This is a genomic window from Tsukamurella tyrosinosolvens (assembly GCF_900104775.1).
GTDB lineage: Bacteria > Actinomycetota > Actinomycetes > Mycobacteriales > Mycobacteriaceae > Tsukamurella > Tsukamurella tyrosinosolvens.
In genome coordinates this window covers 2800172-2851556 of record NZ_FNSA01000003.1, presented here as the reverse complement: position 1 = coordinate 2851556, position 51385 = coordinate 2800172, and the positions used below count along the sequence as shown (strand labels likewise).

Below are 51385 nucleotides of genomic sequence, written 5' to 3'. Positions count from 1 at the left end.
GCAGCACCGCTCCGTCGCCGGCACTACGGACCCCGAGCTCGCGCTCGCACAGCTGGGGTACCGGGTCTCGTCCTTCACGCTTCCCGTGGCGAGCTGAGGAGGTGGACACGATGCATGGGCACGACGACGAGATTCTCGCCGCTCTGGTGAGTGACTGGGATGTCGCCCCGCCACGGTCCGAATCCGGCCAGCTGTTCTGCCCGCACGAGGTCCAGAGCGTCGTCGCGGACGCGATCCGCGGCGCGTGGGCGGTGCTCGCCTGGGGGCCGGTTCTGCTCGCCGGCGGCGAACACGGCGACGAGCTGACCTACCGCGTGTGGCACGCCGGGTCCGAAGACGTCCCGCCCTGGGTGCTCGAACACCTCCTGCCCGACGGCGAAGCGCCGGACTGACCGACGCGACTGCCCTCCCGACCAACCACGCGCGAAAGAAGACCGACATGCTCACCCCTGACTTGGACAAGCTCGCGAAGCTCCTGGCCCCGGTACCCGCGGGAACGCCGGCCGCCTGGTGGATCACTACGGACCCCATCCACCTCGACGAGGCGCAGGTCTTCGAGGCGGCTCACGCTCAGTGGGTTCGCGACATCACCGTGCTCGCCGAGGAGGCGGGATCGTCCTTCGAGGAGGTCTACACCCAGAGCTCTCTCGGGGTGACGCGTGTCGCCGGGTTCGCGCCCGCCGGCGACGGTGCGCCTGCGCCGGGGTGGCGCCTGAGCGTCAAGCTCGGGCTCCTGGTGCCGTCCCGGCGCACCGCCGCGGACCGCGCGACCGGCTCATCCGAGCGCTTCGCAGCCCTGGAGCGGGAGCCGCGCCTGGGCAGTTACGTCACGGGCATCGACTCCGGCATGCGGGCCGCCGGCAACTACTACGGCACCCAGTTCTACCTCCGCGACGGCGCCATCATGGCGTTCCTCGCCACCGCACCGGAGGCGGCCGACACGATTCGGTCGTTCCATGTCGCCGAATCCTGGCAGCGCACCGCATTGTCGGTCTTCCATCGGCTCCACGAGGCCGGCGGGGAGACCGTCGCCGCCTAGACCTCCTAGCGGCCCCCAACAGGTCGCTGGGCAGAAGCTCCGCCCAATCCACCCCGAGAGGAACCCCATGTCGAACAACAACCCCAGCCTCGAGGCCGTTCTCGTCTACCCGGCCGGCAAGGACACCCCCGTGCGGTACGACAGCGTGAGCTACGACGAGGTCGACCGGAACGGAACCCTGCATCTCGCGCACGCGGACAACACGCGGGGGGAGATCCGCTACGTGGTGTGGGCGTCGGGCTTCTGGAGCCACATGGAAGTCGTCGATGCGGACACCGCGACCGCCGCTCAGACCGCGTCCTGACCTCTGGGGCGGATTCACCGCCCCAATGGCGCGCCTCATCGAAAATCTTGACCTTCCACCACTTCCTGATAATCTCTAAAATAGAGACTAGGAGGGTGTATGCGAGAGCGGATCGACCCGGACGTGACTCGGGCCTTCGAAGACATCAGTGGCCTCGGCCCGTCAGGCATCGAGGAGGTCGAGGCGCTGGAGCGGATGCTCAGCAGACGGATCACGTGCCACGCGCATCTCGTCGGGGCCGAGCGCGGAGCCCGGGCCTACCACGGTCCCGCGCTGTGGCGCCTGACGCTGGAACCGTGCCTCACCGTCCAGCACGAGCGGGCTCGTGGAGTGGTGTGTGACCCCTGCGCCCGGTGGCTGCAGCGCTCGTTACGCAAGTACGTCTCCCGCGAGTGCTCCGTCGCGTGGTTCTGTCCGCAGTGCCGGAGAACGGCAGACGTCGTCCGAGACCACACCCTGGTGCGACTGTGACGGGGCCGCACGGAGAATCACGATGGGACCGCCTCGCCGCCTCCATCAACAAGGCAGGCCTCGAGGCTCGCGTCTGTGCCCAGCCGCGCGTCGAGCACCATCGCGGACGAATGCGGCACAGGACCGATCACAGCATCACGGTGCGGCACCTCGGCGGCGGCATGACGACGATCACCGACGTCTATCGCCAAGGCGTCTGGGTCGGCTGGGAGGTGCGGCGAGAGGACGCCAGCGGCGCCACAGTCCGTCTGTGGTCCGCGACGAAGAAGCGCGGCGTGGTCGTGCAGAACCTCACATCTGACCCGCCCACAGACGCGTCCCGCCGACCGACCCTCGAGGAGGCCTCATGACCAACGCAACTCACACCGTGCGCACCGTCACCGAACACCGGTTCATCGTCCCGTGTCCGTGGCCGGAGGGTGGCGACTGGAAGGACTTCGGTATCGCGCTGAAGTGGGCCCAGGACGTCGCTAAGGAACACGGGATCAGCACCTCCATGGACGACTGGTCGCGCCTGCGGGTGGAGGACGACCAGCTCGTGATCGTGCTGACGATTCAGGGTCAGGACCAGGAGCCGTGAGCACCACATCCTGGATGGCCGCGAGAAGGCCGGCCGGCGCCGGCACGAACCGCCGTCTGCGTCGAATGCTGCTCTGGTACGGCATCACACACCCCGTCACGCCGATCGCGCCGTGGCGGATCGGCATCGAGGCAGACGCAATCCGGCGCCGCCACTACGCCGAACTGGTGGCACGGTGGTGCGTCGAAGGGCGCCTGGTTTGCGAGTGCTGCGGCCGGCGCGGCGAGACCGTCGGCTACACCGGCCACATCGAGCGCTACTCGATCATGTGCAGCGGCTGCGTCTTCGGGGTCGAGTGCGGGCGCGGTCTCTGCAGCCCGGCGCCGCTGGACTGCACCGCGTGCGGTCGCCGCCATACCGGGTGGTGCCATGGGTAGGGGGCCGATCGTCCAACTCTTCGACACCGCGGCGCGAACCCTCGACGAGGCGCGACGGCTGCCCCCTCGCCAGTTCCTCGCGCTGCTGCTCGTCCGGGTGGCGCACGCTCTCCACGATGCCGATCACCTTGAGCACGTCACCGTGCCGGCGACCGCCGGCCTCGTCGAGATCCTGGTGCAGGGCGACGAGTACGGCTCCGGCGTGATCTCCGTCGCCGGCGACCTCGCTGCAATCACGCACGAGGACCTTGCTTCCGAGGATGAAGCCGACGACCTCCTGCACCGCGCACACTGCTGCGCACCGCGAGACGGCTCCGAACGTGGAGGAGTGCGCCATGGATGAGATCTTCGAGGAGCTGCTCGACACGGCGCTGGACTTCTTCGACCGCGACGGCCGCTCGCGTCGGCCGGGCCGCCTCCGCCGGTTCTTCGGAGCTCAGCGTCGTCGCCTCACCCACCGACTCACGCGGGGTCGCCGCCGCACCCCATCGAGCCGGGACGGAGGGGGCGATGATGGCTGACCTCGTGCCCGAACTCATCTGTCGCCGCTGCTGGCGCCCGGTCGGCCGGGACGGAGCAGGCTTCGCCTGCTACGCCGACGGTGAGTGTGCGCCGCCCGACGTGTTCGGGCCGGGGGCGTGCGAGAACTGCGGCTGCTACTGCGAGGAGAACCCTTGATGTCGCTCGATCCGAATCCCGAGCCCGCCGTCCCTGTGATCGCCGCCGATCCCTGGGGCTCGTCGAGGCGAGTTCCACGCCTGCAGGCCGTCACGCTCGCAGCGGCGGTCGCGTCTCTGGTGCTGAGCCTGGTCGGCCTCTACACCACCTACCGCACGTCCGAGGCGCTCAACCGGCTCGGCGCCGCGCCGAAGACCGAGGAGATCGGGGCGTGGCCGACACCGGTCACGCCACGCCCCCCGGGGGCGGCGGCGCCGTCCTCGGCGACCGACTGGGTCGTGGACTGGGCTGCGCCCGAGGTTCCGCTGACTCCGCTGGCCCTGACGACGACCTGCAACCGGATCGGATCGGACCCGGTGGGAGCGCTCGCCCAGAATCCGACCAGGGCATGGGTCTGTGGCAGCGAAGACACACGCCCGGTCCTCAACATCGTCTTCGAACGTGAGGTCGCGGTCTCGGCAGTCACGTTCGTCCCGGGTTACGACTACGTCGACGACCGTGGCGTGGACATGTGGACCACGGTCGGGAGTCCGACGCTCCTGACCTGGCGGACCGGCGGTTCCGTCTACACCCAGCCTGTCCGTCCCGGTCGTGCTCCAGTCACGTTCCGTATCGACTCCACCGTGGCGTCGCGCGCACTGTCGGTCACGGTTCTCGCCGCAACAGGTTCCTCCGAGGACCCCGCCCCGAACGCGCAGACCATGGCGCTCTCTCGGCTCACCATCATGGGGCGCGTCGCAACGCCGCGGAACCAGATCCCGTCACCAACGAACGGCACCGGCCCCAGATGAACCTTCCCGCGCTGAAGCGCACGATGAGAGGAATGCTATGACTGACCTGCAGGTGGGCGACATCGTCTTGCCGGTCGACTACCGGGAGTACGAGGCGGCATTCAAGCAGCGGCCGCTGCGGGTGACTCACGTCTTCAAGAACGGGAACATCCGCGCGAAGACCGACGACGGGCGCTGGCGCTCGGACGGCCCCGCGGAGTACTTCTACCGCCCCGACTTCGAGCAGGCGCGCTGTGGCGGCTGAGCCGAACGCGGACATCGTGGTCCAGTTCGACCGACTCGTGATCGAGGTTCCGTACCAGTCGATTCCGCTGCGCGAGGCTGAGGAGCTCCTCGCTCGCCTGCAGCTGGCGGTTGACGATCTACGCTCCTGCGGAATTGTCCGCGGCACGGAATGAGCGAGGCGCTCGGGGAGGCGCTGTTGCGTCTCGGACGGATACGTTCTACTCTCTAAAATAGAGAGTCGGACGCATCGAAGCGGGCCGCTCCGCAACACACCAGGAGGCCCAGATGGCGATCCAGACAGCGAAACTCGCCACGATCGAGACGCACCGTCTCGCGGATGTGATCGCGGAGACCATCTCCGATCGAGGGATCAACCCCGGCTACGACCACCAGCGTGGACGCACGCTCTCGGAGGAGGACGCCGTCTGGCTCGCCGGCGAGGTCGCCGAAGCGATCAAGTTGGAGCTCGCCCCGGGCGGGGCCCTCGACGTCGCTCCGCGGCCGCTCAACTTCAACGCCGTCGCCGACTCCGTCGGAGATGCGGCATGAGCGCGATGGAGACGGTCGCGCCCGCGACTCCCGTCATCGACAAGATGACCGCCGAGAAGGCGGAGATGGACGCCGTTTTCGAGTTCCTCGAGTGGCTCGACGCGAAGGGAATCGTGCTCGCGCACTACGAGGAGGATTCCGGGTTCCGCGACGAGCAGCTGGTGCCCGTGCCGCGCTCGAGCCGCAGCCTCATGTTCGAGTCCTTCGGCATCGACGAGAACGCGCTCGACAAGGAGCGCCGCGCCGTGCTCGCCCACCATGTCGCCATGACCGGTGGAGAGAACCTGTGACCGCGACGAGGTCGGAGGTCGACGAGTGCGCCCGCCAGCGCGCCGAGGGGTACGCCAGAGCGACCTGGCTCGCGATGAAGATCAACCCCGGCGGTGGGTTCGAGACCAAGGATCTGCCGGTGCCTGAGTGGCTGATCGCCTCACATCTCGAAGCCATGGCGGCGGAGCGGGTTCACGCCGCGAATGCTTGCAGTCAGGGGGAGTCGTGAAGATCGGAATCCAGGCGGAGCGTTTCACCGACAGGATCTCGGCGGCGCGCCTGAACAAGGCCGAAACTCTGTTGCTCGGCGATAAGCAGGACGTCACGGACGACTGCATCCTCGCGGTGGCCGCGTGGGCTCGGTACCACTACGAAAGCGCAGCAGAGGTCCGATACGGGGCGACGCGCATCGTCATCCAGGTCTTCGATGAAGAGGAGGCGAAGTGACCGAGCAGCGGTGGGGCCTGACGTGGAGCGGCCGCAAGCACCTCGCGACTGCGATCGAGATCCCGGGAGGCCGGTGGGGCGCGTCCGGGCGGGTCCAAGCGGCGTGCAGCGCCGCCACCGAGCTCTACCCCCTCGACGGGGAGCTTCCCGCCCATCTCATCGATCTGCCTGACGCACCGCTCTGCCGGCGGTGCGTGAAAGCGGCGGGAGCGCCGCATTGAGCGCGCACGTAGAAGAGTCCTACTCCGCGTTCTGCCCTGACTGCGACTGGGAGTCGGAGTACTGGGAAGAGCGCGCGCCGGCCGAGCGTGCAGTCGAGCGCCACAACACGAGCCACCACGGAGAGGCAGAGGAATGACCGCGAACCCTCGCCCGGGACGCACCCCGGGCCAGCCGTTCATCGACCGCAAGGGTCGAGTGTGGGTGCTACGCACCGACAGCCGGGCGGAGCGCCCGTGGGCGCGGTTCATCAACGACCTCTCGGTCGGCTACCGGGCGTGCACGCAGGAGGAGGCCGAAGCCGCGGGGCTGAGCCCGCTCTACGAGCTCTCCGAGGATGACCTGCGGCTTCTCAAGGCGTGTCGCGACACATCGACGGGCACCCTCGGTTCGCGTGCCCGGCTGGTGCAGACGGTGGGCGCGCCGGTGATCGTGGCGCCGGCCGAAGGGCCCGACGCTCTGCTCGATCCGAATGATCCCGACCGCGAGGCGGACGTGCTGCGCCTGGCCGCCGCCGTGGTCGAGCGCGAAGGCATCGGCAAGCCGAAGGCGGTCACCGCGGACGCGTTGATCGAGAAGGCTGAGCGTCTGGAGCGGACAGCTGCCGCCGACGACGAGGACACCGAGGACCGGACACGGGCAGAGGAGTTCGCCGACGCTCGAGGAGCGGCCAGGCACTCGGAGGAGTGGAACGTGGCCTTCGTGTGCTACTTGGCGGGGCTCTCCGATGCGCGGAGCCGCGCCGAGAACTCGAGCGTGGGACTTGCGCGCAACCCGCGCTTCTCGAGGGCACGTGGTTCGGCGCGACCGGCGGATCGGGTAGCCGAGCGATGCGCCTGACGATCTGCCCCACCACGCTCGCCGAGGCCAAGGCCTTCGTCGGGCGGGTGCACAGGCACCACAAGCCGCCGGTCGGCCACAAGTTCTCGATCGCCTGCACCGACGGTGACACCGTCGTCGGGGTCGCCATCGTCGGCCGGCCCGTCGCCCGCCACTTCGACGACGGACTCACCCTTGAGGTCACTCGCTGCGCGACCGACGGCACCCGCAACGCGGCGAGCGCGCTCTACGGCGCCTCGTGGCGCGCGGCCCGCGCCCTCGGGTACCGCCGGCTGATCACCTACACCCGCAGGGAGGAGTCGGGCGCAAGCCTGCGCGGCGCCGGCTGGCGAGTCATCGCTGAGCGCAGCCCGCGTCCCGGGTGGAATGCCCCTGGCCGGCCACGGGAAGACACGAGCACCGAGCACAACGTCCTACGGACCCTCTGGGAGGCAGCATGACCGGCAAGAACTACGCACGCGATGCTCAGCCGGGTTGGCGTGGCACCGACCGGAAGGGCGGCACATGGGTGCTGACGCATAGCTCGCTCACGGGCGGCTCGCTGGCCGCGGCGGTCATGCGGCCGAAGCCGTGGTTGGTTGTGAGCGTGGACGGTGCGACGTACGACTTCCGCTCGCAGGAGGAGGCCGAGGCCGCGGACCTGGTGCCGCTGGTGGCCGAGACGTCCGCGGTGGTCGAGGCCCTTGAGTTGGCTGCCGCCGTTGAGAGCGTGGCCGACGGCAGCACGTCGTCGTTGAGTCTGGACGACCGCGTACTGGGCGTTCCATTCGCCGCTCCCGCGCCGCTGGCACGGGACGATGCATCGGGCTGGTTGGACATCGTCTTCGACGGGCCTCCTTCGCACGAGTCCGGCCGCTTCGTGGAAGTGGAGGACAGCGCAGGGCGCTCCATCCAGATCGGCGACTGGCTCGACCGTGGCGACGGGCACTGGACGCTGCGTGTCCCCGTGTCCGCCCCACTTGACCCGGGCAACCCTGAGGATCTGCGGCAGGTGCGTGAAGTTGTACTAAAGCTCCGTAGCGCAGTCGGCCCGGCTACGGCTAAGGGCGCGACGCTCGGATCTTTCGCCTACCTTCTCGCTGACGAGATCGTTCGCCTGGACCGTGAGCGCGCCGAGGCCGTCCAGGACGCCGCCGACCGCAAGCTCACGGAAGATGTTGCCGACGAAGTGCGGAGCCGTGAGGAGTCCGCGTGGCATATCGCGCAGAAGGCCGCGGAGGCAACCCTTGTGCGTGTCCGTGCTGAGCATCAGGAGGCGGGACAGTGAATGCGTGCAAGGGCGGCTGCGGCCGGATCATCATGACGTGTTGGGGCCGGTACTGCTGGACGTGCACCCTCGACCGCGTGCGTCAGGAGGCGGAGAAGTGAGCGCCGACAAGCCACGCGGGCACATCCTCACCGTCACGAAAGACAACGACTACGACCCCGAGTGCCCGAGCTTCAAGCACTCCGTCGAGTGCCTAAACGTCGACAAGTGCGGCGGCTGGATCGGATGCGACGAACCCCACGAGGTCGACGGCCGTTCCGCCGCTGATGGCCCGTACGGCTGCGACAACGACGCGCCGTGGGAAGGGTACGACGAGCTCGAGTTCCACGGCGTTCTCCACAGTTGGCGGTACGAGTACGGCTGGACGGTGCCCTACAAGCGGTGTGTGGTCGAAGACAACGGCTGGATCTGCAACTCCGCCCATGACATCGCCTTGGAGCACGGATGCGGTCGCCACGAGGTCGAGCACGAGTGGGACGACACCGACTGCACGCTGATCCACGTTCGCGTGCTGCCTGATGGGAGCGCATCGTGAGCACCCCGAACCCCACCGTCGGCGCTCTGCCTCTGCGCCGGGTCTATAGCCGCGCCTCGCGCTGCACCATATGGACCACCAACTGCACAGGTTGCGACGCCGAGTTTCCCCTTGGATTGGGCAGTGAGGCCCAGGTGCGCCGCTTCCTCGATGCCGTTCCTCCGGTTTGCATGCGCTGCTCCAGCGACCGTGCCGCCGAGGCTGAGGGCGGTGCGTCGTGAGCGCCCAGGACCGGCTCGCTGCGATCGCTGCGGACCACGCCCCGGACCAGCTGAGCCCGGATGACGGCTACTCGTGGGTCGACGGCTGCACGTGCGGATGGATGGGCACCGAGTCGCCCAATTGGGACGCTCAGGAGTGGGCCGACATGGACGCCCCGGAGTACCGGACGTACCGCCTGTGGGCCGAGCACCTGGCCGCCGTGATCGACGGGGCCGGCGACATCGCCGTCATCGAGCTGCCGAAGCCGGAGCCGGATGTGGACCGGCCGACCTTCGACGCGGGCTGCGGTGCGATCGCCCACGCTGAACCGGATGGCGACGTGCGCCTACACAGCGTCGCGTGGATCGCCGGACGGTACGGCGGCATGTTCCGCTCGCCGAGGGCCGCGGTTCACTTGGCTGCCGCGCTCCTGGCCGCCGCGAAGGCAGCGGAGGCGGTGAGCGACTGATGACGCACCAGGACGGCACCGACAGCGTGTGGGAGTGCTGCGGCGCATGGGAATGCGTGTGCGGCGTCCCGAACCTCCTGCAAGCGCTCAAGGACAGCCTCGTCCGACGCTGCCGCGAATGCGACGAGCCCATGGACCGCGACGGAGTGACCAGTGGCGAGTGCGGAGGCGGCTCGGGCGAGAAGTGCCCGGAGTGCTTCGGGTGTACCTGCGATGGGAGCTGCTGATGACTGTGGGTGAACCGACCGACCTCATCCGCGAAGGCCGCGCATACGCCAACGCTCTCGCGATACAGCACGGCAAGTTCGAGTCCGCGGACATCCTGAACCGCGTCCTGGATGCGCTCGAAGAGCAGATGGCCCTCGCCGCGTCTCGCGACCAGGCGATTGCGAGCCAGGACGCAGCGCTGACAATGCGGATCAACGAGGCGGTGGCGTGGGGTCGAGAGCGCAAGGCTGAGCGTGACGAGGCCCGTGCCGCCCTGGCAGAGGCGAACGCTGCCATCGCGCGCGTGAATCACGTGCTGGAGCTGACTGAGGATCGCGTCGACGACTACACGCAGGAGACGGCGCAGGGGATCAAACTGCTCGCCTCGCGTGTTCGCCACGCCATCGAGGAGACCCGATGAGCATCCAGTCCGGCGTCGACGTGACGCTCCTGTTCGCAGGCGACGGCCGCATGGTCCCGGATACCGCCGAGTGGGCGCGCGCCGATCAGGTCTTCGCTGAGCACGGCCTGCCGCCGCTTGCTCGGTCGTGCGGGCGAGACGGGCACCCCGAGATGTGCAACAGAGCGTGGATGCGTGCGCAGATGCGTCGCGCGCTGCGGGAGGCCGGGGTTGCGGTCACCTACGAAGACGGTTCGGTCGGCTGGGGAGTGACGACGTGACCACCGAGGCGACGGCGCAGGTGTGCGAGATCCGCGTCCGCGAGAAGTTCATCGACGGCACCGTCGCCCAGGTGCTGCGGTTCGATCCGCCGATCGTCGGCGACGACAACGCCGAGCATGCGTTCGGTATCGCGTGCACGTCCGGCCCTCTGGTGGACGTATACGCGATGGATCCTGCGAACCCTGGGTGGATCGCTCGGGACGAGTTCGGCGGCTGGGTCACGCTGGTGAACTGCTCGCTGCTGAAACGTCGCTCGCGGACGCTCGGGGAGCTCCTCGCCTCCTGCGGCATCGAGATCGTCCGATGAGCGCCGTCGACCGGGCCGCCGACGTCTTCGAGGGGCACGACCACTTCGAATCGCCACAGGGAACGGACCAGTGCAAATGCGGTCGCGCAGTCGACGGCCGCACGGGCTGGTCCATCCACGTAGCCCAGGCCATCGGCGAGGCCGACGGTCTGGCTCTTATCGAGCTCGACGAACCCGAACGGGACGAGAACGGCGACTTCGCCTTCTCCGACGGGTCGGAGGCGGGCTCGGTCGTCGCCAGCCGCGGACTCGTGTGGGGCGCCGGATGGGAATGGACCCCCGAAGGTGCCATCGACGTCGGGCGTCAGTGGATCGCCGCCGGGCGCTTCGCCGGGCGCGCGGAAAAAGAGGCTCGTGAGAGCCGCGGTGAGGCGGGTGCGCGGACCACCAGACGCCGACGGGCGACGCACTTCGCCAGCCCGCCGCGACCCGACCGACCAACGACTAGGAGAACCCCATGACCACCTATACGTTCGAGACCGTCCGGCGCGGAGCCCAGCGAACCGGCGCATGCCCGGCCTGCGGCAAGCGAACGACGCGCCGGCGCACCTTCGAGCAGACGGTGAATCCGTTCAACCGCAACCTCGACGGGTCGGTCAAGTCTCGTGACGAGGTGTTCGCTGCAGTGAGCGCGGAGGCCGCCGCCTGGGAGCCCGACTTCCGTCACGGCGCGTGCGTGGAGGAAGACGCGGAAGCGGCACGATGAACGGATCCAAGGCGCTGCGCTCGATAGCTGAGGGCCGCACATGGAAGCACCGGATGGATGAGCACACCGTGCGCATCGAGGCCGTCGCTGACGACATCCGCGGAGCCGTAGCAGTGAGCAACACCGTGACCGGTCGCGCGTCGCGGATGAGCACGACAACGCTCATTCGCAGCTACGAGCCGTTCGACGACGCCGCATAGTCGGCTCGCGACGCGGCCGGAGAGCCACGCTCAATCGCTGTTGGCGCGGAGACATACTCCCTGTAGTCTCTAAAATAGAGAGTCTATGGGTGGTGTTCACCCACAAGGAAGTCGAGGAGACTGTCGATGTCGCATCGCCCCGTTCACCGCTCCGCGTGCCTTGCCCTGATCACGGCTATCGCGGCCGGCCCGATGCTGCTCGCCGCTTCGCCGGCGCAGGCGGATCCCGCGGGCGCCTGCTCCGCCCCGGTCGTCGATGCGACCCACGACAAGGTGCTCGACTCCGCGTCCGTCACGACACGAGTCCTGGACCTGCGCGGAGCCACGGGCGCCGATGTCTACGTACGCGCCTTCCAGAACACTCCCGGTGGATCAGCCGCGGTGTGGTGGCAGGACGCGTACCGTGAGTGCCCCTCCTGGCTCGGCGCCGACGGGAAGACTCCGAAGCCGAACCTGCTGGTGGTCCAGTTCGGGATGGATCGCACCAACGCCATCCAGTACGGCTCCAGCTTCCACCGGCTCGACCCGTGGGTCGACCGCGTGCGGGCAGACATGGGCGTGCATCTGCGCAGATCCGACTTCACAGGCGCCGTCACCAGCACCTTGGTGGCGCTCGACGAGGCCCTGAAGCCCGCCCCCGATGCGACCGAAGGATCGGGGTCGGCGCCGCTCGTGTCGGCGCCCGCGTCTGACGTCTCGACGATGGCGGGCGGCCGCGCCATGCTGCGGTTCGCGATCGGGATCATCGCGCTCGCGATCTTCATCTTCGCCGCCTTCCAGAGCTTCCACGTCCTGCAGACCCGATCGCGCCGCAAGGAGGAAGCTCGGGAGGCTCGCCGGCGGCTGGACGCGGCCATCCGCTCGTTCTCGGCAGCGCGAAGCGATGCGACCACAGCGGCGAGAACGTCGGGCGTGGAGGATGCGAAGGTTCGCGCCACGGCCGCCGCGGCCGAAGCCGAGGGCACCGTCGACCTGGGCGCCTTCACCGAGCTGCTGTCACGTCGTGACGAGCTCCGCCGCAAGGTCGACCGTCCCGCGGGCATCCTCGATGACGGCACGGAGGACAAGGTTCTCGATCGTGTCGCCGCGTTGACCAGACTCATTGAGCAGCTGCGGTCCGTGGATCGCGAAGCGGTGGCCCTCGCCGACGCGGCGGAGGCCAAGATCGCTCTGTGCACGCCGGAACGCAAGCGTGCGGATCTCGAGGCCGAAGCGCGCCTGCTTGACCAGCAGGCCGCTACGTCGGAAGTGCCCGGCATCGACCTGTCTCACACCGGAGCGACTCTGCGGGCCAAGCGCGACGAGGTCCTCGCCAGCGCCGATCTGATCGGCGCTGGGAATGTGCCGCCGCGCGCGGACGTCGACGCCGCGCTCTCGGAGGCAGCGCAGCTGCGCGCATCCGCGGCCGACGAGGTGGCGCGAGCCGGGCACGTGATCTCCGAGCTGAATTACGTCCGCGACCGGGCCGCCCGGATCGTCGAGCAGTACAGCCGGCCTGTTCCCGGCGTCTCAGCCGAGGCCGCCGAACGCGCCGTTGTAGCCGCGTTCGAGGTGACGCGCAAGACGGACGTGACGGTCTCGGCGATCCCCGCCGAGGGGGCTGATCTCGACGCACTCGGCTCCCAGGTGGACGACCTGCGGCGCGCGGCGCGCGCTGCGACCGAGGAAGTAGACCGGCAGGTGGCAACGCATCAGGCCGAGGGGCGCCGGCGCGCCGAGGAGGAACGGCGACGCCGCCTCGCGCGCCGGTCGAGCTCGTCCAGCTACGGCACGTCCTACGGCTCCGACTACGCGTCGGGGCTGGCCACCGGCGCGATCCTCGGCTCGCTGGGGTCCTCCAATTCGTCGAGTTCGTCCAGCTTCGGCGGCGGGGGCTACAGCGGAGGCGGCGGTGACTTCGGCGGCGGATCGTCGGGGAGCTGGTGACTGTGCCCGAGATCGGTAACCCCACGTCCTGTGAAGCCAGCGGCGAAGCGAGCTCACGCGAGCGCGAGCTCGTTGAGCTGATCGGCGGGGCACTCGAGGCATGGCCCAACCGCAACTGGCTGGTGCTGCCCGGCCCCACCGACATCGGCCACGACCTCGCGAAGCACCTGGCGAGGGAACTGGCCGCAGCGGAGGCCGCGCACGGTGAAGTGGTCCCGGTGTCACGGAGGAAGCCCCTCAGGCAGGAGCGCGGGAACCTCGAGCCGCCGTGCGACCACCGCGCGGACTTCATCGGAACCGTCAGCGCCGGCGACTTCCGCACCGGACCCCACTGCAGTGTCAGCACCTGCGGCCCATGCGCCAACCGCTCCGCGGGGTACGTGGAGCTCAGGACGGGGGAGAGGGCGAAGCCTCTGCTGACCTTCGACGATTCGCGTCGACGGCGGGCGGAGGACGCCGCGTGAGCGCGCCGCACACGTCCGCAGGCGCGGCGGCTGTGCACGCTCGAGCCCCGAAGTCCCGAGAGAGGTAGATGATGCCGAAGTTCGTCGAAGAGCCCGGGTTTCGCGCGGCGTGCGACCGTTGCCCGGCGCTGACCGAAGCAGCGCCGAGCGAGCTCGAAGCCGAGCAGCACGCCGTCGAACAGGAGGGGTGGGGAGGACCCGACGAAACCGTCCTCCTCTGCCCGCAGTGCCGGACCGCGGTGCCGCATGGCTGAACAACACGTGGTCGTCTACTTCCCCGGCGCACATCTCATCGCAGAGGCGGTCGGGCCGTTCCGGACCGAGGCGCGGGCCGAGGAAGTGCGGACCCGCCTGGAAACCGTCGCCGACGAACGATTCGAGCAGCGCGGGGCCGCACACGCGCAGCCACAGGTCGTTCGCCTCCAGACGCTCGACGACGCACTCGAAGTCCTCGCCACCAACTACCTCAAGTAGGAGAACCATGAGCCTGTTCGGACGCCGTAGCGGCGACAGCACCACCCTCACCCCCAAGAACACCGTCGCCCTGGTCCGCGACGACGGCCCGGCCAACGACCGCGTGAGCCTGGAGAAGCGCGGCGCCGGGGTCGATCTGCTCAAGCGATACGACAAGGCCGGCGTGAGCCTGTCCAAGCGCGGACTGTCCGGAGTGCGCACCGAGGCCCTGCTCCTCCTCGATCACTCCATGTCGATGGACCGGGACTACCGCGACGGGCTCGTTCAGCAGCTCGTGGAGCGAGCTCTCGGATTCGCGCTGCAGGTCGACGGTGACGGGGTCATCCCCGTCATCCCTTTCGACTCGGGCGTTGGCGCCGAGGTCAACGTGACGGTCGAGAACTACGCGGGCATCGTCGACCGCGAGCTCTATCGCCCGAGCAAGATGGGCTCGACCAACCTCACCGCGGCGCTCAAGGAGGTCGAGGTGCTGGCCGAGAAGACCCAGGCGCCCCTGTTCGTCATCGTGGTGACGGACGGCAGCCCGGACGACCGGCGAAGTGCCACAGCTGCGGTCCGGCGGCTGTCCCAGTACGCCGTGTTCTTGAAGTTTCTCGCCATTCGCCCGGTCGACTACCTGCAGGAGCTCGACGACATGGACGGACGTCTGGTCGACAACGCCGACGCGAAGTTCCTGTCGAACCCGAGCGGCGTCAGCGACCTCGAGTTCGCGGAGGCGATGGTCGACGAGTGGGACAGCTGGATCACAGCTGCGCAGACCGCAGGGCTGCTCCGATGAGCGAGCAGAGCGCGCGGTGTGTCGACCGAATCATCGAGGACGCGCTCGAGGAGGCATTCGAGACGATCGACCGGTACCTGCGTAGCGACACGCTCACGATCGAGGACGTCGAGACCACGTTGGGCCACAACTGGGGCGAGGCGGTGTCCGAGGCCTGGGACGACTACTGCGCCGGCGACTAACCCGTTCCCCACAAGACCAACCAACCAGCCAAGAGGAGAGTCACATGAAGATCGAGTTCCACATCACCAGTACTGCCGTCGCGACCTATGACGTCGACGAGGAGGTCTTCGACGCGATCGCGGCGATCGGCAAGGTCGACATGAACGATCCGGACGCGGTCTCGGACTTCATCGCTGCGAACCTCGGAAAGCACGGGATCCCGGACAAGTACGAGCTCCTCCGCGACTATGCGAACGATTCGGGGATCGAGGACATCCACAGTCAGGGCGTCTACGGAGATGTCCCCGAGCGTTTCCAGAAGGACGACGACGATGACGACGGCGAGGAGGCGGCACTCCGATGACCGTCTCGATCGGGTCCGACGATAGCTTCGCGAAGCTCGCGCCGTGCGTCGACCATGCCGGGCACCGCTTCCGCATCGAGCCGAGCTCGTCGAATCGATCCTGCTGCGAGCGTTGCGGGCTGATCCGCACAACCCCGCCGTCCGCGCAACGGATCCGATTGTGAGCGGCCCGGTCGGTCGCCCGGCCCGCTGCTGGCTGCGGAGGCACCGGTGGAGCGGGTGGTACCCCACCACCCGTCCCGTCGGCAGACCTCCAGGGGTAACGCTCGCGCGTGTCTGCGGGCGTTGCGGGAATTTCGAGACCGACACCGCGCCTGGGCTGACGGTGCAGGCGGCAATGCACATCCACGACCACGTCGGCCGAACACGGGATCACTACCGAACCAAGGAAAGCGCATGAGCACCGACTTCAACGACGACGACCTCTACCTGGTCCAGTCCAACGGCATCACCGTCGACCCGGAGCCGATCTTCGGGAAGCTGGGCATCACCCTCTGCGTGGGGGACTCGCGGGTGTCGATGGCGCCCGATGAGGCCGAGAACTGCGCCTACGCACTACTCGCCGCCGTCCGCGCCTTCCACCTCGGGATCGAGATCCGATGAGCGGACATGCCCGCAGTGAACGGCTCCCCGTCTGGGTGCGTGCGTCAGCGTGGTGTGGACCGGCCGCGGTCGCTGTCTACCCCTTCTTGTGGGCGACCGGGGCGACGATGACGGTGGCGGCCGGACTCGGAACCTTCTTCAGTCTCGTCATCGCGGGGATGTGGGGCGTGGCGATCCTCGGCGCATTGGGAGTTGGAAAGCTCGTTACTGGCGCGGCCCTCCTAGCTGTGCTCGTGTTCTCGTTGCGTGCCGGTGTCGTGGTCGCGCTGCGCTTGATCCTGTTGCTCAGCGCGGTCTCCCGCCACCTGGCCACGTTGCCGCGTTCAGCACTGGGCGGCGGGGAGTCCGCGCTTGGGGAGGTGGCGTCATGAACGGCGTCGCGGAACACCTCAAGCGGCTGATCGAGCCGATTCTGAAGTCCGGAGGACAATTGGATGCGGCTTCGGGTATCGCGCACGATCTCGCCGCAGCGATCCTGTCGGCGGACGATCTCGTCGTCGTCAGTCGCCCCCGCGGCGGCGACCCCGACACAGCCGTGATCGCTGCTGCCCTGCGCGAGCACAACGCTCCACTCATCGGCGAGCCTGACGGGTACCCCGGCGACGAGTTCGACTGCTGCGCCGAGCAGGTCGCAGCTGCTCTTCGCATCGCTTCCGCGCAGGGCGCCGCGGAGTTGAACCGTGGCTGAGTCAGGCCCCGCGTCTCCGTCCTGGTTCGCGGCCGAGCTGACCAAGGCGACCCGAGGGGGAGAGGTCAACGTCTTCGGCGAGCGCATGGACGAAGAGGGCCCGTGCCACTGCGGCGCGCCCGGAGAACGGTACGTCGGGAAGAAGGGCTTCTGGTGCGGCGCATGTGCCTTCGCTGTGCACGACACATGCAAGTGTTCATATCCGCACGCCGACTCGACCGCAGGAGATCGACATGCCTAACGCAGCGGCCTGGTTCGTCATCGGGGCGCTCACGCTGCCATCCGCGTTCCTCCTGTTCGCCGGGGTGCAGTGGCTATGGGGAGCGCTCGGGCGTGCATGGATCGCACCCCGCGAGCTGAGCGGGAAGTCGCTCCAGGTACGCCGCAGCGTCGTGGTCATGGCCGCTCTCGAGCTCCTCGATGCCCGGCACGTGCGCATCGTCCGCCTGCCCTTCAACCGGATCGTCATCCTCCGGTCGAACCCACGCCGCCAGTACGACTGGGACTCCGACGGACTGATCCTGATCGGCGACGCCTACGAGCACGCCGACGAGGTCTTCGAGCGTGCCATCAACACCGCGCTGGACCAGCTCGGATACTCCGACGACACAGGCAGGACGACGAAGCCGTGACACCGAACACTCGCCGGCCCGCTCTGCAGACCCTCGGCAACGACTACGGCATCGGCCAAGGCGACGCTTCCGACCTACTCGGCGTCCCCGTCTCGCGACTTCGGCTCCTCCGCCGGGGTGCCGCCAGCCCGACCCCCGAGGAGGCCGACGAGCTCAATCGCCTCATCGAGGTCCTGGAAGCGCTGGCCGAGTACGTCGATGAGCCGGCGACATGGTTGACCCGGTCGCTCGTGGAAGGGTTCAACCTGCGGCCGATCGACGTCTACCGCGCCGTCGCTCCCGGTGTGCTCCTGGACCTCGCCTCCGGAGCGGTAGACGCCGCCGAGGTTCTCGACCATGAGCTTCCGAACTGGCGCAACGAGTGGCGCAGCCACTTTGAGGTCTTCACCGCTGCCGACGGAGAGCTGTCGATGCGCCCCCGGCGGTGCGCCTGCGAGGACCGCCGGTGACCGGACCGATCCCGCACCTGATCCTTCCCGCCCACCTGTAGACAGGAGAATCCCATGAACGCACCACGACTCGGCACGGTCTCCGGCGCGCGCAGCTTCCAGGCACAGTACCCCGGACGCTGCCCGGACTGCCGAGGCCAGATCACCCTGGGCGACGACGTGCACTACGACGTCGAGGGCCGCATCGTGCACGACGCCTGCCCGCTGCACCTCGACGACCTCAACGACGCCGGGACCCCGTGCCGCAACTGCTTCTTGATCCACGCCGGCGAGTGCATGTGACGTGCGACTGTCAGGGCGCGTTGCGCACTGCCTCGCCGACACCGTCGTGGGCCAGTACCGCGGACTCGACGAAGAGCAGCGCGGCCGGCAATAGGGGACTGCTGCGGTGCTCGGACGCGACTTTCTCGAGGAGTTCTTGCCGATCGCACGCAGCGGTACTGATCTCGACCGCAGCCGCGGCGCCCGCGACCACCGCGTCGGGGTGCGACAGCGCGATGGGGGCGACTTCGGCCCACGCCGGCGGCTCGCCCAGCCTGGGCGTCGTGACGATCCGGGCGCATGTCGCTGCCATCGCACCGCGGTCGGAGGTCAGGCGGTGCCGGTGCAGCAGCACGTGCGCGACGAAGGTGCCGTACGGGGTGGGCGTCTCGTCGAGGGAGCTCCAGTGGACGTCCCGCATGTCGAAGGTGATCTCGCCATCGAGGGTGCCGGAGGCGACGGCAGAGGCAATCTCGTCGAGCTGCGCGCGACCCACGGCCTCTGCGACTCGGTCAACGCTCGAGTGGAGTACCCGGAGATCGCCGGCGTGCGCTCGGGCCATGTCGGTCATCGCCACCTCGAGGAGGCGTCTCGCGCGACCTTCGGGGCGCGTCGACGTAGCGTTGCGCACATGCCGCCTCAGTGCCCTGCGCAGGGCACTGTCACGGCCGCTCGAGATTCGCGCTATGGCGGGGTCCATGGTCGGTCAGAATGCCCCGCGCCCTACAGGTTGGGTGCGGAAGGCGCGGCCAGCGGCGTTGCTCGGGGTCCGCGCCACGCTCGGGGCAGAGGGCGCTTCGGTGGCAGGCTCACCCGCACTCGCACCCCGATCGTGGAGGGAGGCCCCGTGGCCGAACATGAACACCTGAGCGCGCTGTACAGGCCGAGTTCCAACGGCGCACCGATGGAGGTCTGACCGTGCCCGCACCACAAGGGGACTACGGCCTGTTCAACGGGGGCCCGGACACCCGCACGATCGAGTTCCGCTTGCCGGACGGGGATCTTCTGTTCCAGGTGCAGACCTGGTCCGGCCCGGACAAGTGTTTCGCCGCTGCCGAATGCACCCTGTGCGGGTGGGACTTCCTCGATGAGGAGATGGAGAGGTCCCACGTCGACCTCATAGCCCGTACTCACTTCGGCAAGCACCTGGACGAGAAAGGGCTGGGCTGATGGCCGCCGAGATCACCTCCCCAATGAACGAGAGCGACCTGCGTAGAGGTCACCGTTGCTCGGACATGGCGCCGCACCGCAAATGCACCGAGGACGACCGCGAGATCACCGACGACGGCGTCTGGTTCCGCAACGCCGTCACCAGCGGGCAGTGCGCGCATCGCGTCTGCCTCGAGCCCTGACAGAGAGGCAACACCATGCAGGAAACCTACGATCTGATCGGCGGCCTTGGCGCGGCCAAGGAAGTTCTCACCCAGCCGGCCGGAGCGATCGGCCTGATCAGCTACGACGGCGATGTCCGGACCGTGTTCCTCCGGGGCTGGACGGTGGACGATCCGGACGCATACCTCGCCGATGAGCCCATCTACGCGACGGTCGAGGAGATGGTCGAGGACTCCTCCGTGACCCTCGACCGCGAGCAGGGCGAGGTTCTCGCCTGGCAGATCACCGCCGACAAGTACACGCCTCTGTGGCACTACGACGCTTCGCGCGTCGAGGTCGCGGGCAGCGATGGGGATGACAGCGACGAGCAGGCAGTCGTCGAGCGCGGAAACAACCAGGCCATCTGCGCGGCGATCGACGCGCTGCCGCCCGGCGCCGGCTTCCTCGTCGGCGGATTCTCGCCCGACTCGGACTTCATCCTGGGGTTCCGGAAGGACGGCGTCCTTCTTTCCTCCACCTGCGGCTCTTCACTCCGGGCCGAGATGCTGTCCCCGGCCGAAGACCTGTCCGACATTCCGGGCGACCCGCGCGCACAGGCCCACGTCGCGCACATCGTCGCCGGCCAGTAGTTCGTCCCCAGATCGAACGAGAAGGAGGCCGCAATGGCCAAGCTCACCATCAACGTCCCTGCCGACCGGGCAACTGAGTACCTGGAGGAGGTCGTCGGCCAGATCGAGAACGGAATGACCTCCGGGCACTGGAACGCCGCCACGAACTGGGACGTGGAGTTCGACTCCGGCGAGAACGCGGACGACCTGCGGTGAGCGCCGACACCATCGCCGGGTACACCTACCAGGCCGAGAACTACACGCCAGAGAAGCTGATCGACGTCCTGGTCGCCCAGGGGCTGGTCGATCTCGACTCCGCGGGGATGTGGAGCACGGAGCGGATCCTCGACACCCTCGCTGCGGCGCGCGGCGTCGACCGCTACGACGAGCGCAGCTTCGACAGTGGCGACTTCCCGAAGGTCATCTTCGAGAGTCAGATCACCGAGGACGACGCCGACTGGTACGAGGCGCCATGAACACGTGGCCGGGCCGCGGCGGCTGGCACACCGAGATGCAGGGCGACGTCGAGTGGCACATCGCCACAGTCGCCGGCGGGCACCGCGCGGCGGGCGTCACACGAAACGACGCCGGCGAGTGGGTGGCGCAGCTCTACGAGCGGGACGGGTGGGACGTCGAAGTGGTCGGATCCGGATACCCGTCGCTGCACGAAGCGATGATGGCGGCGGACGACGCCCGGAATCGCTGAACCGACATCGACGGAGTGAGAGGACAAGCAGTGGGCGAGAACAAGACCGCGAGCCGCGAGCCGCGGCACGTAACCCACCCGGAACGCCCAGGCCAGACGGGAACGGTGATCCGCGACGATCGGCGCAAGGCCTGGACTCCGGACGACCTGACCGCCGACGCGCCCGACGCGGGAATGGTGCGGGTTCGGTGGTCCGACAGTTTCGACCCGCAGGCACTCTTCTGGGAGTACGAGAGGGAACTGGTGGCTCAGGACTGAACTGTCCACTCCACCAGGAAAAAGGGAACGGCCCGGCATCGGAATGCCGGGCCGTTCGCCGCCCAACCCTGACCAACCACGGAGAGGATCTGGCGACAGTCTACCGCCACCGTGTTCGATACGCCAGACGCGATGAACTGCCGCGATTCTCGCGAAGAGGCTTCACGAGCTCGCCCGGTCGAGCACCTCGGCGGCCATGCTGGCCGCGGCCGCCTGACTTGTGGGACGGTCCGTGGTCACGAGCACCATGGTCGATCCGCGGGTGCCCAACGCGCGCACCGTGGTTACCGGCGCCAGACCCCCGCCGGGTGCGGGCACGGACACGATCATCGTTCGCACGGCCCCCTTGACCGTCTCGTCCACGCGCGCTGTTCCGACGCCGATCGTGGTGTTCATCCCCGGTGCGTCGGCGGCCACAGTGAAGGACTCGCACGCACCGCGCTCAGGGGGCGTAGTCGTGGGCAAGGCTCCGGGATACCGCGCGATCACGACGTGCACCTGGGACATCCTCGCCGCGCCCGCGTCCTCGAGCAGGTACTGGCTGTGGCTGGCATCGGTGGCGCCGGCAGCGATGGGGATGCGGCCGTTGGTGAACCATGCGCACTGCGCAGGGGTGATGCCCTTCGTCGGCGTGGCTACCGTGCCGGCCACGGCGGTTGTGGTTCCAGTAGGGGTTCCGCCGAACGCCTTGCCGATCTCCTCCTTCGAGGGCATCAGGTCTTCAGCCGCGAGCGCGGAAGCTGGGGCCTGTCCGCGGTTGATCAGGTAGGCGCCGCCGGCGGTAGCGGCCAGCACGGCGGTGACTACGCCGGCGCCGATCGCGAGGGCTCGCGACCGTCGGGGCCCGGCGGCGGCAGGAGTGGTGGACACCTCGGCGGCGTGGGTCGGCGCGGCGAAGTGGTGCGGCGCAATTGCCGTAGGCGCGTCGAACTGGCCGGCGGCCGCGGCCCGGAGCGCCGAGGCGAACGCACCCGCGGAGGAGAATCGGTCGTTCGGCGCCTTGGCGAGCACCTTGGCGAAGACGGCGTCGAGCCCGGCCGGCAGCGCGGAGTTCCGTGAGGTGATCGTGTCTGGTCGCCGCGTCAGGTGGGCGGTGATGGTGGCGGTCTGCGTCTTCTCGACGAAGGGCGCCGAGCCCGTCAGGAGCGCGTATGCGGTGCAACCCAGCGAGTACACGTCGGCGAGGGGGCCGGTGTCGAATCCCTCGAGGGTCTCGGGTGCCATGAAGGCCACGGTTCCCAGTGCGGTTCCGGTCTGCGTGATCGACGTGGAGTTCTGCTGCAGCTTGGCGATTCCGAAGTCGGCGAGCTTGGCCTGCGGGCGACTGCCCGCAGCCGGTGGCGCGATGAGGATGTTCGCGGGCTTGACGTCCCGGTGGACGATCGAAGCGTGCGCGTAGGCGTAGTCCAGTGCCGCGGCGACGTCCGAGACGATGTCTATGGCGTGGGGGAGCGCGACCGGACCATGCTGGGCCAGCACTGAGGCGGCATCCGGGCCCGCGACGTACTCCAGCGCCATCCACAGTCGGCCGTCTGGGGTCTGATCGCTGTCGAAGAGCCTGACGATGTTCGGATGGTCCAGACCAGCGAGGATGGATACCTCGCGCCGGAACCGCGCGGCGCCGTCTGGAGCCGCAGGCGTCATGATCTTGATCGCGCGCTGACCGCTCATCGTCGCCGTAGTGCGCGTCGCGAGGTAGACCCTGCCCATTCCGCCGACGCCGATCAGCCGTGTGATCTGGTATCCCGCGAGCTGGGGTGGAGCCTCGTCGGCGCCGGCGGTCATCGCGGCCTCGCGCTGGCGGTTCGGCGGTCGGTGAGAAGGCGGCACATGGCTGGAAGCCTACGTTGATCGAACGTGTGAACACCTCTGCGGCGCGGCATTCGAACGCACAGCGAGGACGCGACACTCGCAGGTAGGGCGCTTATCGCGTGTTCGGTCTGTCGTCGGATGTCGTCGGGAGGCGGCTGCAGGCAGCGCCCGAGAGGGATTCCAGCCTAGGTGAACGCTGGCGTGCTAGTCTCTATTTTAGAGACTAGCCGAGTGACGCCGGTCGCCGAGAGGGAGCCAGTGTGAGTGAGTCTTCGACGCAGGTCGATACGGAGAGCGACGACGCAACCGTGGAGTACGTCAAGCGGGAGGCGGGTGCGTTCGCGGCGTATGCGGTCAAGTCCCGTCTCGATGCCAAGAGCTCTGCTCTGGAGGTTGAGCGTGCTCGCGTAACCGCGCTGACCGCCGCAATCAACGATCTGCGCCGGTTTGCCCCGGTGAGCAAGCTGTCTGAGGCGCAGCTGGAGGGCTACGACCAGGCGACGAAAGACCTGGTTCTGCTTCATGCAGGTCCGGTGCTCGGAAGCCCTCGCGAAAGCGACCTCCCTCCTTTGGGGTGGGGTCGGCGCCGCGAGGAAGCGCCGCGCGCTAAGCACCTCGGCGAGCAGACGAACCAGATCCGCAATTCACCAGAAGTCGAACGAATGGAGTGAGCGATGTTCAACGAGCGCACGGCGCCACATGATCTCTGCCAGATGCTCGGGCACACGCCCGAGCCCGAGCGTATCGACGAGACTGGCGCGGACGTGAAGTGCGGCCGTTGCGGCCTCCGCTGGCACGAATCCCGTGACGGCGAATCCACGAACATCCGGTAGTCGAACGGAGAATGAGGATGGAGTCGACAGCGGCGGCGGATCGAGCTGAACACCGTCCGCGCTTGGTGCGAGAGTGCGGCGCCGGTTGGTGGTCCGATCGTCTCATCTGTGTATGTGGGCGACTGTGGCCGTGCTCGCAGATACTTCCCTCGACCAAGACCGCACTGTCCAATAGCCGAACCTGAAGAATGTAGCTATGAACACAGAAGCACGAGTTCTCACCGCCGCTGAGCATCGCGACTGGAAGAAGCTGACGGACGACTTCTCCGCTGCGCTGACGCAGGCAGCGAGCGAGCGCGAGATCCGGAGTGCGATCCTGGGATCCGGCGAGCCCGCGTGGGTCGAATACGAACGCAACGTGATGCTGTTCGCGGTGAACAACGCGCGACTGGAACGGGGCCGGCCCGTGGTCGACAGCGCCGACGTACTGCGGGTCGAGAACACCGCTGTCGGGCATGTGGACTACACCTTCAAGTTCGCACTCAGGTGCGCCGAGCTGGTCTTCCAGTAGGCGTCTGGAACTCGAAGGAGCAGCGCTGATGCCGCAGACGATCCCGAGCGTGAACCAGCTCAAGAAGGCCATCGACCCGGAGGTGTGGAAGGTGCGCTACGAAGACCTGCCCAACATCGGCGCCCAGTGGGCATGGGAGCGCCGGCGCGATTCGTCGACCAAGGCCGCCGAGCGGGTGTACGCGCTGCTCACCGCGCGTGCGTAGTCCCGGAAGCCGAAGGAGACCACGATGGCGAACGGTGCGCCCGCAACGAACGATGACTCCCAGTTCTGTTCGTACTCCATGCAGCGGTGGGAAGAGGTTGGCGGCGTCTCGGGCCCGGTGCTTATGTGCGACGTGCACAACTGGCCGGCGGCAAGCGAGGTGTACGACAGCGAACCCGGGAACGAGGTCGGACTGTGCCAGCAAGTCGACCACGAGTACCACAGAGGGCCCTTGACGTATTGGGACGACGCAGCGGCGGTTCGAGTTGAGGTGCCCGACCGCTGCGAATGCGGTGACCCGATCGAAAGGTGCTCCGTCCGCGCCTACGTGAAAGCGTTCCGAGAACATGTGTCCGCCCGAACGAAGGCTTAGCGCCACGGTTCTGACCATCCGCACAGCGAAGGAGCAACTGATGCCTAGCTTGAATCCGAACGGGGTCCGCGAGCGTGAGCGTGTGCGCGACTGGGATGGCAGCGAGGGCCTCGTGCTCGACGTGTTCGGGCACGGCGCGTACGCGACGGTGAAATTCGACGACGGATCGAAGCTCTGGAAGGCGACAGACGGGCTCACCCCGATCAGCCAGCTGGGTGCCCGTCCAGCAGTCGAAGGGAACTGACGATGGAAGACGACCTGATCCCGCCGATCGAGAACCCGGGCCCCGTCTCGGAGCGGTTTCTCGAGCCGTTCGATGCCGGCGACCCGGACGTGACCGGTCCCATGCCGGGATCGCTGCTGTCGTGCGGATGCCACGTGCGCCGTCCGGACTACGAGGCTGTTCTCTGCGACGAGCACCTCGCCGAGCTGAACGGGGGGCGATAGGCGTGGATACCTCCGGGAACTCGCGCGGTCAGAGGCAGCGTGAACAGCAGCTGCTGGACATGCTCAACGGCGGCGACTGGGCGGACCCGCCGTGGGAACGCGCGCCTGACCAGGACGACGCGACGTCGATCGCCTTCCGCGGACAACCATGCGATCTCAGCGAGTGCCACCATCCGGTCCACGCGTTCGACCATCCGCGCCGGTCACTCCGGCACCTGGAGTGGTTCAACCGAGAGCCCGTCCAATCCCTGTCGAGCAACGCCGAGGAGATGTCGTGACGCAGAGGTACCTGACGCCAGCCGCGCACGAACGCATGGCGGCGGGAACATGTCCGGAGTGCGGGTACCGCGCCGAAGAGCACTCCGACGACCCGCGGTTCTGGACGCCACGTGGGGCGAGCGGATGCAGCCTCCTCCCGAGGGGCGTGACCGAGCGCATCGAGGCCTACCTCCGCGACCGGGACATGACGCCGGAGGAGCGGGCCGCGGCTCGCGCCCGCGAACGTGAGGAACTCCGCAAGGGGTACGGCTCATAGCTGATCGCAGCCGTGTCCGAGCGCGCCACGGGCGATGCGCTTCCGTGGAGGCAGATGTACTGCGGCTCGCACGGGGCACGCGGAGAGGGGGCAGCTGATGGAGCGAGCGTTGCGGTTGTTGGTCCTGGCGGACAACACCGACGGATGGCCGACCGACGCGCATGGCCGCTGGCGCCTCGCCCAGCTCGTCACCGAGACGGCGCCGGACGCGATCATCTCCCTCGGCGACTACCAAGCCGTGCATGCCCGGGCGATGGCCGCTGCCGGCGCTCCCGCGGTGTTGGGCGTCTACGGCAACCACTGCACCGCCGACTACATGCCAGCCGCGGGCATCGTCGATCTGGTCGGCGATCGGTCTTCTCCCGCGAAGGTCGGGCAGCTCCAACTTCCCGACGGGAGCGCCCTTCGCGTGCTCGCGGTCCAGGGGTGCGTGCGCTACAAGCCGGATCTCGACGATGTCCTGTTCACGCAGAACGAGTACGCCGCCGCGCTGAGAGCCTTGCCCGGAGCCGATCTCGTGATCACGCACTGCCCACCCGCCGGCATCAACGATGCGCCCGACCCTGCGCACGTCGGGATCGTCGCTCTACGGGAGTGGGTGGACCTGCATCGACCGCGGTGGCTTCTGCACGGCCACACCTACGAGAACCCCGCTCGCCACCTCTACGGGCAGACCGAGGTGCTCTACGTGAGCGGATGCGCGGTCGTCGACCTCGAGCTCAGCGGAGCCTAGTCCCTCGAACGGTCGACCTCGGAGCGTCGACCGCGCTGGAAGCGCTCCATGTACCGCTCGACGAGTGCAGGCGAGGCGGACTCGTTCTCGCCGGCCAGCCAGCAGACGTAGTCGACCCCCGGCTCGCTGGGAGAGTAGTGCTTCGCCACGCGGACGAACTCGTCGACGATCGGCCGGATCGCCGCATGGACGGAGATCCCGGGGCTGCAGTTGTCCTCGGCGAGACGCTCGATGTACGGCAGGCAGATTCGGACAGCGCTCTGCTTGAGCCGAAGTTCGGCATTCGAGGACTCCGCTTCGGCTGACAGGGCCGAGAGTGTCGTCGCGAGCTCTTCGATGTTCTCGACGGAGACGCGCACGGGGTCGCGCGAGAACTTCGGCGGCTGGAAGACGTCCAGCGAGGCCGGCCGGGAGTTGGTCTGCGGGACGTAGTCGGGGTCGGTGAGGATCTGGCTGATCGCGCCTTCCGGCCATCCGAGCGTCTGTTCGACACGCATGAGGGTCTTCGGTGTGACCGTGCTCCGCGTGCCGTTCTCGACATCGAGGAGCAGTCGCTTGGAGAGCCCGGTCGCTCGGACGAAGTCCGGCCGCGTCCGCCATCCGAGGCTCTTACGAGCTGCGATCACCATCTCGCCCAGGTGCCGCCACGGTTCGAGTTCCGGGTCCTTCGTCGCCGGCTCTGCGTTCTCTGTGCGCACTGCTGCCTCCATGGGTTGCTTCACTCTCTGTTCGCGGGAATGCGCCCGCCTCACGCACACACTCTGCCTCATGCGTCTCAGGAATGCGTCGTCTGGGCATTCATTTGTTGTGGAGCATGTCGACCTTTCGCTAGTGCACGATTGTGAAACGTGGCTTGTCCTGCAGAGTTGCTACCATCCCGATGTCGAACTGCAAGATCGAGAAGTCTGAACAGATGTTCTGGTGCGTCGAGTAGTGCGCCATCGTGACGGGGAAGTGTGCGTTCGATTCCTCGACCGTGCGTTCGCGCCCCGGCCTGGTGTTCGGTCGAATGTCGACTACACCTGCGCGCATGACGCAACCCACCGCGGTGCTGGCGGACACCGACTTCCTCCCCGTGCTCGTGCACGCGGGCTCTTCCGCGTTCGAGATCAAGCTGCACATCCACACGCCCGTCGTCGCGCTGCTGCCTCAGCTGCGCGAGCAGTTCCTCAACGACAACCCGCCCGCGCCGACGAGGAAGTACCTCCAGGAGCGCGGAGTCGAATGGGCACTGGAGAAGGGCGCGATGCGTGAACGCATCGAACCCGAGGCGACGTTGGCTACGGCCAAGGTCAAGCCCGGTGCCGACCTGTACCTCACGCATCGGCGTCGCACCGAGGAGTACCCCACGCTCCGCGACGACACCGCTGAGGGCGCCGCGGAAGTCGGACGCGACAACTTCGCCAAGGTGGAGGAGGCGGACTCCCGCAAGCTCGCGGTCTGGGCCCTCCCGCTGGGCGTCGTCGCGCTCGGCCTGATCGGCGTCGGTGAGATCCTCGCCGGCAACACGCAGATGCGCTGGCCGTTCCTGGGCCTGCTCTCCGCCATCACGGTCCTGTGCATCGCGGTCGCGGCGGTCCTCGCCAAGAACTACACGGAGTACCGCGACGTCGGCGTCAGCATGTCGGTCGGCGCATACGCTGCGGTCTCGGCGGCCGCCCTCATCGCCGTGCCACGCGAACTCGGCGTCTGGCACCTCACCACGATCGGCGCCGCGGCCGCGACCGTCGCGCTCGTCCTCTGGTACGTCACGGACAACACGCCAGCATCGCTGCACATCGGCGTCGGATCCGCTGCTCTGATCCTCGTCGTGGTCGGCGTCCTGCACCTGCTGCTTCCTGTCTCGCCGCAGGCCACGGCCGCCCAGATCGCGTTCCTGTCGATGTCCATGATCGTCCGAGCGACCAAGCGGTCCCGAAACCTGAACAAGGTCCGCGTGAACTACATCGCGGGCGAGGGCGAGCCGGTGGACAACCGCACTGAGATCAGCGTGAAGCAGGCGTCCCGCCGTACCACCTCACACGTCGCCATCGAGTCGATGCTCAACCAGGAAGGCCGCGTCATCGCGACCATCCACACGCTGATCGGCGTCACCATCGCCAGCTCCATCACTCTCGTGGTCGCCGCGCTGGCCGGCGGGTACTTCACCCGCCAGTACGAGTGGCACATGTTCGGGCTGATCGCGAGCGCCTCCATCGTGGCGCTCGCAATGGGCCGGGGATTCGTGCCCCGCGCGCTCGCCATCCCGCTGCTGATCGCCGGCCCGGTGACCTGGGCCGCCTATCTCGTCGGACGCGCGATCTCTCCGACCGGTGCCGACACCGTCGTCCTCGCCGCCGGCACCGTGCCTCTGGTGCTCGGAGTCCTCGTCTCGTCACTGTGGGGCATCCGCAACCAGCCGATGCACTCGCCCCTGGCGAAGTTCCGGCTCGAGCTCCTGGCCCTCCTCGCCGCCGTCTCGGCCTTCCCCCTGACCCTCGTGATCATGGAGGTCTGGCCCATGGTCCGAAACCGATGACCGCCGTGCTGGCCCTCGCAATCGCCTGGGCCCTGCTGCATCTGGCCTCCTTCGCCTCCAACCACGTCTCCCCGGAAGGGAGCTGACACCGTGCTCCACGCCCCGAAGAACCTCGGCCGGCGGCTCATGGCCATCGTCGTCGTCACCCTGGCGGTGATCGGACTCTCGCAGGCACCGTCCGCCATGGCACTGAGCCCGTACGTCTTCGACCCGAAGACCGACATCGCACCGGCGGATACCCCGCCCGGACCTGAGTTCCCGATGAAGCAGAAGGCGCTGTGCGCACAGTCCGGCCAGCTCCGCGGCTCGACCTTCGACGCGCCGCCGATCAACACCGTCTGGGGCGTCTCCAAGCTGCAGGGCCTGGCCACTGGCAAGGGACAAACCGTCGCCGTCATCGACTCCGGCGTCAACCGCAACAACCGCCTCCCGCGCCTGCGCGGCGGCGGTGACTACATCGGCGGCGGCGACGGTCTGCTCGACTGCGACCATCACGGGACGCTCGTCGCCGGGATCATCGCCGCGCAGCCTGCCAAGGGAGACGGCTTCGTCGGCGTCGCCCCGGATTCGACGATCGTCTCGCTCCGCCAGACCTCGGCCGCCTACGAGATCGACTCGTCGAAGACCGGCAACGCGCGCGAAGCCGAGTCCGCGTCGAACCTGACCACCCTGGCGCGCGCGATCGTGCATGCCGCCAAGCTGAACGCGTCCGTCATCAACATCTCCGTCACGGCCTGCGTTCCCGCCACTCGACAAGTCGAACTGCACGCCTTGGCCGGCGCCCTGTACTACGCCGCCGTGGTGAAGAACGCCGTCGTGGTCACGGCCTCTGGCAACCTTGGCGGTGACTGCGCGCAGAACCCGGACCCGTCGCCGGGAAACCCGTCGGATCGCCGCGGCTGGGGCGTCGCCTCGACGATGAGCCTGCCCAGCCTGTTCGACCAGTTCGTGCTGAGCGTCGGCGGAACCACCCTCACGGGTGACCCGTACGTCAAGAGCATGTCGGGCCCGTGGGTCGGCGTCGCCGCACCGGCGATCAACGTGGTGAGCCTCGACCCCTCGAAGGTCACCGGTGAGCTGATCAACGCCCAGCGTGCCAAGGACGGCGACGAGCCGATCGCTGGCACGTCGTTCGCTTCCGCGTACGTCGCGGGCCTCGCGGCTCTCATCCGCGAGCGCTACCCGAATCTGACGAGCTACCAGGTGATCGAGCGGATCAAGCGCACAGCGCACACGCCGTCGACCGCACTGAGCAGCCTTCTCGGCTCCGGCATCGTCGATCCGATGGCGGCCCTCACCGCTCCCGTCGACGTGACCGTCGACGCGGTCGCTCCCGGCGTGCCGCCGGTGGCAGCCATCCCCGGTCCGCCCGCACCGCCGCCGGACACGGTGGGCCGCAACATCGCGCTCGCCGCCCTCGGCGGTCTCGTCGCGCTGGCGTGCGTCGTCGGCCTCATCCACCTCGCGAGCAACGGCCGCCGTGCCTCGAAGGAGAAGATCTGATGGCCCGCAAGCGCAATCGTGCACCCGAGATCGACCCCGCCGTCGAGCAGGCCATCCAGCCGGCCAAGCGGCTCGCCGTCCCTTCGCGCTCGCTGCTCGACCTGAATGTGCCGAATGCGATGCTCGCGTCCGTCGGAAGCACCGCCGCGGTCTTCGCCGCGGCGCCCTTCAACCCGGCCATCGGAGCTGGCGCAGCCGCCGTCTTCACCGCCGGGGTCGGAATGCGCATGCGCGGCCGCACGCTGTCGCAGTGGGTTCGCCTGCGGCGTTCCCGACAGGCGGCGCCGCAGAAGGCGATGCTGGTCTCACGCGACAACGTGGGCATCGTCTTCGACGGTGTGAGTGCTACGGCCATGGTGGAGATCACGCCGCGGCCGTGGCAGATCACGACCGTGGGCCCGACCGGCATCAGCGAGGCGCCGCAGATCTCCGCGGACGTCCTTCGCCAGCAACTCATCCGGCACGGGATCTCGGTCTCCAGCCTCGATGTGATCAACATCGGCTACAAGTTCGCGCGGCCCCGGCGCGTGGCGAAGGGGGCCGGCGGAACGCAGACGAGCGGATCCGCCGACACGGCCGCGGACGTCCTCGACGCGATGATCGGACCGGTGTCGGTGCCGCTCGGCGGCAGCACCGCGATCGCCGTGACGATCGACCTCGACGGCGACGCGATCGGCGCCGCGTACGCGCGCGCGGTCCCCAACGAGCTGCCACTGCCGAGCGGCTTCTGCCAGACCCTGATCGTGGCGGCGAAGCGTGTCCGTAACGCGCTCGCCGAGCAAGGGTTCGGCGGCCATCTGATGAGCTCGCAGCAGGTGCTCGACTTCGACGAGACGGTGCGGGCGCAGCTGGCCCGTTCGCTCGAGGCCCCGGGCTGGGCGATGTGTGGCAACAGCGCCGGCATCCACACTCGGACCTACGTGCCCGCGGCCGGCCACTGGACTTCGGAGTCCGCGGGAGCGTGGAATCACCTGCAGGCCCACCGCCAGTACACGACCCTGACCCTCACCCCGCGGCCCGACGGTGCTGCGTTCGCGCAGCCGCTGATGACGTACCTGGTGCAGTCGGGTGAAGCGCTCGCCAAGGCCTCGAGCTACGGCTTGCGCTCCGCGTCCGGACAGCAGGCCGCCGGGATCGCGCGAGCGCTCCCGGTGTCCGAGAGGGGGCCGCTCCTGACGACCGGCGCCGTGATCGATGACAACCACCACCTGGGGTTCGGGATCGCCGCGGGCGGGGCGGGAATGTTCATCGGTTCGCGCGCCGACAAGACCCGGCTGTTCGTCGCCGTCTCGCCGGCGGCCGAGCCCCTGTGGCTCTCCGGGCCGACGCTGTTCGCAATGCAGATGGTCGCCCGGCTCTCGACGCAGGACCTGCAGATCGCCGTCATGATCGACGACCCGCTGTGGCAGGAGCTCGTAGACCATCGCGCGATCCCCACGCTGACCCTCGGGGGACTCGACCGTGTCCGTGCAGACGTCATCGTCTGCACGCCCCAGTGGTGGGAACGGAACCGGACGGCAGCCGCCGGCAAGGCGGTCCTTCTCGTCACCGAGGCGCCCGCACCTCAGAGCTCGTCGAACGCGCTCGAGGTGCAGACCGCTGACGGGGTCTCGGAGATCTCCATCCGCGCAGACGAGGAGCAGCATCGCGTGCTCTGGGAGCTGCCGCCGATGGAACGTCGCGCGCTGCTCGGCGGCATCGACCCGTCGGGCGCCAGCGCGGCGCCGCGGGAGGGCGCCGCGTTGCGCCTGGGCCAGGTCGCGAACTTCGACGACATGCGTGAGAACGGACAGGCGGCAGTTCTCCCGCCGATCTCGAGCATGCTTCCGCCTCAGGCTCCGATCGAGCTGCCCGAGCCGATCACGCCCGAAGCCCCGTCGGGACCGTCTGAAGTGCCCGTTGGCGGTGTGGCCGCGCCGCTCTCGCCGATCGCCTTCGGCGAGGCACGCGACGCGGTCGACGTCGACGCCGCAGCGGAACCCGCGCTCCCAACGTTCGAGGACTCCGGGGCCGTTCTGATCCCGGGCGCGGCGCCGGGATGGACCGCGGAGGACGAGAGTGCGGAGTCGCCCGCTGACCTCGCACCGGTTCTGCCCGCGGAAGACCTGGCAGGAGAGGCAGTTCCCGGAGCGCCCGTCGCGCGCTGGTTCCCCGCGGACGATCTGCCCACCGAGGTGCTCGAGCCCGTCGCCGTCTCCGACGACGACCTGCCGACCGAGGTGATCCCGGCGATCGTCGAGGACGAAGAGCCGCGCGGCCGGCACCACCTGCCTGGGGAGGACGACGCGAAGTGAGTCAGGAGCGGGACACCTCGAGCTTCGCCTCGGCGTCCCCGCAATCGCAGGCCCTGTGCCTGGGAACCTTCGCCGCGGGCGCCGTGATGATGCCCGTCTCGATGTGGGGGTTCAGCGACTGGCGCGTCGCCGGAGCATGGGGTCTCGCCGCCGTCGGAGTGGCGGCCGGCGGCGCAGCGGTCAAGCAGTGGAAGGAGCACGCGCGCTTGACCGCGCAGACGTCGCCGATGATCGCGGGAGTTCCGGTCTCCGTGCTGCCGCCGCCCCCGGTTCAGATGAGCAAGCCGGGGGTGCCCGCGCGCGAGCTCAACTTCGCGAACCCGAACGTGGTCCGGCTTCTCCGTGTCGTGAACGCACTCTCCGACTCGCTCGTCCCGATCGTCTCCGAATTCAGCTACGAGGACGACGATGACGCCGCCGGCGCCTTGCTCACGTACGCCTTCCAGTCGACGCAGCCCGGCTACTTCGCGACCGAGGCGACGAAGAACGCCTTCGACGAGAAGCTCAAGACCCCCTTCGGCGACGGCTGGCGCCTGAACTTCGACCCCGAACAGGACGTCCTGCACGCGTCCCGCAGCAGTGGGCTCCCGAGCCTCGTCACGCCCGAGATCTGGAAGGTGGTCACCTCCCGTGAGGAGGCCGCCCGCAACTTCCCGAAGATCACGATCGCGATCGGAGTGGGGGAGAACGGCACCATCCGCGTCAAGCCGAAGGAGGTGCCGCACCGCGAGGTCGTTGGCGCCACCGGCGGCGGAAAGAGTGTGGCGGTCAGGGCAGAGCTGATGCAGTATTTTGCTCTCGGGTACCGTGTTTTCGCCGTCGATGGGAAGGGGACCGACTACTCGCCCTTCATGCGATTCCCCAATGTCAGCGCGGTGTCGACGAACCTACAGGAGCACGTCCTCGTGATCCACATGGTCTGGCGCTTGCTCAAGCAGCGGCAGCGTCGAGGCACCGAGATGTCGAAGAAGGGCGACACCTCGTGGCGCGAGACCATGACCCCGATCCTGCTCGTCCTCGATGAGTTCGCGTCGGTGCGCACCAACATGAAGGCGACGATGTCGCCGAAGGAGGTCCAGCTCGTCGAGCGCGACCTCGTCGACATCCTCAAGGTGGGGCGCGAGTTCCGCGTGAACGTCATCCTCGCGACTCAGGACATGAAGGCCGACACCGTCCCCAGCGACTGGCTCGACATGTTCAAGACGGTGCAGTCGCTGGGCAAGCCCTCGCCGATGGTGGTGCGCAAGGCCTTCCCGGAACAGATTCAGGGGGAGGTGACGCGCATGGGCGGCACGATCTCGACCTCCACACCGGGTCGCGCTCTCGTGACGGTGACGGACAAGTCCGGCAAGATCAGCGCCGAGCTCTACCAGGCGTACTGGAGCTACTCGCCGGCCGAGACGATCTCCGACTCGCTGCCCTCGGATGTGCGCGAGAACTGGGAGCTGTTCAAGCGGGAGGTGTCGGACAAGATCCCGCAGCTCTACCCGCGGATGTGGGTCAAGCTCGAGTACCCGGAGCCCGTGGAGTCCGGGGGGAAGGCCGGGAAGGACTCCTACGCCGAGCTGCGCGAGGACGGCTGGGTCAACCTGGCCGCCATGACCGTGATGGACCTGCAGCGCCTGGACCCCATCGACCTCGAGGACCCGGCCACGTTCGAGTACATCGAGGCCAACGCGGTCAACGACCCACTCGCCGGCGCCTACGCGGGAATCGCGCCGTTCACCGATGGCGCGAAGGTGATCTCGGACTACTGATCGGCGGGTGGCACGTCCAAGGCCCAGCGGATCTTGCCGCAGTCGTAGATGCGCTCGAGACCGTTCAGGTCCGCGAGCTCACGCTCGGACAGCCCCTCGACGAAGGCCAGGTCGGGGTCCTTGCGGAACCGCGCGATCCGGTAGGCGAACTTGTGCCGACGTTCGCCCTTGACGACGTAGGCCGACTCAGACGGAGGGCTCGGTGAGCTCGTGAGCCGACTCGGCCTTCCGCCGGTGGTCGAGCTCGGCGGCCATGTCGCGCCACAGCTCGGTCGTATCACTGAGTGAGTCCATGGCGCGCTCGACTGCGTCGGACGGCCAACTGCGCCACGGCGAATCCACCATCAGGTGCTCGCTTCGACGACGTCGACCGCGGAGCTCGACCGAACCGAGAAGTCGGCCCCGCACGCCGTGGTCACGCGGGTGTGCAGCACGTCGTGGCGCACCGTGCGGATCGTGACGGGAACGCCCATGAGCGGTTCGGGCACGCCGGGGTCGATGAAGGCGACGACCTCACCCGGGTTGATCAGACGGGCGCGCGAGGTGTAGCTGGACATCCGGTTCTTCCTCTCCCGCGGGGCAGGGCTACTGCGGCGGAGCGTGCTTGCGCGCCTGGTTCATCGCGAAGGACTTGAACAGCCCCGTGTTGATCGCGTCGACCACCTCTTCCGGCGGCAGCCGCAGGATCCCGTCGCTGAGGCCGATGTGAACGACCCTGTCGTCCTGCACGGCGACAACGGTGTGCGGGTCCTCGATGTTGTCGATCGACAGCCCGTACGCCTCTGCGTCGAGGAACTCGTTGGCGAGCATGTCGCGCTCCAGGCCCTTGGCGGCCTGGAGCGCGAACTCCAGGCTCATCGAGGTGCCGGCGCGATCGTCGGGCTGGTGGTGGGTCCCGAGAGCGGCGGAGGAGCGTCGCTGGAACCGGTGGAGCCCGAGGTGCCGAGCCCCGAGCTGGCCCCGCCGGGGTAGGGGGCGAGCGTCGGCGTGTAGCTCGGGATCGGCGGCGCCGTCTCGACGCCGGTGTTGGCCGGCAGCTGCGTCGTGGCCGGAGCCGAGGGCGTCGTGGTCGGGGCGGGCACCGGCGCGCACGTGTACGGGTCGAAGCGGCTACCGGGCTTGGGCTTGGCGGACGTGGGCTTGGCCGTCACCGGGGCCGGCGCACCGGGTGCCTCGGGCGCACCGGCGCGATCGGTGACCGAGGTGGCCGCGGGCCCGCCGGAGACCGGCGCACACTGGCCCGGGGCGACCGTGGCGGTCACGGTCACGGTGGCCGGCGTCTGGCGGGCGGCTGTGGTACTGGCCCCCGCGGCGCCGGCGGGCGCGGCCGCCGGCGTGGTGGTGGGTGCCACCGGGTGGTCCACGGGGCGGCCGACGTCGGGCCCCGGCCGGTTCGGCGATTCCGCGCCGGGGGCGGCGGGCTTGGGCGCACCCGCGGCCGGACCGGGCGGGGGAGGCGGCGTGGGGTCTGCGAACGCGGATGCCGTCGGAACGGCGAGCGCGCCCACCAGCAGGGCAGTCAGGAGAGTCGAACGCTTCGTCATGGCGCGCACAGTAACCGGGCGCCGCGCCCCGCAACCGCACGCGGCGCGTTCGCAGATAACGTCCGCCGGCATGAACACGCCGAAGATCCTCGCGAGAACAGCAGCGGTCTGCGCCGCGGCTCAGCTTCTCGTCGTGCTGGTCGTGGCGAGCGCTGTCCCCGGCGGCGCGTCCTGGCTGACACTGGCAGGCTTCGTCACGCCGCGGTACGAGACGAACACCTTCTCGGGGCGCATCGTGATGCTGCCGCTGACGAACCCGCCGGTGTGGCTCTCGCTGCAGAATCTCGCGCTGATCGTCGCGAACGCACTCCTTGTCGCCGCGCTCTACGGGGCGCTCCGCACGAACCCGTGGACCCCCGGGGTGCTGAAGAACTCAACGCCGCCGAAGCCGCGGCCGGCGGCGAGCTCAGGCCCAGGAGCGCCGCCGCCCGGTCCTGGAGCGCAGGGGGCGCCTTCAGCGCCCGGACCCGACCGCCCCGACACCGCCGATCGAGCCCCACGGACGGCGCCGGCGGCGAACCCCGGCCCGGACCCGAACTAGGAGGAAGGCATCGTGTCTCCGAAGCTGCTGCGCAGCACCGCAGGGAACCTCGCCCGAAGGGCGATGCAGTCGGTGTTCACCCCCGCAGGCGAACGAATCCTGCGCGTCGTCGGCCACAAGCGGGCACTGAAGATCACGCTCGGGGTGACCCTGGTGCTGACGGCCATCACGGTGTCGGTGGCCATGGTGCTCATCTCCGTGATCGGGTCTGCTGCCCGTCCCGTGCTGGTGGTGGCGAACGTGGTCGGGTCCGTCGCCGATCTCTTCGGCAGCAGCGACAGCTCGGGCTCTGAGATCGACCCCGCAGACATGTCCGCCATGGCGAGGTCGGATCCACTGACCTGCCGCGCCCAGCCCCCGGTCACGAAGATCGCCACCGCGTCGACACCCACATCCATCCCGCCGCGAGCGTCAACCGAGTCGACGTCGGCGACACCGAGCCCCAGCGCCGCGGGCGTTCGTCCGATCATCGTCGGCGTGAACGGAACGCTTGAGCGCGCGGATGCGAAGAAGCTGGTGGATCCGGTTCCGCCGAAGACGAGCGCGCTCACCGCGCAGGTGTGGTTTCTGTACCGTCTCGCTGGTCTTGGGGAGTGGAGCACGTTCACCGCCGCGTACCGCCAAGCCGGATTCACGGGCAAGGAGGCGGGATCCGACGTGGCGACGAAGCAGGCCGTGCGACTCGCTGCTGGTTCGGACCTGTCGCCGTACCAGCTCACGGCGGCTGCGTTGGCCGTGTCGGGCTTGCTCACCGGACGCTACACGGAGCCGAACGAGAGCTACCGCGGAGAGGCGATGGCCGCGATCATGGAGCACTGCGAAGGGGTCGGCGAGAGCTCGAGCTCGCCCGTGCCGAGCTCGGGGAGCCGAACGACCGAGAGCGCAGCTGCGACAACGACGCGAGCAGCTGGGGCCTGACCGTTCGCCGGTCGGCTTAACCGGCCAGCGGCAGGCGCGAGACGCCGTCGTCGACGACACTGAACTCGCTCTCGTACACGTCGTCGTTCGCCGCGCCGGGGTCGATCGTCACCAGTCGCGCGGCGGCTTCGGTCGCGGTGAGGGCGTCGAAGCTGGTCAACTGCGCGAGAACGCTGAACTCCACCTCCCACACGCCGGGCTCGCCATCGACCGGGGCGGCACCCACCGAGTCGATGCCGATGGATGCGATGGAGGCGTACGGCTCGTCGATCGCGCGCGCGGCGAGCGTCAGGCCATGATGCGCCTTGTGTCGCGCGGTTGCGTCATCGGCTGCGCGCACGAAGCGCCGCACGAGCAGGGTTCGAGTGAAGGTCGCCATCGGGGATCAGTCCCACATGCTCGGCGTTGCGTCGATCAGGCGCAGCAGCCTGTCGATCTCGTCCGCTCGATCGGGGTGGTTGGCCTTGACCTCGACGGATGCGCCGCGCGCCTCGAAGCCGCTGGCGTAGCGGCCGGCGGCGAGGTCGGCGAAAACTCCCAGGGAGTCCAGGCCGGCGAGCGGCTCGGCGAGCTCCCGGATGGACGGTGCCTTGATGTAGCTGGTCATGCCCTGAGCGTACAACGATGCGCCGATAATTACGTCGTCTGAAAGACGCAATAGTCGGCGCATGTGCGGCGGCTAGGCCCCGATGGTGCTGAGCGTCGGCGGCGGCGCTCCGGGCGTAGGTCCGGGTCGCTGGGGTCCGCTGGCCGGCGTCGGCCGATCAGCCTCCGGTTCCGCCTGGGCGATCATGTAGGCGTCCTTGTCCGGCGTACTGATCAAGCTGCCCCACGCCACGAGCTGCGCGACGGCCTCGTAGAGGAACGCCCGGTTCGCCGATGTCGCCCCGGCTTCCGTGGTGAGCTTCATGATCTCGGGGATCGTCGTGCGCGTGGCGCCGCCGGCGCGAAGGTTCGCCACCACGCCGGAGGTCACCGCGAGAGCGGCGCGAGTCCGCTCACGGGTCTCGTGCTTCTCGGACGCAGAGGCGCTCGCGCGCAGCACGCCCTGATCCCGTCCCCGCTCACGGGTGATCTTGTCCGTCATGGTTCGGGTGAGGGAGACCAGCCCGCGGATGACGTGCTCGCGCACGTCCATGACCGCCTTGGCCGCGTACCAGTGGACGTCTTGCGGTGCGCTCAGGCCGTCGAGGGCCGCGAGTGCGACGGACACCTTGAGCTGCCCGAGGAGCGCGTGACGCTGCGCGATGGCGGTGCTGCCGTCGTCATCGTCGTTGGCGTCGTAGTCGTAGCTCCCGTCCGGGCTCAGGGTGTTCGCGGTCGCCGACCGGAACTCCTCGAGCGCCATCTCGTCCGCGGCGGCGGCCGGCGGCCGGATCCAGATCGGCGGCTGCTCGGCGGCGGTCTGGGGGAGCATCGACGGCTTTCCGTCGAACCAGTAGACGGTCTCGATCTGGAGGCGGGTCGGGTAGACCGGCCCGCGGCGCACCATGCGCTGGGCGGGCAGCCACAGGAACCGCTGCGGGGTGCCGCGATTGGCCTCACTGAAGAGGCTGGTGCACGCGTCAGGCTGTGCGCCCAGGCGGATCCCGAAGCGGTACGTGTGCGCAGCGACCTGGCTGTGGCGCTCCTTGTCGCTGGTGACGTTGCCGATGTCGCCACCCATCCACATGCTCCGGTAGTGGCCGGAGGTCTTGGTGCCCTGACGGGTCATCTCGCCGGCGAAGATGTCGATCTCGTCGGAGTTGAGGAGCACCGAAGGGGTGGAGTAGCTGTCGACCGTCGAGAGGCCGTCCGAAACGTCGTCGCCTGCCTGCCCGGGGGCGGCCGAACTGTTCGAGGCGCGCGGGAACATCTTGAGGATCCCCTCGCCGGTACCCGGCGGGACCATGTTGACCCCGGGCACGAGCGCGTCCGCCGCGCCGAGCGTCACCGACTTGCCCGAGGACGGCGGCCCCACCAGCACGCTGTAGAGGTTCACCGACGTGCCGGCGCCAGTCGGCTCGTTGCCCTCGGGCACCTGGCCGTCCGGCGGCACCAGGCGCACGGTCGGCGGGATGAGGGCGACGACACGAGGGAGCAGCGATCCGAGCAGGCCGAAGCGCGAGATCCCGCGAGAATCGGCGGCCGCCGCGACCTGGCTCAAGCCGGGGGTCGCGTAAAAGATCCACTCCTTGTCGACGTACGGGTGGGAGGCCCGGTTCACGATCGGCGGGAGCACGTCGCACTTGGACGTCTTCGCTCCGACGGGCGGCTGGACGTACTCGGGCATCGGCGGGTACGGGTACTCGATCAGCTCGTCGTTGCCCGGCATCGGCATCTTCTCGAAGGCGACGTTCGGGTAGGTGTGCACGTAGCCCGCCTCGGCCGAGCCCGCACGCTTCTCGTGCCGGTCGGTGTGCGTGACGACGACGGCCTCCGGGATGGTGCCGGTCTCGTCGTCGGCGTACTCGATGACCTGCTCCGCTGCCGGGTGCGGGGTGGGGCTGTAGCCCGCACCGGCATGACCATCGGCCGCCGCGCCTCCACCGCCACCGTCGTCGTCGGGGTTCCTGGGCGCGCTGGGGTGCCCCGCGAACGGGTTGTAGTTCGGGTCGGCGCCAACGGCGGCGCCGGTGAACTGGGTCTCGCCCTGCAGCGGCTGTACGTCGAGGTGCTTGGCGGCGCGGCGCTCGGCCTCGTGGGCGAACATCGCGGTGGCTCGGTGGTTCTCTGCGGTGAGGGTGTCACCTCGCGCGTCGGCCTCTTCCGCGAGCTGCTCGAAGGTCGAGGCGCCGAACCCCACCGGCGCGCTGGGACTGCGCAGCTCGATGCCGACGCGCGCGGCGACCTCGCGCCGGCTCGTGCCGGGGCTCGCGAGCGACGCCGCGATGTCGAGGCGCGAGAAGTGCTCGCCGGCCAGGCCCAGGATGCGGCGCATCGTGCCGGACCAGACGTGCGCGCCGTTGCCGAGCTCGCAGCCGTCGTGCAGGGTGGCTGAGCGGTTGTTGTCCGCGCCGTTGAAGTAGTACTCGGGGCAGCCGCAGCGGCCGTCGTAGACACCGGTAGGGGTCAGCCGGGCATCGCCCGCGAGCCAGTCGTCCCAGCTCACGGCGTCGATCTTCGCGGTCAGTTCCTCCGACGCGGCCGAGCGCTCCATCCGCTCGTACGGGGTCTCGGGGGCGAGGATGCCGTGCAGGGAGACCAGCGACGGCGGGGCCTCGGGCTGTCCCGGCTCCGGGCGCTCGAAGAGCCACCGCGGGGCCTCGGGGATGTCGGTGAGCGGCGCGCTCGGGTCCGCCAGTCCACCGGCCACGGGCGCGTAGTAGTAGCCCGGCGCCTCGTCGAGACGGCTCGGGGGCGCCACGGCGTAGCGGGCGTTGGCCAGGACGTCGATCTTGCCGCCGTTGACCAGGATCAGGCCCATCCGGTCGCTGCGGATCTTCGCAGGATCGAGGTCGGCCGGCACCCGCAGCCAGGTGTGCGAACCGCCGCGCTTGTTCTTCGCCGGGTTCGGGTTCGCCGGTGCCTGCGACTTGGCCGGGTAGACCGTCGGGTGGAAGCCGGCGGCGGCGACGGCCGCGGTGGCGAGCGCGTCCTCGGCGTCGAGCACGATGAGCCGGCTCGCGATGAGGTTCACCCCGAGGTTGCCGCCGCGGCGGACGTACGTGAGGGCCTCGTCGGCGGTGTACGCGGGAGCGATCGGCCAGCCCTTCGCCAGCGCCGCCTTCACACCTTCCTTGAGCGGCATCAGGTGGACTCCGAGCGCACCCATTCGTGCGATGGCCGCGGCGGCGAAGGCGTCGACTTCGGGGGTCAGGGGCATGCGGGATCTCCGTGGTCGTGGGGGACTCCGATGCGCCGAAGTTCTGGGTCGAGAGGCGCAACGGGATCGGGCGTGATGTGCATCTGACAGTAGGCGAGGGGCTGCAGATGTCCAGACGAGCGGGGCGTTGCGCTGTCGGCGTGTCGTTCGACGGTCGTCGCCGGTGCGCCGCTACTGGGGCGCAACAGGGATTGCAGTGGGCGCGCATGGGCGTCACTGATTGCAGGAGACGCCTCCGCTTGCAGAGACGGAGCTCGGGTGTTCGAACAGTTGATCGAAGCTGTGGCGTCGGGGCGCTGTAACCGAGGCCGCGGAGCTGTCAGGCCACGTCCAATTCCCACACTGCCCGGCCGGCATCCAGATCTTGTCGAGCCCGTTGAGCGCGGCCAGCGCGCTCTCGGAGAGGTCCGGGGCGAACTTGAGGGCAGGATCGGTGCGAAGGCGCTGGCGACCGCCCCCCGTGACACGACCCCCGACGGTGGGGTCAGTACCCCTGGTAAGAGCCTCCGCCGACGCCCTGACGCTGCATGAATGCGTCGAGTCCACCACCGTCTGCGGACACCCCGTAGGTCTGCATGACGTAGTTGATGCTCGCGCTCGCCGAACTGACGGGGTCATAGATACTCGTGGACGTTCCGGCCATGTGATATGCCGCGAAGGTCGTCGGGATGCATTGCCAGATACCGCGACTCGAGTTCGCGGGCAGGCCATCGGACTGGGTAGCACCGGTGGCGTTGGAGTCCCAGTCGTTGCCTGCGTTGGGGTCTCGGCCGGACTCGTTCTGCGCCATGTGCTGGTACAGCTGCTGCCACTGCTCCCGCAACGCGGGATCGTTCGGGATCCCGTTGATGGTCAGCGCCTGATCGATCACATCTGCGGTCTGCTGCTCAGTCAGCGGGCCACCGGCGTACTTCTCCAGCGAGACCTGTGAGACATCGAGCGGCTCGGGCTTCTGCGGTGAGGTCGCCGAACCCTTGCCCGAGGTCGTCGACCCCGTGTCACGGCTCGGGGTCGTACTCTCGCCGTTCGCGGCGGCCTCGGCCTGGCGCGCGCGGACCGCGGCGATCAGCGTCGCGAGCGTCTTCGGATCGATGCTCGTGACTCCGCCCGGGGCGGTGGCGGCCGGCGCCGCTGCTTGCTGCGCGACCGGTTGTACCTGCGGCTGGGCCTGGGGCTGCTGAGCCTGGGCTTGCGGCTGCTGCATCGTCGGCATCGTCGGCGACGTGGACTTCGAGGGCGAGCCCTTGGAGGGGTCCCCGCTGCGAGAGGCCCCGTCGACCTGCTTGCCGCCCCGGTTCTGGATCTCCTCCTGCCCACGACTGAACCGCCGCGTGCGGTCCGCGGTCTTTCGGGTGCGATCACCCGAGCGGCGGTTCTGCTCTCCGGAGTCGTTGACTGCGGCGGTGAGCCGCGGATCGACGCGACCGGCACCGGACTTCCCCCGCGTGGTGGGAGGAAGGCCTCGAGTTCCCTGGTCGACGCCCTTCTCGACAGCGCCGTACTCTGCTCCAACCGGATGGTTCACCGGTCACCTCGTCTCTGGGTCGTGGGCGCTTAGCGGACGCCGGAAGGGTCGAGTGCCTGAGTGGACGCCGACGGCGGGTTGCTGCCGGCACCGGTGTCGGTGGCCGCGGCGTTGGCCGGGCCAGAGCCGGGCGCGCCCTTCGACGGGACTCCCGGGCTGCCGGAGGCAGGGACGCCGCCACCGCCGGCCGGAGGCTGAGCCCCGCCACCGGCCGGAGGCTGAGATCCTCCGGCGGGCGGATCCTTCGGCGGGTCGGCGTTCGGGGCGGTGCCGCTCCCGGCGGCCGCGGGATCGATGGCTCCGGCCTGCGGCGCCGCGCCGCCCGGGACACCGAAGGGAACGCCGCCGGTCTGACCCGAGACGGGCGCAGCGCCACCCTGCTGAGCCGTGGGATCGGTCAGGTGGAAGTAGCCGCCGCGGCTGCCGAGGTCCTTCGGCAGCTGCTCGCTGCCGATCGTCTTGTAGTCCTGGAGGTCGTAGAACTTCCCGTCGCCGAGCAGCATGAACTTCTTGTCGCCGGCCACGAGGACGTCGCCGGGCTTGGCGTCGACCGGTGCCACCTGCTTTCCGGGATCCTGGCCCGGGACAGGCGGGTTGAGCCCTGCCTGTGCGGCCGCGTCGGCGAGGCTGACCGGCTTGGTCGGGTCCGCGGCGCCGAGGATCTGGGCGAGCTTGGCTGTCTTCGGATCCGGGAACTCGATCTGCTGGCCCTTGAAGTCGACCTTCTGGGGACCGGTCTTCGGAGCCTCGGGCGTGCCGCCCGGCTTCGCGGCGCCCTCGGGCGTCGGCTGCGGCAGCGGCGCCGGCGGCTTGATGGCCGTGTCCTGCTTGCCGGCGGCTGCAGGAGCAGCGCCCGCCGCGTTCTGATCCGGGCGCGCCGTCGAGAGCGGACGCGGCTTCGTGTCCTTGCGCTCGTCGGATCGCTTGTCGTCGAGCTTCTTCGAGTCCTTGTCCTTGTCATCGAGCTTCTTCGACGGCGACTCGAGCTTGTTGCTTCCGGTCTCGAGCGGCTTGGCGCCGGACGACGACAGCGGGGAACCGCCCCCGAGTCCGCTGCCCAGCGGACTGCCTCCGCCGGTTCCGAGCGGGTTGCTCGAGAGCGGACTCTTCACGCTCGGCGTGATCGGCGTCTGCGCGGCCGGCGTACTCGGCGTCTGCGTCGCGGGCGTCTTCCCGCCCGGAGTCGCCGAGGGGGCCACCGCGGACGGTGTCACGCTGGGAGTCGGATTCGGCTTGGTCTCCTTATCCGGCGCCTTCTCCGGGTTTCCGTTGCCTGCGGTCGTCGAGTACTTCGAGGTCAGGGCGGGCGGCGGGGCCGTCGCGAAGAGCTTGGTGATCTTCTCGTTCGCGCCGCTGAGCCCCGCCACGCCCTTCTCGATCCCGTTCTTCATGGTGGTCGCCCAGGCGCTGTCGCCGACCTTGCCGTCGGTCGACAGGCGGTCTCGGACGGCTCGGTTTCCGGTGAGTACGGCCTTGTAGGCGGTTCCTGCGCTGTCGGAGGCGGTCTTGAGCTGCGCGTTGAGGTCGCCGATCTGGTCCTTGAGCTTGGCCATCGCCGTCAGGTGCGGCAGCAGTGACTGCCGGTACTGGGTGAGGTAGGGCTCGCCGGAGGACGTCAGCTCCTGGTCGACCTGGGCGAACAGGTCCGTCAGGCCGCCGAGCCAGTCGGTCAGGGCCTTGGCGACTTCGGGGGTGTTCAGCAGGATCGGGTCGGGAGGAGTCTCGCCCCAGACGGTGCCGTTCGGGCCGTCCTGGAAGCTGAAGACACCTGCCTGGGTGTCGCGCAGCCCCGCGTCGGCCTCCTGGACGCCGGCGGCGTCCTTGGCCGAGGCCTGCAGGATGTAGGTGCTGGTGCCGTCGGGTGCCTCCCACATCGGGAAGGTCTTCGCGCCGCCGCCGAAGGTCTCCCACAGCGCTGAAGCGCCGAGCCCGATCCAGCCGATCGGACCGGGGATCATGCTGACGACGCCGAGAACGCCGCCGACCCAGTCGCCTTCCTTGAAGTTCTGGTAGGCGACGTACGCGCCGATGATGGAGCCGGCGATCGGAAGTGCACGCGCACCCAGCTTGATGCCGCTGGCCGCGATGCCCTTGGCTCCGAGCTTCGCGATCGCCTTCTTGCCGACCATGTTCGAGACGGTCTGGCCGGTCCGGACCTGGTTGGTGAGCAGCTTCTTCACGCCGCTGACGGGCGCGGCCTTGAACCCCTTGCCGGTGATGCCGGAGGTCTGCCCTTTGAGGGCGACGTTGCCGATGCTCTTCCAGCTCGGATTCGGTGCGTGCGCGGGCTGGATCTTCGCTGCGCCAGCACCCTTCGCGGCGGCATTGGCCGCGCTGTGCGCGCCGGTCTGCGCCGCAGGCTTGGCCGCCGCGGCGCTCGAGGTGTTCTGCGCCGCTGCCGCCGCCGGCTGGGACCCGGCGCTCGGCGCCGCGCTCGGAGCGGCGTGCGGCGCCTGTCCGGCGCTGGCAGCGGGCTGGGCGTGTGCCTGCCCAGCGTCCGGCGCCGCTGCCTGTGCCGCCGCGGGCTGCGCTTGCGGCGCCGCGTCCGGCGCCGCCGAGGAAGCGGAGGAGGTGGGCGCGTCCGGAGTCGACGACGACGGCTGTGCATGTGGCGCGGAATCGGCCGCGGGCGCCGCGTGCGCGTTCGCCGAGTCGGGTGCGGCCGCGGGCTGCGCGGACGAAGCTGCGGCATCCGGGGTGCTCGCGGGCTGTGCGTGCGGCGCAGCGTCGCCCGCGCTCGAGGCCGGAGCAGTGTCCGCGGCCGGCTGCGACGCGGCCGGTGCCGTATCGGGTGCGGCGGATGTAGACGCGGCCTGGTCCGGCCGCGTGGCCGCGCGCATATCGGGGTCCGTGTTCGCCGCCTGCGCCGGGGTGGGCTGAGGCTGCGCCGCGGTGGGCATTCCGGGACTGGTGTTCGTGAAGGGCGCCGACGTCCTGTCGAAAGCCGCGCGGTTCACGGCCGGCATCGGACCCGCCCGATGGAACGGGTCCGGGGTGTCCATCTTCGTCGGCGCCGGCGGGCGGGCGATCGCGGGTGACGGCTGTCCCTTCGACGCCGCGATCTCCTCGTCGGTGAGCATGCGCGGCAGCCCTTCCTGCGGCGCAGTCGTCGGGGAGGGGCCGTTCGGGTCGGCGACCGTAGCTCGATCAACGGCCGGGATTCGGACCTGCTGCTGCGTGGGGTCGGGCGTCGTCATCGAGCCTCCAAGGTGTTCGGGTCGAGGGTTCCGTCGTCGATGGCTGCGACGACCGCGTCGGTGACGGCGTCGTTCGCGAGAGCGGAGATCAACGTGTCGAAGCCGGGGCCGGGCGTGTACGTGCGCTTGACGGCGTCGTAGCTCTCGCCGCGCGTCACCAGCAGCCGCCCGAGGGTGGCGTTCGAGCGGGCAGGCGGCATCTTCTTCGTGCGCAGGATCCGGTCGAGATCTCCGAGGACCTCGTCGAGAACCTCCGCGACCGCCACGCGCTGAGCGGCCGGCGACGGCTCCTCGACGTCGCTGAGATCGAGCAGCGGCTCGGGCGCATCGACTGATGACGCAAGGACCGATGCAAGCGTGGTCAGGTAGAGCTGCGTCTCGCGCGTCGCTCCTCGGATCATGTTCACGCGGCGGACTGTAGGGGTGAACGGAGGGAACGCCGCGGTCGAACACGACTTGGATAGGTCCGATCGGCGCAGTTCGCTAGACGGCGAAAGAGAATCAAAAGGCGTCCGGGGCGCACTTTGACCGGCGTGTCTTCCTTGCCCGCTGGACTTTCCCTGGGCCGGATCTAGCGTCGCTGCCATGACCACCGCAGCTCACCTCTCGATGCACCTCGGACACGCACCACGGCGCTCCACCGGCAATGCGCTGCGCCCATCCGGCGCGCAACGAGCCGTAGCCGCGGCGATGGTGGGGCTGGATCCGGAGCCAGGGCACGTCCGGGAGCTCGAGCACGCCGCCCTGGACGCCCGTCTGATGCACCTGTCGACGGCCGTAGCGCTGCGGCAGGGCCTGCTCGCGCGCCCTGCCGGTGTGGTCGGACGCGCCGGCGCCCGCCGCCGTGGTCGCGCCGGCGACCAGCTGGTGCGTGACGCCTACTACCTCGCCATGGCGCTCCTCGCCGACGCGGAAGGTGACCCGGCGTCCCTGTGGGCCACCCTGACCCTGGACCGGCGCGCGTGGCTCGAGCCGGCGGTGCTCGTCGGCCAGCTCCAGGTGCGGTTCCTGGAGAAGATCTGCTCGCAGATCACGTTCACGGCGAACCACCTGCCGGTACCCGCCGAGCTCGAGGACGTTCGTGCCACGGACCTGCTGGATCAGGGTGGGCGAATCGCTCCCGGGGTGGTTCTCCTGCCGGACCTGACCCGAACCCTGCCCGAGGACGGCGAGTTCGGCGGCTGGCTGCACGCGACGGCGCCGGTCACGGTGGCAGGTCGCGCCGCACCGGCGATCGTCGATGCGGGCCCAGCAGTCCTGTCCGCCGGCTGGTGCGCGCGGGTCGCGGCGCCGGTCACCGTCGACGCCGCCGCGGGCCTGTGGCCGACGAGCTTCGTCGAGCAGGCGCTGTCGCTGTACGAGTCGACAGTGCGCTGGTGGGTGGCGACGTGCCACACCCGCGAGCTCTCGGGCGAGTACAACGAGAACGTCGGGATGCTCCGAGGCGCCCCGCTGCGTCGCATGCTCGTCAGCCCGGCAGCAGCGACCATTTCGAGTGCGCTGCGGGCGATCGAGGACCAGAGCGGCCGTCCGGGCCGGAATCGACGGACCAGGCCCGTGCCTGCGGGGTTCCCGTTCCCCACGGCGCCTTCTGAGCAGCGCGCGACGAGCGAGGTTCTGGATCTGGAGTCGGTGGCCGCACGGCATCCGCTCACGCCGCCGGTACGTCCGCTGCGGGACGAGTCGCTCTCGGCTGAGCGTCGCGCGGAGCTGATGCGCGCGCTCCGGACCCTGCCCGAGGGGATGCACCTCGCGCCGGACGCCTCGCTCGAAGCCTCGACCCCGATCGCTGAGATCCGGCGCGAGGAGCTCACGCTGCTTGCGAACGCCCCGGTCGAGGACTTCGGACGGTTCGTCGACCTCACCACCAACTTCAAGGTCCCCGACTTCGTCGACGTCGGACAGCTCGCTCGAGAGCTGCGCGACGCCGGCGGCCTCACCCTCAGCGAGCCCATCGTCGGCGGGGTCGAGCAGGACGAGGTGTCCGGCAAGGAGCTGCGGCTCACTCTGCGGCTGCGGACAGCCGCGGGGGTGCCCGTGCGCGCACCGGGAGGTGAAGCGGTGGTGCTGCCGGCCGGCACGCGATTCTCGGTACTCGGCGCCGACATCTCGAAGTACCACGCGACGGTCTACCTCGAGCCGATGGAGGCGAGCACACGCACGGGAGGCGCCGTCGGAGTCCCGGCTGGGGAGGACGTCCCCGTCGTCGAGGCGCGTTCGTCGAGCTTCTCGGAGGTTCGCGGGGCGGCCTAAAGACGAGCTCTCCCTGGGCCTTTACCGACCGCGCCGCGTGCGCCGAAAAGTGCGCGGCGCGGTCAACCTGTGCCGTGGACAGGTAGGTTGCGCCCACGAACGCAGGGCGCGGAACAGGAGATCAACGTGCCCTCACACCCCTGGGGTGCTCCACCCGAAGCGAATTCGACGGTCATCGAGACCGGAACCACCGGCGCCACGTGGGTGGCCGGCTCGGCGGCGTGGCTCGGCTTGGCGTCCGCCGCTCTGCAGACGCTCGGAATCACCGGGTCGCAGATGTTCGCGACCCTCGCCTCGACCGCCGGTGCGCGGCAGGCGATCCACTCCGCCGCCACGCCGCCGTTCTTGACCTGGCTCGGTGGACTCGCCGGTATCGCCTTCAAGCAGGCAGCGATCAACGCCGTCGTGGCGGAGAGCTTCACCGTGGCGCGCACGACGATGGTGCCGACGGTGCAGAGCGTCAACAACCGCGTGCGCGAGGCAGCGGCCGAGGCCAGCAACATCTTCGGGCAGAACACGCCGCTGATCGCGGCGTTGAATGCCGAGTACGGGGCCTACACCACGAACAACACGGCGGTGGGAAGCACCTACGGCGAGGTGATTTCGGCGGCGACGCTGCCCGTGCCGATCCCGCCGCCTCCGCCGCTGGCGAACGCCGGCGCGACCGCCGGCCAGGCGGCTCAGGCGACCGGGCAGGCCGCGGCGACGGCCGCCAAGGCCGGATCGAGCAAGGCGCTCACCGCGGCGCAGGCGTCGACCCAGGCAGGCTCGCAGACCGGTACCGGAGGCGCGGGCCAGCTCGGAGGCGCCGCGTCGATGTTCCAGGCGCCGCTGCAGGCTCTGCAGGGACTCGGCTCGTCGTTCACGGCGCCGATCAGTTCGCTGAGCAGCCTGATGACCGCGCCGCTGCAGGCTTTCGGCTCTGCGTCGGGGCTGGGCGGGCTCCTCAACGGCGGCAGCACCGGCTCGGCGTTCATGCCCGCACTCGGGGGCGGCGGTGGGGGACTGCCGCTGGGCTCGAGCGGTCTGGGCGGAGGTAGCGGTCTGGGCGGTGGTGGCGGCCTCGGCCTGGGCGGCGGGCTCGGGCCGGCGGGGCTCTCGAAGCAGCTGACCGGGAGCGGCTCCGGCGGAAAGGTGTCCGTCCTGTCGGGAGTCGGCGCGGCGGGCCCTGCACAGGAGCGCATCAGCGCCACCGGCACGCCGATGGGTGGCGTCCCTCCGATGGGCCACGGTCTCGCGGGATCGGGCTCCCGTGGGCGCGGATCTGGCGATTCCGGCGTCGTGGCCGCCGACAGCGGCGTCGAGTACGAGCCCGTCTCGCGCCCGGCGACGGAGGAGGAGCAGGAGTTCTTCCGCTGAGCTCCGGCGTCTGATCACACGAGAAGGCCCGCATCCCCGATTCCGGAGGTGCGGGCCTTCTCGTGTGCAGGGGCTGACTACGGGGCCGGCCGGCTCGACGTCGACGGTGCCGCGCTCGACGACGGCCGCGGGGGAGCGGGAGCGGGAGCCACAGTCAGCGAGCCGGAGACGCCACTGAGCTTCGCCGTGATGGCGGCGTCCGCCTGCCACGCCGCGAGCTGCTCCGCCGCCGGGGGTGCCGTGTCCGCGACGGTGGCCGCGCGATCGCCCAGGGTGAGGGACGAGATCCCGTTGCGCGAGAAGGTCGCGCGGAGGTCGCCGTTGCGGAACTCGGTCTTGTCGGTCTCGGAGGTGCCGATTCGTGCGTCCTTGCTCGGAGCCAGCGACTTGGCGGCCTTCGCGAGTGGGAAGGGGAGATCCCCGAGCTTGTTCTCCACGTCGACCCACCCCGGAGTGCTCGTCATGACGCCGAGTGTGGCCCAGAACTCGGCGTTGCCGCGCAGCATCACCTTGTCACCGAGGACGAGGAGATCGGCCGCGGTGCTCGCGGAGAGCACTCGACCGGTGGAGTTGCCGGTCGCGGCCTCGACGGTCTGCTCGACCTCGAGGCGGACGATCGACGAGGTCACCTGTGACTTGACCTGGACCCATCCGGTGGTGACGGCCGTGTGTGCGTACGACACGGCGGCCGCGTCGACGGCCGTGAGCTCGCGCTCCGCCGGCTGCGGGGTCGGCTCGGGCCCGCGCCAGAGCAGCCACCCGCACAGGGGGACGGCCACGACCGCCCAGACCAGCGCGACAACCACCAGCGCGCGGGGCGCCCACTCCTTGAACGGCGTCTTGGGCGGTTCGTACATTTCCCGCATGGCGGAAGCTTCCTCTCTCGATGTGGCTGATGGCGGGAAGGTAGGGCACCGGCGATCGCAAGCGCGTCTGCGGCGCGAGGACAGACAAGAGCCGCCGGCCCGCGAAGGGACCGGCGGCTCTTGAAGGTGGTGTCAGGCGAGGACAGCCGCGGCGCCGAACGCCTGCAGTGCCTGCTGCGTCACCGTGTCGGTGGTGGTCTCGGCAGCGCGCTCGGCGAGCTGCTCGATGCCCATCCCGAGCACGGAGATGAAGTTGGCGGTGGTGACTCCCTGCTGCGCCGTGGCGCGTGCGGAGTCGAGGTCGTTGCCGGGAGGCGTCACGGCGGCCGCGGCGGCGGTCGCCGTGGCCGACGCCGTCGCGAACGAGGTCGCTGCGGCGCTCACGCCGCCGGCCTGCCCGAGGACGTCGCCGAAGCTGCTGATTCCCACGAGGTTCATCGCGGTCTCCTTACGAGATAGGGGCGGTTGTTCTGCGGCCTACATTCTCCCACCACACTGGTGATTTTCGACCGGGGCGCGGTCTTGCGCGACAGGCTGTTCTCGGGCCCGCGCGAGCGCGTCAGGGGTGTGATCTGCATGTTTCGGCAGCTACATCCGCCTGCGGGGGCGATCTCTACCTCGATGCGTTCTGGTCTAAAATAGGGTACGATTCGAACATGTCGAACCGACTTCGAAGCTGCATTCGAGCGCTGGCCGCGGTCCTCGCGACCGCTGGCGCTCTCGCGGCCGTCGCGCCGACGGCCGCGGCGGCGCCGCTGGATTCTCAGGACTGGGTCGCACCCGCGAGC

The 51385-nt window shown here is 69.2% G+C and carries 81 protein-coding genes (2 of these 81 cut by a window edge); 67 read left to right on the top strand and 14 right to left on the bottom strand.

What is annotated here, in order from left to right:
• From BLW32_RS28185 to BLW32_RS15980, 43 genes are all read left to right on the top strand, one after another.
• On the top strand, positions 1 to 97 hold the end of the coding sequence (locus BLW32_RS28185; RefSeq protein ID WP_074850635.1) for a hypothetical protein. It extends 236 nt beyond the left edge of the window; only the last 97 of its 333 coding nucleotides appear in the window; the start codon falls outside the window, past its left edge; the stop codon is at positions 95 to 97.
• Between the two features lie 13 nt (positions 98 to 110).
• On the top strand, positions 111 to 392 hold the full coding sequence (locus BLW32_RS16170; RefSeq protein WP_139286221.1) for a hypothetical protein: 282 nt from the start codon (positions 111 to 113) through the stop codon (positions 390 to 392).
• Positions 393 to 439: 47 nt separating this feature from the next.
• On the top strand, positions 440 to 1039 hold the full coding sequence (locus tag BLW32_RS16165) for a hypothetical protein (RefSeq protein WP_068742714.1): 600 nt from the start codon (positions 440 to 442) through the stop codon (positions 1037 to 1039).
• Between the two features lie 67 nt (positions 1040 to 1106).
• Complete coding sequence (locus BLW32_RS16160) at positions 1107 to 1343, top strand: hypothetical protein (protein WP_068742715.1); 237 nt, start codon at positions 1107 to 1109, stop codon at positions 1341 to 1343.
• A 99-nt stretch (positions 1344 to 1442) separates the two neighbouring features.
• Entirely contained in the window at positions 1443 to 1814 is a 372-nt protein-coding gene (locus BLW32_RS16155; protein ID WP_068742716.1) for a hypothetical protein, read from the top strand.
• 110 nt (positions 1815 to 1924) lie between these two features.
• Entirely contained in the window at positions 1925 to 2164 is a 240-nt protein-coding gene (locus BLW32_RS16150) for a hypothetical protein (RefSeq protein WP_068742717.1), read from the top strand.
• Positions 2161 to 2394: a hypothetical protein gene (locus BLW32_RS16145; protein ID WP_068742718.1), complete on the top strand. Its 234-nt coding sequence runs from the start codon at positions 2161 to 2163 to the stop codon at positions 2392 to 2394. Before BLW32_RS16150 ends, BLW32_RS16145 begins: the two co-directional genes overlap by 4 nt.
• Positions 2391 to 2771, top strand: a complete 381-nt coding sequence (locus tag BLW32_RS16140) for a hypothetical protein (protein WP_139286220.1) — start codon at positions 2391 to 2393, stop codon at positions 2769 to 2771. The genes BLW32_RS16145 and BLW32_RS16140 overlap by 4 nt, the downstream gene beginning before the upstream one ends.
• Entirely contained in the window at positions 2764 to 3114 is a 351-nt protein-coding gene (locus BLW32_RS16135) for a hypothetical protein (RefSeq protein ID WP_068742720.1), read from the top strand. Before BLW32_RS16140 ends, BLW32_RS16135 begins: the two co-directional genes overlap by 8 nt.
• Positions 3107 to 3292 carry a hypothetical protein gene (locus tag BLW32_RS16130; RefSeq protein ID WP_139286219.1) on the top strand — a complete coding sequence of 62 codons (186 nt, stop codon included), beginning with the start codon at positions 3107 to 3109 and terminating at the stop codon, positions 3290 to 3292. The genes BLW32_RS16135 and BLW32_RS16130 overlap by 8 nt, the downstream gene beginning before the upstream one ends.
• Entirely contained in the window at positions 3285 to 3449 is a 165-nt protein-coding gene (locus BLW32_RS27765; protein WP_156486425.1) for a hypothetical protein, read from the top strand. The genes BLW32_RS16130 and BLW32_RS27765 overlap by 8 nt, the downstream gene beginning before the upstream one ends.
• The gene (locus BLW32_RS16125) at positions 3449 to 4240 is read left to right on the top strand and encodes a hypothetical protein (protein WP_068742722.1); all 792 of its coding nucleotides are present in this window, start codon (positions 3449 to 3451) and stop codon (positions 4238 to 4240) included. The genes BLW32_RS27765 and BLW32_RS16125 overlap by 1 nt, the downstream gene beginning before the upstream one ends.
• 37 nt (positions 4241 to 4277) lie before the next feature.
• The gene (locus BLW32_RS16120) at positions 4278 to 4484 is read left to right on the top strand and encodes a hypothetical protein (protein WP_068742723.1); all 207 of its coding nucleotides are present in this window, start codon (positions 4278 to 4280) and stop codon (positions 4482 to 4484) included.
• Positions 4474 to 4638: a hypothetical protein gene (locus tag BLW32_RS27760; protein ID WP_156486426.1), complete on the top strand. Its 165-nt coding sequence runs from the start codon at positions 4474 to 4476 to the stop codon at positions 4636 to 4638. The genes BLW32_RS16120 and BLW32_RS27760 overlap by 11 nt, the downstream gene beginning before the upstream one ends.
• A gap of 112 nt (positions 4639 to 4750) precedes the next feature.
• On the top strand, positions 4751 to 5014 hold the full coding sequence (locus tag BLW32_RS16115; RefSeq protein ID WP_068742724.1) for a hypothetical protein: 264 nt from the start codon (positions 4751 to 4753) through the stop codon (positions 5012 to 5014).
• Entirely contained in the window at positions 5011 to 5304 is a 294-nt protein-coding gene (locus tag BLW32_RS16110; protein WP_068742725.1) for a hypothetical protein, read from the top strand. Before BLW32_RS16115 ends, BLW32_RS16110 begins: the two co-directional genes overlap by 4 nt.
• Positions 5301 to 5513 (top strand): hypothetical protein, encoded by a 213-nt coding sequence (locus BLW32_RS16105; RefSeq protein WP_068742726.1) that lies wholly within the window; start codon positions 5301 to 5303, stop codon positions 5511 to 5513. Before BLW32_RS16110 ends, BLW32_RS16105 begins: the two co-directional genes overlap by 4 nt.
• Positions 5510 to 5731, top strand: coding sequence for a DUF7446 family protein (locus tag BLW32_RS16100; RefSeq protein ID WP_068742727.1), 222 nt, complete (start codon positions 5510 to 5512; stop codon positions 5729 to 5731). Before BLW32_RS16105 ends, BLW32_RS16100 begins: the two co-directional genes overlap by 4 nt.
• A 354-nt stretch (positions 5732 to 6085) precedes the next feature.
• Positions 6086 to 6790, top strand: coding sequence for a hypothetical protein (locus tag BLW32_RS16090; RefSeq protein ID WP_068742729.1), 705 nt, complete (start codon positions 6086 to 6088; stop codon positions 6788 to 6790).
• A complete protein-coding gene (locus BLW32_RS16085) occupies positions 6781 to 7230 on the top strand; it encodes an XF1762 family protein (RefSeq protein WP_068742730.1) in 450 nt (149 codons plus the stop codon). The genes BLW32_RS16090 and BLW32_RS16085 overlap by 10 nt, the downstream gene beginning before the upstream one ends.
• The gene (locus tag BLW32_RS16080) at positions 7227 to 8057 is read left to right on the top strand and encodes a hypothetical protein (RefSeq protein WP_139286218.1); all 831 of its coding nucleotides are present in this window, start codon (positions 7227 to 7229) and stop codon (positions 8055 to 8057) included. Before BLW32_RS16085 ends, BLW32_RS16080 begins: the two co-directional genes overlap by 4 nt.
• Positions 8058 to 8154: 97 nt before the next feature.
• Positions 8155 to 8592, top strand: coding sequence for a hypothetical protein (locus BLW32_RS16075; protein ID WP_068742732.1), 438 nt, complete (start codon positions 8155 to 8157; stop codon positions 8590 to 8592).
• A gap of 217 nt (positions 8593 to 8809) precedes the next feature.
• Positions 8810 to 9262, top strand: coding sequence for a hypothetical protein (locus BLW32_RS16070; protein ID WP_068742733.1), 453 nt, complete (start codon positions 8810 to 8812; stop codon positions 9260 to 9262).
• A 226-nt stretch (positions 9263 to 9488) separates the two neighbouring features.
• Positions 9489 to 9890 (top strand): hypothetical protein, encoded by a 402-nt coding sequence (locus tag BLW32_RS16065; protein ID WP_139286217.1) that lies wholly within the window; start codon positions 9489 to 9491, stop codon positions 9888 to 9890.
• Positions 9887 to 10150: a hypothetical protein gene (locus tag BLW32_RS16060; RefSeq protein ID WP_068742735.1), complete on the top strand. Its 264-nt coding sequence runs from the start codon at positions 9887 to 9889 to the stop codon at positions 10148 to 10150. Before BLW32_RS16065 ends, BLW32_RS16060 begins: the two co-directional genes overlap by 4 nt.
• On the top strand, positions 10147 to 10458 hold the full coding sequence (locus tag BLW32_RS16055) for a hypothetical protein (protein WP_068742736.1): 312 nt from the start codon (positions 10147 to 10149) through the stop codon (positions 10456 to 10458). The genes BLW32_RS16060 and BLW32_RS16055 overlap by 4 nt, the downstream gene beginning before the upstream one ends.
• Positions 10455 to 10919, top strand: a complete 465-nt coding sequence (locus tag BLW32_RS16050) for a hypothetical protein (RefSeq protein ID WP_068742737.1) — start codon at positions 10455 to 10457, stop codon at positions 10917 to 10919. The genes BLW32_RS16055 and BLW32_RS16050 overlap by 4 nt, the downstream gene beginning before the upstream one ends.
• Positions 10916 to 11164 (top strand): hypothetical protein, encoded by a 249-nt coding sequence (locus tag BLW32_RS16045; protein ID WP_068742738.1) that lies wholly within the window; start codon positions 10916 to 10918, stop codon positions 11162 to 11164. The genes BLW32_RS16050 and BLW32_RS16045 overlap by 4 nt, the downstream gene beginning before the upstream one ends.
• A 53-nt stretch (positions 11165 to 11217) precedes the next feature.
• Positions 11218 to 11364, top strand: a complete 147-nt coding sequence (locus BLW32_RS27755) for a hypothetical protein (protein ID WP_156486427.1) — start codon at positions 11218 to 11220, stop codon at positions 11362 to 11364.
• 381 nt (positions 11365 to 11745) lie between these two features.
• Positions 11746 to 13290 (top strand): hypothetical protein, encoded by a 1545-nt coding sequence (locus BLW32_RS16040; protein ID WP_139286216.1) that lies wholly within the window; start codon positions 11746 to 11748, stop codon positions 13288 to 13290.
• Positions 13287 to 13754 carry a hypothetical protein gene (locus tag BLW32_RS16035; RefSeq protein WP_139286215.1) on the top strand — a complete coding sequence of 156 codons (468 nt, stop codon included), beginning with the start codon at positions 13287 to 13289 and terminating at the stop codon, positions 13752 to 13754. Before BLW32_RS16040 ends, BLW32_RS16035 begins: the two co-directional genes overlap by 4 nt.
• Positions 13755 to 13822: 68 nt before the next feature.
• Entirely contained in the window at positions 13823 to 14008 is a 186-nt protein-coding gene (locus BLW32_RS16030) for a hypothetical protein (RefSeq protein ID WP_068742740.1), read from the top strand.
• Positions 14001 to 14228: a hypothetical protein gene (locus tag BLW32_RS16025; protein WP_139286214.1), complete on the top strand. Its 228-nt coding sequence runs from the start codon at positions 14001 to 14003 to the stop codon at positions 14226 to 14228. The genes BLW32_RS16030 and BLW32_RS16025 overlap by 8 nt, the downstream gene beginning before the upstream one ends.
• A 7-nt stretch (positions 14229 to 14235) precedes the next feature.
• Positions 14236 to 15006, top strand: a complete 771-nt coding sequence (locus BLW32_RS16020; RefSeq protein WP_068742742.1) for a VWA domain-containing protein — start codon at positions 14236 to 14238, stop codon at positions 15004 to 15006.
• Complete coding sequence (locus BLW32_RS16015) at positions 15003 to 15188, top strand: hypothetical protein (protein WP_068742743.1); 186 nt, start codon at positions 15003 to 15005, stop codon at positions 15186 to 15188. Before BLW32_RS16020 ends, BLW32_RS16015 begins: the two co-directional genes overlap by 4 nt.
• A 44-nt stretch (positions 15189 to 15232) precedes the next feature.
• A complete protein-coding gene (locus BLW32_RS16010; RefSeq protein WP_068742744.1) occupies positions 15233 to 15532 on the top strand; it encodes a hypothetical protein in 300 nt (99 codons plus the stop codon).
• Positions 15529 to 15696: a hypothetical protein gene (locus BLW32_RS27750; protein WP_156486428.1), complete on the top strand. Its 168-nt coding sequence runs from the start codon at positions 15529 to 15531 to the stop codon at positions 15694 to 15696. The genes BLW32_RS16010 and BLW32_RS27750 overlap by 4 nt, the downstream gene beginning before the upstream one ends.
• Positions 15697 to 15928: 232 nt before the next feature.
• The gene (locus BLW32_RS16005) at positions 15929 to 16135 is read left to right on the top strand and encodes a hypothetical protein (RefSeq protein WP_068742745.1); all 207 of its coding nucleotides are present in this window, start codon (positions 15929 to 15931) and stop codon (positions 16133 to 16135) included.
• Positions 16136 to 16248: 113 nt separating this feature from the next.
• On the top strand, positions 16249 to 16506 hold the full coding sequence (locus BLW32_RS16000; protein ID WP_074850630.1) for a hypothetical protein: 258 nt from the start codon (positions 16249 to 16251) through the stop codon (positions 16504 to 16506).
• Positions 16503 to 16823, top strand: coding sequence for a hypothetical protein (locus BLW32_RS15995; RefSeq protein ID WP_068742747.1), 321 nt, complete (start codon positions 16503 to 16505; stop codon positions 16821 to 16823). The genes BLW32_RS16000 and BLW32_RS15995 overlap by 4 nt, the downstream gene beginning before the upstream one ends.
• A gap of 233 nt (positions 16824 to 17056) precedes the next feature.
• Positions 17057 to 17455 carry a hypothetical protein gene (locus BLW32_RS15990; protein WP_068742748.1) on the top strand — a complete coding sequence of 133 codons (399 nt, stop codon included), beginning with the start codon at positions 17057 to 17059 and terminating at the stop codon, positions 17453 to 17455.
• Entirely contained in the window at positions 17452 to 17904 is a 453-nt protein-coding gene (locus BLW32_RS15985; protein WP_068742749.1) for a hypothetical protein, read from the top strand. The genes BLW32_RS15990 and BLW32_RS15985 overlap by 4 nt, the downstream gene beginning before the upstream one ends.
• 54 nt (positions 17905 to 17958) lie before the next feature.
• Positions 17959 to 18186 (top strand): hypothetical protein, encoded by a 228-nt coding sequence (locus BLW32_RS15980; RefSeq protein ID WP_068742750.1) that lies wholly within the window; start codon positions 17959 to 17961, stop codon positions 18184 to 18186.
• A gap of 10 nt (positions 18187 to 18196) precedes the next feature.
• On the opposite strand, the gene BLW32_RS15975 is transcribed toward BLW32_RS15980, so the two are convergent.
• Positions 18197 to 18661 (bottom strand): hypothetical protein, encoded by a 465-nt coding sequence (locus BLW32_RS15975; protein ID WP_139286213.1) that lies wholly within the window; start codon positions 18659 to 18661, stop codon positions 18197 to 18199.
• Between the two features lie 422 nt (positions 18662 to 19083).
• Here BLW32_RS15975 and BLW32_RS15970 point away from each other — a divergent pair, with 422 nt between their 5' ends.
• Genes BLW32_RS15970 through BLW32_RS27160 form a run of 7 tightly spaced genes read left to right on the top strand, consistent with a single transcriptional unit; the run spans position 19084 to position 21069 of the window.
• A complete protein-coding gene (locus BLW32_RS15970; protein ID WP_068742752.1) occupies positions 19084 to 19335 on the top strand; it encodes a hypothetical protein in 252 nt (83 codons plus the stop codon).
• Positions 19335 to 19517, top strand: coding sequence for a hypothetical protein (locus BLW32_RS27165; RefSeq protein WP_139286212.1), 183 nt, complete (start codon positions 19335 to 19337; stop codon positions 19515 to 19517). Before BLW32_RS15970 ends, BLW32_RS27165 begins: the two co-directional genes overlap by 1 nt.
• 15 nt (positions 19518 to 19532) lie before the next feature.
• On the top strand, positions 19533 to 20126 hold the full coding sequence (locus BLW32_RS15965; protein ID WP_068742753.1) for a hypothetical protein: 594 nt from the start codon (positions 19533 to 19535) through the stop codon (positions 20124 to 20126).
• A 33-nt stretch (positions 20127 to 20159) separates the two neighbouring features.
• Complete coding sequence (locus BLW32_RS27745) at positions 20160 to 20321, top strand: hypothetical protein (protein WP_156486429.1); 162 nt, start codon at positions 20160 to 20162, stop codon at positions 20319 to 20321.
• Positions 20318 to 20581: a hypothetical protein gene (locus BLW32_RS15960; RefSeq protein WP_068742754.1), complete on the top strand. Its 264-nt coding sequence runs from the start codon at positions 20318 to 20320 to the stop codon at positions 20579 to 20581. Before BLW32_RS27745 ends, BLW32_RS15960 begins: the two co-directional genes overlap by 4 nt.
• Positions 20578 to 20811, top strand: a complete 234-nt coding sequence (locus BLW32_RS15955) for a hypothetical protein (protein ID WP_068742755.1) — start codon at positions 20578 to 20580, stop codon at positions 20809 to 20811. Before BLW32_RS15960 ends, BLW32_RS15955 begins: the two co-directional genes overlap by 4 nt.
• Before the next feature lie 30 nt (positions 20812 to 20841).
• A complete protein-coding gene (locus BLW32_RS27160) occupies positions 20842 to 21069 on the top strand; it encodes a hypothetical protein (RefSeq protein WP_068742756.1) in 228 nt (75 codons plus the stop codon).
• A 162-nt stretch (positions 21070 to 21231) separates the two neighbouring features.
• Here BLW32_RS27160 and BLW32_RS15950 read toward each other — a convergent pair whose 3' ends face one another.
• Positions 21232 to 22854, bottom strand: a complete 1623-nt coding sequence (locus BLW32_RS15950) for a serine/threonine-protein kinase (RefSeq protein ID WP_068742757.1) — start codon at positions 22852 to 22854, stop codon at positions 21232 to 21234.
• Positions 22855 to 23141: 287 nt separating this feature from the next.
• Here BLW32_RS15950 and BLW32_RS15945 point away from each other — a divergent pair, with 287 nt between their 5' ends.
• The 8 genes from BLW32_RS15945 (at position 23142) to BLW32_RS15915 (ending at position 26517) form a co-directional block, all read left to right on the top strand.
• Positions 23142 to 23552 (top strand): hypothetical protein, encoded by a 411-nt coding sequence (locus BLW32_RS15945; protein WP_068742758.1) that lies wholly within the window; start codon positions 23142 to 23144, stop codon positions 23550 to 23552.
• Between the two features lie 358 nt (positions 23553 to 23910).
• The gene (locus BLW32_RS15940; protein ID WP_068742759.1) at positions 23911 to 24225 is read left to right on the top strand and encodes a hypothetical protein; all 315 of its coding nucleotides are present in this window, start codon (positions 23911 to 23913) and stop codon (positions 24223 to 24225) included.
• A gap of 28 nt (positions 24226 to 24253) precedes the next feature.
• A complete protein-coding gene (locus BLW32_RS27740; protein WP_170181031.1) occupies positions 24254 to 24430 on the top strand; it encodes a hypothetical protein in 177 nt (58 codons plus the stop codon).
• A 24-nt stretch (positions 24431 to 24454) separates the two neighbouring features.
• Complete coding sequence (locus tag BLW32_RS15935) at positions 24455 to 24802, top strand: hypothetical protein (protein WP_139286211.1); 348 nt, start codon at positions 24455 to 24457, stop codon at positions 24800 to 24802.
• Between the two features lie 40 nt (positions 24803 to 24842).
• On the top strand, positions 24843 to 25046 hold the full coding sequence (locus BLW32_RS27155) for a hypothetical protein (protein ID WP_139286210.1): 204 nt from the start codon (positions 24843 to 24845) through the stop codon (positions 25044 to 25046).
• Positions 25047 to 25048: 2 nt separating this feature from the next.
• Positions 25049 to 25249: a hypothetical protein gene (locus BLW32_RS15930; RefSeq protein WP_068742761.1), complete on the top strand. Its 201-nt coding sequence runs from the start codon at positions 25049 to 25051 to the stop codon at positions 25247 to 25249.
• Positions 25250 to 25251: 2 nt separating this feature from the next.
• The gene (locus tag BLW32_RS15925) at positions 25252 to 25527 is read left to right on the top strand and encodes a hypothetical protein (protein ID WP_068742762.1); all 276 of its coding nucleotides are present in this window, start codon (positions 25252 to 25254) and stop codon (positions 25525 to 25527) included.
• Between the two features lie 354 nt (positions 25528 to 25881).
• Entirely contained in the window at positions 25882 to 26517 is a 636-nt protein-coding gene (locus BLW32_RS15915) for a metallophosphoesterase family protein (RefSeq protein ID WP_231857440.1), read from the top strand.
• Here BLW32_RS15915 and BLW32_RS15910 read toward each other — a convergent pair.
• Complete coding sequence (locus tag BLW32_RS15910; protein ID WP_068742764.1) at positions 26514 to 27215, bottom strand: helix-turn-helix domain-containing protein; 702 nt, start codon at positions 27213 to 27215, stop codon at positions 26514 to 26516. The two genes, BLW32_RS15915 and BLW32_RS15910, sit on opposite strands and share 4 nt — an antisense overlap.
• Before the next feature lie 332 nt (positions 27216 to 27547).
• Here BLW32_RS15910 and eccD point away from each other — a divergent pair, with 332 nt between their 5' ends.
• From eccD to BLW32_RS15890, 4 genes are all read left to right on the top strand, one after another.
• Entirely contained in the window at positions 27548 to 29035 is a 1488-nt protein-coding gene (gene eccD / locus BLW32_RS15905; protein WP_068742765.1) for a type VII secretion integral membrane protein EccD, read from the top strand.
• Between the two features lie 90 nt (positions 29036 to 29125).
• Positions 29126 to 30538, top strand: a complete 1413-nt coding sequence (mycP, locus tag BLW32_RS15900; RefSeq protein ID WP_231857441.1) for a type VII secretion-associated serine protease mycosin — start codon at positions 29126 to 29128, stop codon at positions 30536 to 30538.
• Positions 30538 to 32832 carry a hypothetical protein gene (locus tag BLW32_RS15895; protein ID WP_068742766.1) on the top strand — a complete coding sequence of 765 codons (2295 nt, stop codon included), beginning with the start codon at positions 30538 to 30540 and terminating at the stop codon, positions 32830 to 32832. The genes mycP and BLW32_RS15895 overlap by 1 nt, the downstream gene beginning before the upstream one ends.
• A complete protein-coding gene (locus BLW32_RS15890) occupies positions 32829 to 34589 on the top strand; it encodes a type IV secretory system conjugative DNA transfer family protein (protein ID WP_068742767.1) in 1761 nt (586 codons plus the stop codon). Before BLW32_RS15895 ends, BLW32_RS15890 begins: the two co-directional genes overlap by 4 nt.
• A gap of 344 nt (positions 34590 to 34933) precedes the next feature.
• Here BLW32_RS15890 and BLW32_RS15885 read toward each other — a convergent pair whose 3' ends face one another.
• From BLW32_RS15885 to BLW32_RS15875, 3 genes are read right to left on the bottom strand one after another with little or no spacing between them, the layout of a single operon-like run.
• A complete protein-coding gene (locus BLW32_RS15885) occupies positions 34934 to 35146 on the bottom strand; it encodes a hypothetical protein (protein WP_068742768.1) in 213 nt (70 codons plus the stop codon).
• 28 nt (positions 35147 to 35174) lie between these two features.
• Entirely contained in the window at positions 35175 to 35447 is a 273-nt protein-coding gene (locus BLW32_RS15880) for a hypothetical protein (protein ID WP_068742769.1), read from the bottom strand.
• Entirely contained in the window at positions 35444 to 36133 is a 690-nt protein-coding gene (locus BLW32_RS15875; RefSeq protein ID WP_074850628.1) for a hypothetical protein, read from the bottom strand. The genes BLW32_RS15880 and BLW32_RS15875 overlap by 4 nt, the downstream gene beginning before the upstream one ends.
• 70 nt (positions 36134 to 36203) lie before the next feature.
• Here BLW32_RS15875 and BLW32_RS15870 point away from each other — a divergent pair, with 70 nt between their 5' ends.
• Positions 36204 to 36674 (top strand): hypothetical protein, encoded by a 471-nt coding sequence (locus BLW32_RS15870; RefSeq protein ID WP_068742771.1) that lies wholly within the window; start codon positions 36204 to 36206, stop codon positions 36672 to 36674.
• A gap of 12 nt (positions 36675 to 36686) precedes the next feature.
• Complete coding sequence (locus BLW32_RS27150) at positions 36687 to 37592, top strand: hypothetical protein (protein ID WP_139286209.1); 906 nt, start codon at positions 36687 to 36689, stop codon at positions 37590 to 37592.
• A gap of 16 nt (positions 37593 to 37608) precedes the next feature.
• On the opposite strand, the gene BLW32_RS15855 is transcribed toward BLW32_RS27150, so the two are convergent.
• The 6 genes from BLW32_RS15855 to BLW32_RS15830 all read right to left on the bottom strand — a co-directional run bounded on the left by BLW32_RS15855 (position 37609) and on the right by BLW32_RS15830 (position 46520).
• Positions 37609 to 37971 (bottom strand): hypothetical protein, encoded by a 363-nt coding sequence (locus tag BLW32_RS15855; RefSeq protein ID WP_068742774.1) that lies wholly within the window; start codon positions 37969 to 37971, stop codon positions 37609 to 37611.
• Between the two features lie 6 nt (positions 37972 to 37977).
• Positions 37978 to 38199: a hypothetical protein gene (locus BLW32_RS15850; protein WP_068742775.1), complete on the bottom strand. Its 222-nt coding sequence runs from the start codon at positions 38197 to 38199 to the stop codon at positions 37978 to 37980.
• A 72-nt stretch (positions 38200 to 38271) separates the two neighbouring features.
• A complete protein-coding gene (locus BLW32_RS15845) occupies positions 38272 to 41397 on the bottom strand; it encodes a bifunctional DNA primase/polymerase (protein ID WP_068742776.1) in 3126 nt (1041 codons plus the stop codon).
• Between the two features lie 484 nt (positions 41398 to 41881).
• On the bottom strand, positions 41882 to 42601 hold the full coding sequence (locus BLW32_RS15840) for a transglycosylase SLT domain-containing protein (protein WP_231857442.1): 720 nt from the start codon (positions 42599 to 42601) through the stop codon (positions 41882 to 41884).
• A gap of 350 nt (positions 42602 to 42951) precedes the next feature.
• Entirely contained in the window at positions 42952 to 46119 is a 3168-nt protein-coding gene (locus BLW32_RS15835; protein ID WP_139286208.1) for a hypothetical protein, read from the bottom strand.
• Positions 46116 to 46520: a hypothetical protein gene (locus BLW32_RS15830; RefSeq protein ID WP_068742911.1), complete on the bottom strand. Its 405-nt coding sequence runs from the start codon at positions 46518 to 46520 to the stop codon at positions 46116 to 46118. Before BLW32_RS15830 ends, BLW32_RS15835 begins: the two co-directional genes overlap by 4 nt.
• Before the next feature lie 184 nt (positions 46521 to 46704).
• Between BLW32_RS15830 and BLW32_RS15825 the strand changes: the two genes are divergently transcribed.
• Complete coding sequence (locus BLW32_RS15825; RefSeq protein ID WP_074850625.1) at positions 46705 to 48372, top strand: hypothetical protein; 1668 nt, start codon at positions 46705 to 46707, stop codon at positions 48370 to 48372.
• 126 nt (positions 48373 to 48498) lie between these two features.
• Positions 48499 to 49731 (top strand): PPE domain-containing protein, encoded by a 1233-nt coding sequence (locus BLW32_RS28365; protein WP_074850623.1) that lies wholly within the window; start codon positions 48499 to 48501, stop codon positions 49729 to 49731.
• A 77-nt stretch (positions 49732 to 49808) separates the two neighbouring features.
• Here the strand turns inward: BLW32_RS28365 and BLW32_RS15815 are convergent, their stop codons facing one another.
• Positions 49809 to 50597 carry a hypothetical protein gene (locus tag BLW32_RS15815; RefSeq protein ID WP_074850621.1) on the bottom strand — a complete coding sequence of 263 codons (789 nt, stop codon included), beginning with the start codon at positions 50595 to 50597 and terminating at the stop codon, positions 49809 to 49811.
• Between the two features lie 132 nt (positions 50598 to 50729).
• Positions 50730 to 51035 (bottom strand): hypothetical protein, encoded by a 306-nt coding sequence (locus tag BLW32_RS15810; protein ID WP_068742782.1) that lies wholly within the window; start codon positions 51033 to 51035, stop codon positions 50730 to 50732.
• Between the two features lie 218 nt (positions 51036 to 51253).
• On the opposite strand from BLW32_RS15810, the gene BLW32_RS15805 reads away from it, so the two are divergent.
• A protein-coding gene (locus BLW32_RS15805) for a chymotrypsin family serine protease (RefSeq protein WP_068742783.1) crosses the window boundary here: on the top strand, positions 51254 to 51385 show its 5' portion. 663 nt of this gene lie beyond the right edge of the window; the window shows 132 of its 795 coding nt (coding positions 1-132); the start codon lies at positions 51254 to 51256; its stop codon lies beyond the right edge, outside the window.

Coding starts and splice junctions, on each gene's coding strand:
- BLW32_RS16170 (WP_139286221.1), top strand. CDS start 111: ATGCATGGGCACGACGACGAGATTCTCGCCGCTCTGGTGAGTGACTGG.
- BLW32_RS16165 (WP_068742714.1), top strand. CDS start 440: ATGCTCACCCCTGACTTGGACAAGCTCGCGAAGCTCCTGGCCCCGGTA.
- BLW32_RS16160 (WP_068742715.1), top strand. CDS start 1,107: ATGTCGAACAACAACCCCAGCCTCGAGGCCGTTCTCGTCTACCCGGCC.
- BLW32_RS16155 (WP_068742716.1), top strand. CDS start 1,443: ATGCGAGAGCGGATCGACCCGGACGTGACTCGGGCCTTCGAAGACATC.
- BLW32_RS16150 (WP_068742717.1), top strand. CDS start 1,925: ATGCGGCACAGGACCGATCACAGCATCACGGTGCGGCACCTCGGCGGC.
- BLW32_RS16145 (WP_068742718.1), top strand. CDS start 2,161: ATGACCAACGCAACTCACACCGTGCGCACCGTCACCGAACACCGGTTC.
- BLW32_RS16135 (WP_068742720.1), top strand. CDS start 2,764: ATGGGTAGGGGGCCGATCGTCCAACTCTTCGACACCGCGGCGCGAACC.
- BLW32_RS16130 (WP_139286219.1), top strand. CDS start 3,107: ATGGATGAGATCTTCGAGGAGCTGCTCGACACGGCGCTGGACTTCTTC.
- BLW32_RS27765 (WP_156486425.1), top strand. CDS start 3,285: ATGGCTGACCTCGTGCCCGAACTCATCTGTCGCCGCTGCTGGCGCCCG.
- BLW32_RS16125 (WP_068742722.1), top strand. CDS start 3,449: ATGTCGCTCGATCCGAATCCCGAGCCCGCCGTCCCTGTGATCGCCGCC.
- BLW32_RS16120 (WP_068742723.1), top strand. CDS start 4,278: ATGACTGACCTGCAGGTGGGCGACATCGTCTTGCCGGTCGACTACCGG.
- BLW32_RS16115 (WP_068742724.1), top strand. CDS start 4,751: ATGGCGATCCAGACAGCGAAACTCGCCACGATCGAGACGCACCGTCTC.
- BLW32_RS16110 (WP_068742725.1), top strand. CDS start 5,011: ATGAGCGCGATGGAGACGGTCGCGCCCGCGACTCCCGTCATCGACAAG.
- BLW32_RS16090 (WP_068742729.1), top strand. CDS start 6,086: ATGACCGCGAACCCTCGCCCGGGACGCACCCCGGGCCAGCCGTTCATC.
- BLW32_RS16085 (WP_068742730.1), top strand. CDS start 6,781: ATGCGCCTGACGATCTGCCCCACCACGCTCGCCGAGGCCAAGGCCTTC.
- BLW32_RS16080 (WP_139286218.1), top strand. CDS start 7,227: ATGACCGGCAAGAACTACGCACGCGATGCTCAGCCGGGTTGGCGTGGC.
- BLW32_RS16065 (WP_139286217.1), top strand. CDS start 9,489: ATGACTGTGGGTGAACCGACCGACCTCATCCGCGAAGGCCGCGCATAC.
- BLW32_RS16060 (WP_068742735.1), top strand. CDS start 9,887: ATGAGCATCCAGTCCGGCGTCGACGTGACGCTCCTGTTCGCAGGCGAC.
- BLW32_RS16050 (WP_068742737.1), top strand. CDS start 10,455: ATGAGCGCCGTCGACCGGGCCGCCGACGTCTTCGAGGGGCACGACCAC.
- BLW32_RS16045 (WP_068742738.1), top strand. CDS start 10,916: ATGACCACCTATACGTTCGAGACCGTCCGGCGCGGAGCCCAGCGAACC.
- BLW32_RS27755 (WP_156486427.1), top strand. CDS start 11,218: ATGGATGAGCACACCGTGCGCATCGAGGCCGTCGCTGACGACATCCGC.
- BLW32_RS16030 (WP_068742740.1), top strand. CDS start 13,823: ATGATGCCGAAGTTCGTCGAAGAGCCCGGGTTTCGCGCGGCGTGCGAC.
- BLW32_RS16025 (WP_139286214.1), top strand. CDS start 14,001: ATGGCTGAACAACACGTGGTCGTCTACTTCCCCGGCGCACATCTCATC.
- BLW32_RS16020 (WP_068742742.1), top strand. CDS start 14,236: ATGAGCCTGTTCGGACGCCGTAGCGGCGACAGCACCACCCTCACCCCC.
- BLW32_RS16015 (WP_068742743.1), top strand. CDS start 15,003: ATGAGCGAGCAGAGCGCGCGGTGTGTCGACCGAATCATCGAGGACGCG.
- BLW32_RS16010 (WP_068742744.1), top strand. CDS start 15,233: ATGAAGATCGAGTTCCACATCACCAGTACTGCCGTCGCGACCTATGAC.
- BLW32_RS27750 (WP_156486428.1), top strand. CDS start 15,529: ATGACCGTCTCGATCGGGTCCGACGATAGCTTCGCGAAGCTCGCGCCG.
- BLW32_RS16005 (WP_068742745.1), top strand. CDS start 15,929: ATGAGCACCGACTTCAACGACGACGACCTCTACCTGGTCCAGTCCAAC.
- BLW32_RS15995 (WP_068742747.1), top strand. CDS start 16,503: ATGAACGGCGTCGCGGAACACCTCAAGCGGCTGATCGAGCCGATTCTG.
- BLW32_RS15990 (WP_068742748.1), top strand. CDS start 17,057: ATGCCTAACGCAGCGGCCTGGTTCGTCATCGGGGCGCTCACGCTGCCA.
- BLW32_RS15980 (WP_068742750.1), top strand. CDS start 17,959: ATGAACGCACCACGACTCGGCACGGTCTCCGGCGCGCGCAGCTTCCAG.
- BLW32_RS27165 (WP_139286212.1), top strand. CDS start 19,335: ATGGCCGCCGAGATCACCTCCCCAATGAACGAGAGCGACCTGCGTAGA.
- BLW32_RS15965 (WP_068742753.1), top strand. CDS start 19,533: ATGCAGGAAACCTACGATCTGATCGGCGGCCTTGGCGCGGCCAAGGAA.
- BLW32_RS27745 (WP_156486429.1), top strand. CDS start 20,160: ATGGCCAAGCTCACCATCAACGTCCCTGCCGACCGGGCAACTGAGTAC.
- BLW32_RS15955 (WP_068742755.1), top strand. CDS start 20,578: ATGAACACGTGGCCGGGCCGCGGCGGCTGGCACACCGAGATGCAGGGC.
- BLW32_RS15950 (WP_068742757.1), bottom strand. CDS start 22,854: ATGACCGCCGGCGCCGACGAGGCTCCACCCCAGCTCGCGGGATACCAG.
- BLW32_RS15940 (WP_068742759.1), top strand. CDS start 23,911: ATGAACACAGAAGCACGAGTTCTCACCGCCGCTGAGCATCGCGACTGG.
- BLW32_RS27740 (WP_170181031.1), top strand. CDS start 24,254: ATGCCGCAGACGATCCCGAGCGTGAACCAGCTCAAGAAGGCCATCGAC.
- BLW32_RS15935 (WP_139286211.1), top strand. CDS start 24,455: ATGGCGAACGGTGCGCCCGCAACGAACGATGACTCCCAGTTCTGTTCG.
- BLW32_RS27155 (WP_139286210.1), top strand. CDS start 24,843: ATGCCTAGCTTGAATCCGAACGGGGTCCGCGAGCGTGAGCGTGTGCGC.
- BLW32_RS15930 (WP_068742761.1), top strand. CDS start 25,049: ATGGAAGACGACCTGATCCCGCCGATCGAGAACCCGGGCCCCGTCTCG.
- BLW32_RS15915 (WP_231857440.1), top strand. CDS start 25,882: ATGGAGCGAGCGTTGCGGTTGTTGGTCCTGGCGGACAACACCGACGGA.
- eccD (WP_068742765.1), top strand. CDS start 27,548: ATGACGCAACCCACCGCGGTGCTGGCGGACACCGACTTCCTCCCCGTG.
- BLW32_RS15895 (WP_068742766.1), top strand. CDS start 30,538: ATGGCCCGCAAGCGCAATCGTGCACCCGAGATCGACCCCGCCGTCGAG.
- BLW32_RS15885 (WP_068742768.1), bottom strand. CDS start 35,146: ATGTCCAGCTACACCTCGCGCGCCCGTCTGATCAACCCGGGTGAGGTC.
- BLW32_RS15880 (WP_068742769.1), bottom strand. CDS start 35,447: ATGAGCCTGGAGTTCGCGCTCCAGGCCGCCAAGGGCCTGGAGCGCGAC.
- BLW32_RS15875 (WP_074850628.1), bottom strand. CDS start 36,133: ATGACGAAGCGTTCGACTCTCCTGACTGCCCTGCTGGTGGGCGCGCTC.
- BLW32_RS15870 (WP_068742771.1), top strand. CDS start 36,204: ATGAACACGCCGAAGATCCTCGCGAGAACAGCAGCGGTCTGCGCCGCG.
- BLW32_RS15855 (WP_068742774.1), bottom strand. CDS start 37,971: ATGGCGACCTTCACTCGAACCCTGCTCGTGCGGCGCTTCGTGCGCGCA.
- BLW32_RS15850 (WP_068742775.1), bottom strand. CDS start 38,199: ATGACCAGCTACATCAAGGCACCGTCCATCCGGGAGCTCGCCGAGCCG.
- BLW32_RS15845 (WP_068742776.1), bottom strand. CDS start 41,397: ATGCCCCTGACCCCCGAAGTCGACGCCTTCGCCGCCGCGGCCATCGCA.
- BLW32_RS15840 (WP_231857442.1), bottom strand. CDS start 42,601: ATGCAGCAGCCGCAAGCCCAGGCTCAGCAGCCCCAGGCCCAGCCGCAG.
- BLW32_RS15835 (WP_139286208.1), bottom strand. CDS start 46,119: ATGACGACGCCCGACCCCACGCAGCAGCAGGTCCGAATCCCGGCCGTT.
- BLW32_RS15830 (WP_068742911.1), bottom strand. CDS start 46,520: ATGATCCGAGGAGCGACGCGCGAGACGCAGCTCTACCTGACCACGCTT.
- BLW32_RS15825 (WP_074850625.1), top strand. CDS start 46,705: ATGACCACCGCAGCTCACCTCTCGATGCACCTCGGACACGCACCACGG.
- BLW32_RS15815 (WP_074850621.1), bottom strand. CDS start 50,597: ATGCGGGAAATGTACGAACCGCCCAAGACGCCGTTCAAGGAGTGGGCG.
- BLW32_RS15810 (WP_068742782.1), bottom strand. CDS start 51,035: ATGAACCTCGTGGGAATCAGCAGCTTCGGCGACGTCCTCGGGCAGGCC.